At 68.0% G+C, this 54,870-nt stretch carries 55 protein-coding genes and 1 tRNA gene (1 of these 56 only partly in view); 29 read left to right on the forward strand and 27 right to left on the reverse strand.

Going from position 1 to position 54,870, the window contains the following annotated elements:
• The coding region (locus AC3A5T_RS16190; protein ID WP_487629427.1) for a hypothetical protein at positions 1 to 200 on the forward strand (200 nt) is incomplete at its 5' end.
• A 173-nt stretch (positions 201 to 373) separates the two neighbouring features.
• Here AC3A5T_RS16190 and AC3A5T_RS16195 read toward each other — a convergent pair.
• The 7 genes from AC3A5T_RS16195 to AC3A5T_RS16225 form a co-directional block, all read right to left on the reverse strand.
• Complete coding sequence (locus AC3A5T_RS16195; protein ID WP_487629428.1) at positions 374 to 937, reverse strand: DUF3016 domain-containing protein; 564 nt, start codon at positions 935 to 937, stop codon at positions 374 to 376.
• Positions 938 to 1,034: 97 nt separating this feature from the next.
• Complete coding sequence (locus AC3A5T_RS16200; RefSeq protein ID WP_487629429.1) at positions 1,035 to 2,504, reverse strand: hypothetical protein; 1,470 nt, start codon at positions 2,502 to 2,504, stop codon at positions 1,035 to 1,037.
• Positions 2,501 to 3,430, reverse strand: a complete 930-nt coding sequence (locus AC3A5T_RS16205; RefSeq protein WP_487629430.1) for an ABC transporter ATP-binding protein — start codon at positions 3,428 to 3,430, stop codon at positions 2,501 to 2,503. The genes AC3A5T_RS16200 and AC3A5T_RS16205 overlap by 4 nt, the downstream gene beginning before the upstream one ends.
• On the reverse strand, positions 3,427 to 3,816 hold the full coding sequence (locus AC3A5T_RS16210) for a GntR family transcriptional regulator (RefSeq protein WP_332078112.1): 390 nt from the start codon (positions 3,814 to 3,816) through the stop codon (positions 3,427 to 3,429). The genes AC3A5T_RS16205 and AC3A5T_RS16210 overlap by 4 nt, the downstream gene beginning before the upstream one ends.
• A gap of 120 nt (positions 3,817 to 3,936) precedes the next feature.
• Complete coding sequence (locus AC3A5T_RS16215) at positions 3,937 to 5,151, reverse strand: RtcB family protein (RefSeq protein ID WP_487629431.1); 1,215 nt, start codon at positions 5,149 to 5,151, stop codon at positions 3,937 to 3,939.
• Positions 5,152 to 5,213: 62 nt separating this feature from the next.
• Positions 5,214 to 6,335 (reverse strand): slipin family protein, encoded by a 1,122-nt coding sequence (locus AC3A5T_RS16220; RefSeq protein WP_487629472.1) that lies wholly within the window; start codon positions 6,333 to 6,335, stop codon positions 5,214 to 5,216.
• A 488-nt stretch (positions 6,336 to 6,823) separates the two neighbouring features.
• Positions 6,824 to 6,893: transfer RNA gene (locus AC3A5T_RS16225), tRNA-OTHER, on the reverse strand.
• A gap of 684 nt (positions 6,894 to 7,577) precedes the next feature.
• Here AC3A5T_RS16225 and AC3A5T_RS16230 point away from each other — a divergent pair.
• The 3 genes from AC3A5T_RS16230 to AC3A5T_RS16240 all read left to right on the forward strand — a co-directional run bounded on the left by AC3A5T_RS16230 (position 7,578) and on the right by AC3A5T_RS16240 (position 10,055).
• The gene (locus tag AC3A5T_RS16230; protein WP_487629432.1) at positions 7,578 to 8,237 is read left to right on the forward strand and encodes a murein L,D-transpeptidase catalytic domain family protein; all 660 of its coding nucleotides are present in this window, start codon (positions 7,578 to 7,580) and stop codon (positions 8,235 to 8,237) included.
• Between the two features lie 78 nt (positions 8,238 to 8,315).
• The gene (locus AC3A5T_RS16235; RefSeq protein WP_487629433.1) at positions 8,316 to 9,329 is read left to right on the forward strand and encodes a L,D-transpeptidase family protein; all 1,014 of its coding nucleotides are present in this window, start codon (positions 8,316 to 8,318) and stop codon (positions 9,327 to 9,329) included.
• A 3-nt stretch (positions 9,330 to 9,332) separates the two neighbouring features.
• Entirely contained in the window at positions 9,333 to 10,055 is a 723-nt protein-coding gene (locus tag AC3A5T_RS16240) for a M23 family metallopeptidase (protein ID WP_232137472.1), read from the forward strand.
• 96 nt (positions 10,056 to 10,151) lie between these two features.
• Here the strand turns inward: AC3A5T_RS16240 and AC3A5T_RS16245 are convergent, their stop codons facing one another.
• Both AC3A5T_RS16245 and AC3A5T_RS16250 read right to left on the reverse strand, forming a co-directional pair.
• A complete protein-coding gene (locus AC3A5T_RS16245; RefSeq protein ID WP_425491135.1) occupies positions 10,152 to 10,727 on the reverse strand; it encodes a fasciclin domain-containing protein in 576 nt (191 codons plus the stop codon).
• 249 nt (positions 10,728 to 10,976) lie between these two features.
• Positions 10,977 to 11,660 (reverse strand): arylesterase, encoded by a 684-nt coding sequence (locus tag AC3A5T_RS16250; protein ID WP_487629434.1) that lies wholly within the window; start codon positions 11,658 to 11,660, stop codon positions 10,977 to 10,979.
• A gap of 79 nt (positions 11,661 to 11,739) precedes the next feature.
• Between AC3A5T_RS16250 and AC3A5T_RS16255 the strand changes: the two genes are divergently transcribed.
• Both AC3A5T_RS16255 and AC3A5T_RS16260 read left to right on the forward strand, forming a co-directional pair.
• Entirely contained in the window at positions 11,740 to 12,465 is a 726-nt protein-coding gene (locus AC3A5T_RS16255) for an ABC transporter ATP-binding protein (RefSeq protein WP_487629435.1), read from the forward strand.
• Entirely contained in the window at positions 12,462 to 14,990 is a 2,529-nt protein-coding gene (locus AC3A5T_RS16260; RefSeq protein ID WP_487629436.1) for an ABC transporter permease, read from the forward strand. Before AC3A5T_RS16255 ends, AC3A5T_RS16260 begins: the two co-directional genes overlap by 4 nt.
• Before the next feature lie 45 nt (positions 14,991 to 15,035).
• Here the strand turns inward: AC3A5T_RS16260 and AC3A5T_RS16265 are convergent, their stop codons facing one another.
• On the reverse strand, positions 15,036 to 15,809 hold the full coding sequence (locus AC3A5T_RS16265) for an aspartyl protease family protein (RefSeq protein ID WP_487629437.1): 774 nt from the start codon (positions 15,807 to 15,809) through the stop codon (positions 15,036 to 15,038).
• A gap of 19 nt (positions 15,810 to 15,828) precedes the next feature.
• Here AC3A5T_RS16265 and AC3A5T_RS16270 point away from each other — a divergent pair, with 19 nt between their 5' ends.
• Positions 15,829 to 16,032, forward strand: coding sequence for a hypothetical protein (locus AC3A5T_RS16270; protein WP_487629438.1), 204 nt, complete (start codon positions 15,829 to 15,831; stop codon positions 16,030 to 16,032).
• A 3-nt stretch (positions 16,033 to 16,035) separates the two neighbouring features.
• Here AC3A5T_RS16270 and AC3A5T_RS16275 read toward each other — a convergent pair whose 3' ends face one another.
• Entirely contained in the window at positions 16,036 to 16,299 is a 264-nt protein-coding gene (locus AC3A5T_RS16275) for a hypothetical protein (RefSeq protein ID WP_487629439.1), read from the reverse strand.
• A 166-nt stretch (positions 16,300 to 16,465) separates the two neighbouring features.
• On the opposite strand from AC3A5T_RS16275, the gene AC3A5T_RS16280 reads away from it, so the two are divergent.
• From AC3A5T_RS16280 to AC3A5T_RS16290, 3 genes are read left to right on the forward strand one after another with little or no spacing between them, the layout of a single operon-like run.
• Entirely contained in the window at positions 16,466 to 17,530 is a 1,065-nt protein-coding gene (locus AC3A5T_RS16280) for a class I SAM-dependent methyltransferase (RefSeq protein WP_487629440.1), read from the forward strand.
• Positions 17,527 to 18,234 (forward strand): pseudouridine synthase, encoded by a 708-nt coding sequence (locus AC3A5T_RS16285; protein WP_487629441.1) that lies wholly within the window; start codon positions 17,527 to 17,529, stop codon positions 18,232 to 18,234. The genes AC3A5T_RS16280 and AC3A5T_RS16285 overlap by 4 nt, the downstream gene beginning before the upstream one ends.
• The gene (locus AC3A5T_RS16290) at positions 18,227 to 18,922 is read left to right on the forward strand and encodes an HAD family hydrolase (RefSeq protein WP_487629442.1); all 696 of its coding nucleotides are present in this window, start codon (positions 18,227 to 18,229) and stop codon (positions 18,920 to 18,922) included. The genes AC3A5T_RS16285 and AC3A5T_RS16290 overlap by 8 nt, the downstream gene beginning before the upstream one ends.
• A gap of 101 nt (positions 18,923 to 19,023) precedes the next feature.
• On the opposite strand, the gene AC3A5T_RS16295 is transcribed toward AC3A5T_RS16290, so the two are convergent.
• The 3 genes from AC3A5T_RS16295 to AC3A5T_RS16305 all read right to left on the reverse strand — a co-directional run bounded on the left by AC3A5T_RS16295 (position 19,024) and on the right by AC3A5T_RS16305 (position 20,833).
• Positions 19,024 to 19,428: a lysozyme inhibitor LprI family protein gene (locus AC3A5T_RS16295; protein WP_487629443.1), complete on the reverse strand. Its 405-nt coding sequence runs from the start codon at positions 19,426 to 19,428 to the stop codon at positions 19,024 to 19,026.
• Between the two features lie 80 nt (positions 19,429 to 19,508).
• Entirely contained in the window at positions 19,509 to 19,805 is a 297-nt protein-coding gene (locus tag AC3A5T_RS16300) for an ArsR/SmtB family transcription factor (protein WP_487629444.1), read from the reverse strand.
• Complete coding sequence (locus AC3A5T_RS16305; protein ID WP_487629445.1) at positions 19,802 to 20,833, reverse strand: cation diffusion facilitator family transporter; 1,032 nt, start codon at positions 20,831 to 20,833, stop codon at positions 19,802 to 19,804. Before AC3A5T_RS16305 ends, AC3A5T_RS16300 begins: the two co-directional genes overlap by 4 nt.
• Before the next feature lie 189 nt (positions 20,834 to 21,022).
• Here AC3A5T_RS16305 and AC3A5T_RS16310 point away from each other — a divergent pair, with 189 nt between their 5' ends.
• Positions 21,023 to 21,979 (forward strand): ankyrin repeat domain-containing protein, encoded by a 957-nt coding sequence (locus tag AC3A5T_RS16310; RefSeq protein WP_487629446.1) that lies wholly within the window; start codon positions 21,023 to 21,025, stop codon positions 21,977 to 21,979.
• Positions 21,976 to 24,198, forward strand: coding sequence for a Tle-like phospholipase domain-containing protein (locus AC3A5T_RS16315; protein ID WP_487629447.1), 2,223 nt, complete (start codon positions 21,976 to 21,978; stop codon positions 24,196 to 24,198). The genes AC3A5T_RS16310 and AC3A5T_RS16315 overlap by 4 nt, the downstream gene beginning before the upstream one ends.
• Positions 24,199 to 24,252: 54 nt before the next feature.
• Here the strand turns inward: AC3A5T_RS16315 and AC3A5T_RS16320 are convergent, their stop codons facing one another.
• Positions 24,253 to 24,801 (reverse strand): DUF1415 domain-containing protein, encoded by a 549-nt coding sequence (locus AC3A5T_RS16320; RefSeq protein ID WP_487629448.1) that lies wholly within the window; start codon positions 24,799 to 24,801, stop codon positions 24,253 to 24,255.
• Between the two features lie 5 nt (positions 24,802 to 24,806).
• A complete protein-coding gene (locus AC3A5T_RS16325) occupies positions 24,807 to 25,289 on the reverse strand; it encodes a YajQ family cyclic di-GMP-binding protein (protein ID WP_487629449.1) in 483 nt (160 codons plus the stop codon).
• Positions 25,290 to 25,426: 137 nt separating this feature from the next.
• On the opposite strand from AC3A5T_RS16325, the gene AC3A5T_RS16330 reads away from it, so the two are divergent.
• Positions 25,427 to 26,476 carry an NAD(P)-dependent alcohol dehydrogenase gene (locus AC3A5T_RS16330; protein WP_487629450.1) on the forward strand — a complete coding sequence of 350 codons (1,050 nt, stop codon included), beginning with the start codon at positions 25,427 to 25,429 and terminating at the stop codon, positions 26,474 to 26,476.
• Between the two features lie 43 nt (positions 26,477 to 26,519).
• On the opposite strand, the gene AC3A5T_RS16335 is transcribed toward AC3A5T_RS16330, so the two are convergent.
• The 3 genes from AC3A5T_RS16335 to AC3A5T_RS16345 all read right to left on the reverse strand — a co-directional run bounded on the left by AC3A5T_RS16335 (position 26,520) and on the right by AC3A5T_RS16345 (position 28,655).
• Positions 26,520 to 26,933, reverse strand: a complete 414-nt coding sequence (locus tag AC3A5T_RS16335; protein WP_487629451.1) for a hypothetical protein — start codon at positions 26,931 to 26,933, stop codon at positions 26,520 to 26,522.
• A 9-nt stretch (positions 26,934 to 26,942) separates the two neighbouring features.
• Complete coding sequence (locus AC3A5T_RS16340) at positions 26,943 to 27,899, reverse strand: hypothetical protein (protein WP_487629452.1); 957 nt, start codon at positions 27,897 to 27,899, stop codon at positions 26,943 to 26,945.
• A gap of 78 nt (positions 27,900 to 27,977) precedes the next feature.
• Complete coding sequence (locus AC3A5T_RS16345; protein WP_487629453.1) at positions 27,978 to 28,655, reverse strand: M48 family metallopeptidase; 678 nt, start codon at positions 28,653 to 28,655, stop codon at positions 27,978 to 27,980.
• 120 nt (positions 28,656 to 28,775) lie between these two features.
• Here AC3A5T_RS16345 and AC3A5T_RS16350 point away from each other — a divergent pair, with 120 nt between their 5' ends.
• The gene (locus AC3A5T_RS16350; RefSeq protein WP_332078130.1) at positions 28,776 to 29,705 is read left to right on the forward strand and encodes a DMT family transporter; all 930 of its coding nucleotides are present in this window, start codon (positions 28,776 to 28,778) and stop codon (positions 29,703 to 29,705) included.
• Between the two features lie 77 nt (positions 29,706 to 29,782).
• Complete coding sequence (locus tag AC3A5T_RS16355) at positions 29,783 to 30,319, forward strand: DUF1453 domain-containing protein (RefSeq protein ID WP_487629454.1); 537 nt, start codon at positions 29,783 to 29,785, stop codon at positions 30,317 to 30,319.
• Between the two features lie 93 nt (positions 30,320 to 30,412).
• Here AC3A5T_RS16355 and AC3A5T_RS16360 read toward each other — a convergent pair whose 3' ends face one another.
• The gene (locus tag AC3A5T_RS16360; RefSeq protein WP_232137421.1) at positions 30,413 to 31,045 is read right to left on the reverse strand and encodes an OmpW/AlkL family protein; all 633 of its coding nucleotides are present in this window, start codon (positions 31,043 to 31,045) and stop codon (positions 30,413 to 30,415) included.
• Between the two features lie 415 nt (positions 31,046 to 31,460).
• Here AC3A5T_RS16360 and aceF point away from each other — a divergent pair, with 415 nt between their 5' ends.
• From aceF to lpdA, 3 genes are read left to right on the forward strand one after another with little or no spacing between them, the layout of a single operon-like run.
• Positions 31,461 to 33,191: a dihydrolipoyllysine-residue acetyltransferase gene (gene aceF, locus AC3A5T_RS16365; RefSeq protein ID WP_487629455.1), complete on the forward strand. Its 1,731-nt coding sequence runs from the start codon at positions 31,461 to 31,463 to the stop codon at positions 33,189 to 33,191.
• Between the two features lie 8 nt (positions 33,192 to 33,199).
• Positions 33,200 to 34,819, forward strand: coding sequence for a GNAT family N-acetyltransferase (locus AC3A5T_RS16370; RefSeq protein WP_487629456.1), 1,620 nt, complete (start codon positions 33,200 to 33,202; stop codon positions 34,817 to 34,819).
• Positions 34,819 to 36,645: a dihydrolipoyl dehydrogenase gene (gene lpdA, locus AC3A5T_RS16375; RefSeq protein ID WP_487629457.1), complete on the forward strand. Its 1,827-nt coding sequence runs from the start codon at positions 34,819 to 34,821 to the stop codon at positions 36,643 to 36,645. The genes AC3A5T_RS16370 and lpdA overlap by 1 nt, the downstream gene beginning before the upstream one ends.
• A gap of 103 nt (positions 36,646 to 36,748) precedes the next feature.
• Here the strand turns inward: lpdA and AC3A5T_RS16380 are convergent, their stop codons facing one another.
• Positions 36,749 to 37,663: a TonB-dependent receptor gene (locus AC3A5T_RS16380; protein WP_332078135.1), complete on the reverse strand. Its 915-nt coding sequence runs from the start codon at positions 37,661 to 37,663 to the stop codon at positions 36,749 to 36,751.
• Between the two features lie 430 nt (positions 37,664 to 38,093).
• Between AC3A5T_RS16380 and AC3A5T_RS16385 the strand changes: the two genes are divergently transcribed.
• The 10 genes from AC3A5T_RS16385 (at position 38,094) to AC3A5T_RS16430 (ending at position 46,814) form a co-directional block, all read left to right on the forward strand.
• On the forward strand, positions 38,094 to 38,471 hold the full coding sequence (locus AC3A5T_RS16385) for a hypothetical protein (RefSeq protein WP_487629458.1): 378 nt from the start codon (positions 38,094 to 38,096) through the stop codon (positions 38,469 to 38,471).
• A 28-nt stretch (positions 38,472 to 38,499) separates the two neighbouring features.
• Positions 38,500 to 39,297 (forward strand): F0F1 ATP synthase subunit A, encoded by a 798-nt coding sequence (gene atpB / locus AC3A5T_RS16390; RefSeq protein WP_332078137.1) that lies wholly within the window; start codon positions 38,500 to 38,502, stop codon positions 39,295 to 39,297.
• Between the two features lie 83 nt (positions 39,298 to 39,380).
• The gene (gene atpE, locus AC3A5T_RS16395) at positions 39,381 to 39,671 is read left to right on the forward strand and encodes a F0F1 ATP synthase subunit C (RefSeq protein ID WP_159681455.1); all 291 of its coding nucleotides are present in this window, start codon (positions 39,381 to 39,383) and stop codon (positions 39,669 to 39,671) included.
• Positions 39,672 to 39,783: 112 nt separating this feature from the next.
• Positions 39,784 to 40,254 carry a F0F1 ATP synthase subunit B gene (locus tag AC3A5T_RS16400; protein WP_232137414.1) on the forward strand — a complete coding sequence of 157 codons (471 nt, stop codon included), beginning with the start codon at positions 39,784 to 39,786 and terminating at the stop codon, positions 40,252 to 40,254.
• A 5-nt stretch (positions 40,255 to 40,259) separates the two neighbouring features.
• Entirely contained in the window at positions 40,260 to 40,787 is a 528-nt protein-coding gene (locus AC3A5T_RS16405; protein ID WP_487629459.1) for a F0F1 ATP synthase subunit delta, read from the forward strand.
• A gap of 52 nt (positions 40,788 to 40,839) precedes the next feature.
• The gene (gene atpA, locus AC3A5T_RS16410; RefSeq protein ID WP_332078138.1) at positions 40,840 to 42,390 is read left to right on the forward strand and encodes a F0F1 ATP synthase subunit alpha; all 1,551 of its coding nucleotides are present in this window, start codon (positions 40,840 to 40,842) and stop codon (positions 42,388 to 42,390) included.
• 120 nt (positions 42,391 to 42,510) lie between these two features.
• Positions 42,511 to 43,371 carry a F0F1 ATP synthase subunit gamma gene (gene atpG / locus AC3A5T_RS16415; protein WP_487629460.1) on the forward strand — a complete coding sequence of 287 codons (861 nt, stop codon included), beginning with the start codon at positions 42,511 to 42,513 and terminating at the stop codon, positions 43,369 to 43,371.
• A gap of 39 nt (positions 43,372 to 43,410) precedes the next feature.
• Entirely contained in the window at positions 43,411 to 44,811 is a 1,401-nt protein-coding gene (gene atpD, locus AC3A5T_RS16420; RefSeq protein WP_332078140.1) for a F0F1 ATP synthase subunit beta, read from the forward strand.
• A 119-nt stretch (positions 44,812 to 44,930) separates the two neighbouring features.
• Entirely contained in the window at positions 44,931 to 45,356 is a 426-nt protein-coding gene (locus AC3A5T_RS16425) for a F0F1 ATP synthase subunit epsilon (protein WP_332078141.1), read from the forward strand.
• A gap of 285 nt (positions 45,357 to 45,641) precedes the next feature.
• A complete protein-coding gene (locus AC3A5T_RS16430; protein ID WP_487629461.1) occupies positions 45,642 to 46,814 on the forward strand; it encodes a DmpA family aminopeptidase in 1,173 nt (390 codons plus the stop codon).
• A gap of 27 nt (positions 46,815 to 46,841) precedes the next feature.
• On the opposite strand, the gene AC3A5T_RS16435 is transcribed toward AC3A5T_RS16430, so the two are convergent.
• A complete protein-coding gene (locus AC3A5T_RS16435; RefSeq protein WP_487629462.1) occupies positions 46,842 to 47,225 on the reverse strand; it encodes a GtrA family protein in 384 nt (127 codons plus the stop codon).
• A gap of 102 nt (positions 47,226 to 47,327) precedes the next feature.
• Between AC3A5T_RS16435 and glmU the strand changes: the two genes are divergently transcribed.
• The gene (gene glmU, locus AC3A5T_RS16440; protein ID WP_487629463.1) at positions 47,328 to 48,692 is read left to right on the forward strand and encodes a bifunctional UDP-N-acetylglucosamine diphosphorylase/glucosamine-1-phosphate N-acetyltransferase GlmU; all 1,365 of its coding nucleotides are present in this window, start codon (positions 47,328 to 47,330) and stop codon (positions 48,690 to 48,692) included.
• A 3-nt stretch (positions 48,693 to 48,695) separates the two neighbouring features.
• Here glmU and AC3A5T_RS16445 read toward each other — a convergent pair whose 3' ends face one another.
• The 5 genes from AC3A5T_RS16445 to AC3A5T_RS16465 form a co-directional block, all read right to left on the reverse strand.
• On the reverse strand, positions 48,696 to 49,592 hold the full coding sequence (locus AC3A5T_RS16445; protein ID WP_487629464.1) for a hypothetical protein: 897 nt from the start codon (positions 49,590 to 49,592) through the stop codon (positions 48,696 to 48,698).
• A 65-nt stretch (positions 49,593 to 49,657) separates the two neighbouring features.
• A complete protein-coding gene (locus AC3A5T_RS16450) occupies positions 49,658 to 50,971 on the reverse strand; it encodes a sensor histidine kinase (protein ID WP_487629465.1) in 1,314 nt (437 codons plus the stop codon).
• A gap of 1 nt (position 50,972) precedes the next feature.
• Entirely contained in the window at positions 50,973 to 52,313 is a 1,341-nt protein-coding gene (locus AC3A5T_RS16455) for a sigma-54-dependent transcriptional regulator (protein WP_487629466.1), read from the reverse strand.
• 95 nt (positions 52,314 to 52,408) lie between these two features.
• On the reverse strand, positions 52,409 to 53,632 hold the full coding sequence (locus AC3A5T_RS16460; protein WP_487629467.1) for an ABC transporter permease: 1,224 nt from the start codon (positions 53,630 to 53,632) through the stop codon (positions 52,409 to 52,411).
• Between the two features lie 23 nt (positions 53,633 to 53,655).
• Positions 53,656 to 54,870: the 3' portion of an ABC transporter permease gene (locus AC3A5T_RS16465; protein WP_487629468.1), read on the reverse strand. It continues 84 nt past the right edge of the window; only the last 1,215 of its 1,299 coding nucleotides appear in the window; the start codon falls outside the window, past its right edge; it ends in the stop codon at positions 53,656 to 53,658.

Below are 54,870 nucleotides of genomic sequence, written 5' to 3' on the forward strand. Positions count from 1 at the left end.
CTCGCTGCGCTCAGACATGGGCTGCTCTTCGGCCACGCCAGGCTCCGGTGCTCGGCTCGCTCTACGGCTCGATTCAAAAGCGAACAGCCAAAGCCAAAGCAGAAGCCAAAGCCAAAGCCAAAGCGGAAGCCGCAGCCGAAGCGGAAACAGCAGCCGAACGAGACCGGAGTGCGTGCCGGCGTCACATCCAGAGTGTGTAGAAGAGGACGCGCGAACCGCGGCTGACATGCCCGCACGCGCGGAGAGCACGACGCGGATAATCCGGTCGTGAGGCGCCTGGCGCTCGAGCGAAGCGCATCCTCATCGCCAGAACGGGCGATGCGATGCAACAAAAAAGCCGCGCAATCGCGCGGCTTCCTCGAGTCCACAGACCTCAGCGCTGCGCGATCGCAGGCCGTAGATCGCGTCGCAGCCAGTCGTCGATGAGCTGCTTCTCGTAACGCAGCGCATCACTGTTCATCGCCGAGCCCGCACGGTTGAGGAAGCCCATGTCGCGCAGTTCGCGCGGGCCTTCGGCGATCACGGCGCCGCTGGGGTCGCGCAGCACGAAGTCGAGATCGATCCGCGGCGGGTAGTGGTCCTTGATGATGCGTACGTGGTCGAAGCGCGGGCCGTTCCACGGTTCGTACATGCCGGCGCGGCGGATGTCGCGGATGGTCACGTCGAGCGTGCTGCCAGCCGGCAGTTCGCGCTCCGCGCGCTGGCGCACGTACCGGGCGATCTGCTCGACCCAGTCACCGCGGCGGGCTTCCCAGCGATTGCCGCTGAGGCGGATGTCGGAGAACGCCTTGGGATCGGTCCACTGCACCGCGACCGGACTGTCGCCGGTCAGGCTGCGTGGCAGTTCGGGATCGGTGACGTCGTTGCCGGCGAGCGCCGGCATCGCGAGGGCGCTCAACGCGGCGGCGAGCAACAGGGGCAGGGATCGGCGATTCATCGCGGGTACTCCCGACTGCGGGCGGTGCGCGCAGGATGGATGAGTGGAATTCGATCATGCGCCGGGTGGGCTTAACCAGCGGTCAAGATTCAGATCGTCACTGAAGCAGGAACGGGTGTGCTTTGGCTCTGTAGTGCTGCAGCATCCCGCGCGCCATCATCAGATAGGCGGAAATCAACAAGGGCCACACGATGAGCAGTGTCGGGATGAAGCGCATCTCTGGGATACGGAAGAAGCCCAGAGTCATGGTGATCGTCGCCAGGACGATCAGCGGCACCAGCATCAGCAAGGCGCGTCTGGACACGAGTGATCGGCCGGCCAGGGCCCGCAGGCACAGCATCAGGCTACCGGCAGCGACGCCCAGCCACATGACGCCCATCGGCAGGAGCTGGGTGGCCGGGAGCTCCCGCGTCCATGCGGCCAGCGCCAGGCCGGCCAACATGAAGGTCAGCAGCCGCGCCAGACGTCGCAGCATCAACCCGACCATGGCCCGCCGCGCGGCATCCGGGCTGCCGAGGCCGGGCAGCAGTGCCAGTTCCGATTGGGCCCCCGAGGCCCTCTGCTGTTGCAGCTGCACCCCTCTGGCGAGCAGCCAGCCGTATGCCAGTGAACCACTCACGCCGCCCCAGAGCACGGCGTCGCGCATGTAGGACAGGCTCGTCGCAGATAGCGGGTTTGCCAGCAGGATCAGGACCACCACGGCCAACATGCCCCACTGCTTCAGGGCATCGCGCGAGGGACGTTCGCCCAAATCGCCCCCGAAACACGCGCCGATCGCGGCGCCGACATCGTGAGGGCCGGCATGGTCTGCGCGCATGCGCGTGTTCTGGCCGACGACGGAAACCCGACGGGTATCTGCATCGCGATACGGCGACGGTGGCACGTCCTCGTCGGCTGCAATCGCGGCGTGGTTGAACAGCATGGCGTCTTGCCAGCGGCGCAAGCGTTCGGGTTCGCCCGCTCTGGCCACGACGCGCCAGCGCCAGGCGACCAGCGCTGCTGCCAGCCCGATACACGCCAGCGCCGCCGTGGGCGGAAACGCATGCAAGCTAAACTTCGCGCCGAACCAGGTGGCAATCGTTTCCCCAAGCGGCGGTCCCACGATCGGCAGCATTAGCAGCGCCCAGGCGAACGGTGCCGGGCTTAGCGCTGCCAGCAGCCCCCAGAGCGCTGCAATGACCGGAAGGGTCAGGGCCCAAAACGGCGTCACGCCGGAAGAAGCGAAGAAGAGACCGGGCATCAGGACGGTCACCGCTGCCACGATCGCCAAGGCGCGCCTGACGGTGGACTTGACCCCCGGCAGACGGAGGCTTTCAGCCTTCGACTGCATCAATGCGAGGCGACCCACCCACATGTGCCAGATCAGCGCGATGCTCATGAGCGGAAACGGCATCAGGTAGATCGTCGCGCTCGGGACGTCGTGCGCAACACGGGGGCCGAACACTGCGATCGACAGCATCAGCACGCACGGCACGAATACCCAGATCCGGAGTCGAAGCGGAATCGCGGCCCTGAGGAGCGCCAGCACCGAGAATCGCTGGTGCACCCGCATGCGTGCGGCACTCATGCCGATATCTCGATGAAGAGATCCTCCAGCGTGAGTGCTTCGGCGCGTACGCCGGGCACCTGCACCAGATCCGGCCACGGCGCGTCTTCGCCGCGCAGCACGGTGATCGACAGGCCGCCATAGGGATGCGGCCGGCGCGAGACTTCGCCGGGCACGTCCTCGCGCAGTTGCGCGGCCACCGCTTCGGGCACGTGCAGGCGCAGATTACGTTCCTTGAGGCTGTCGAGCTCACTGTGCAGCAGCAGTCGACCGTTGTGCAGAAAGGCCACGTGCGAAGCGACGCGTTCGAGATCGGAGACGATGTGGGTCGAGAACAGCACGGTGGTGCCCGAGTCGCCGGCACGCGATGCGATCTCGCGCAGCAGCTCGCGGCGACCGACCGGGTCCAGCGCCGAGGCCGGTTCGTCAAGCACCAACAGTTCGGGCTGCGGGGCGAGTGCGCGGATGATCGCCACGCGCTGGCGCTCACCGGGCGAGAGTTTCGCCAGCAGCTTGTTGCGCGGCAGTTGCCAGCGCTCAAGCGTCGCGTTGACGTAGGCGGCGTTCCAGCGCGGGTAAAAGCGGCCGATGAAGTCGAGCATCTCGCCGACCTCGAGCCAGGCCATCGCCTCGGGCTGTTGGGGCACGTAACCCAGGCGCTGCTTGGCTGCATCGCCCATGCGCAGCGCTGGCTCACCCCAGACGGTCGCGGTGCCGGCATCGAATTCGATCAGGCCGAGCATCGCGCGGATCAGCGTGCTCTTGCCGGCGCCGTTGCGGCCGATCAGGCCGAGAACCGTGCCCGGCTCGATGGTCAGAGACACGCCCTTGAGCACGTTCTCGTGATCGTACTGTTTGATCAGGCCGTCCGCCGCGAGCGGGGCAGCAGCGCCGAACGCAACCGGCGTGGCGACAGCGGAGATGGAACGGTCGAGTATCGCGTTCATGGCAGGTCTTCCTTGAGTCGGGACTTGAGCCGGTCGAGCAGCGCCCCGGCCGGCAGTTCGAGTTCGCGCGCCTGGCGTGCCAGCGCGTCGAGTGCGGGATCGATCAGCGCCCAGCGCGCGGCAAGATCGGGTGGCGCGGCGAGATCGGCGACGACCATCCCCTTGCCGCGCAGCCGCAGCAGCACGCCTTCGGCTTCGAGCTGGCTGTAGGCTTTGGACACGGTCATCGGGTTGATCGCGTGCAGCCCGGCCACATCGCGGACCGAGGGCAGGGTCTCGCCAGGTCGCAGCACCCCGCCCGCGACCAGCCGCCGGATCTGACCGGTGATCTGCCGGTACAGCGGCTCGGCGGCATTGGGCTGGATCGAGAGCAGGCTTGCGTCCATGTGTATCAATACAACAATACACTTTGCCCGGTGTCAAGCGCGGCCGTGCGGCGCCGACGCACCCGCAAAAAAAAGGGCCGCTCCAACCGGAGCGGCCCTGGCGCGACATCGCGTGCCGTATCAGCCCTTCACACACACGACCTGCCGCAGCGTGTGCACGATTTCCACCAGGTCGGACTGCGCGGCCATGACCGCCTCGATGTCCTTGTAGGCAGCCGGTGATTCGTCGACCACTGCCGCATCCTTTCGGCATTCGACATGCGCGGTCGCCTCCCGGTGCTGCGCCAGCGTGATCTGCTGGCGCGCCGCGGTGCGACTCATGACACGGCCGGCCCCGTGGCTGCAGCTGTGGAAGCTGTCCGCGTTGCCGAGCCCGCGCACGATGAAGCTCTTCGCGCCCATGCTGCCGGGAATGATGCCGAGCTCGCCGGCCTTCGCGCTCACCGCGCCCTTGCGGGTCACGTACAGATCCTGGCCCGCGTGGGTCTCTTTCTCGACGTAGTTGTGGTGGCAGTTCACCGCCATCTTCTCGAGCTGGAACTTCGGCAGACGGTGGCGCAGTTCGGCGAGCACCCGCGCCATCATGACCTCGCGGTTCTCGCGGGCGTAGTCCTGCGCCCAGGAAACGGCTTCCACGTAGTCGTCGAACAGCGGCTCGCCTTCCATGAAGAACGCGAGGTCCCTGTCGGGCAGATGGAAGCCCAGAACGCGATGCGCCAACTGCTGGCGCGCCTGCTCGATGAAGTAGGTGCCGATCAGATTGCCGGTGCCGCGCGATCCCGAGTGCAGCATCACCCAGACAGCATCCGTTTCGTCGAGGCACAGCTCGATGAAGTGGTTGCCGCCGCCGAGCGTGCCGGTCTGGCAGCCCAGCTTGTCGGTGCGCACCTTGCGATGCTTCTGCTTGATCACGTCGAGCCGCTCCACCAGCCTCGACTGCGCGATGCGCGTGGCGATGCCGTCGGGCAGCTTCCAGTGCTCGCCACCACGGCCGTTGCCGACCGGGACCGAGCGCTCGATGCCCGAGCGGATCTGCGCGAGGCTGTCGGGCAGGTCGTTCGCGCGCAGCGTGGTCCGCACCGCGGCCATCCCGCAGCCGATGTCGACCCCTACCGCGGCCGGGATGATCGCGCCGCGGGTCGGGATCACCGAACCCACGGTCGCGCCCTTGCCGAGATGCACGTCCGGCATCACCGCGACCCACGGCCCCACGAACGGGATCGATGCGATGTTGCGCAGCTGGTCGTGCGCCCGGTCTTCCAGCGGCACGCCGCGCACCCAGCCCTTGATCGGCGTGGCGCCTTCGGCATGCAGAAACTCGTATTGCGTGTTCATGCTTCTTTCCTTCTCGTTCCATCGAAATCCGCGCGACGCGTCCGTGCGCCGCGCGGGGTGAACTACTTCATCGTCACCAGTTGCTTCAGCACGCCGTCCAGGCCGCCGAACACGGTGAGCTTGTCGATCTTCTCGGTGACTTTCTCCAGCGCCTCGAGCTCCTTGAGTCGCATGAGCGTCGGGCTCTCCTCCACGAGCTTCGCGGTGTTGAGCAAGGAACGCGTGGCGTTCGCCTCCTCGCGACGGCGGATCACGTTGGCCTGGGCCGCCTTCTCCGCCTGCACGACGCCGTTGAGAATCTCCTTCATCTCACCCGGCAGGATCACGTCCTTGACGCCTACGCCGAGCACTTCGACGCCGAGCCCGCCGACCTGGCCGTGCACGTACGCGAAGATGTCGGCATCGAGCGAGGCCTTGTCGCCGAGCAGTTCGTCGAGCGTCCTCGACGCGACCACCTTGCGCAGGCCGTACTGCAGCTCGCGATACAGGTGATCGCCGAACTTCGCCACCTTCGTGCGCGCGGCGACCGGGTCGGTCACGCGCATGCTGGCGGCGAGGTTCACGCGCAACGACACCCTGTCGCGCGTGAGCAGTTCCTGGCCCGACACTTCCACCGACTGCACGCGCAGCTCGATCACCTCGGCGGTCACGTTCTTCTGGAAGTTCCAGAAGGCGTAGGCGCCCGGGCCCAGCGTGTCGAGCAACTGACCGTCCACGAACACCAGGCCGGCCGATTCCGCCGGCACGTCCAGCACGACCGCGACCTTCGACAGTGCGCCGAGCTGGCGCAGACGGCGCATGACGTCCGCGCGCACGGCGAGGCCGTCAGCGAGCGACACGCGCTCGACGGCGACCTCGACCAGACCGCGCCAGTACAGGCGGCGCGAACCGGGCGGCAGCACGTCTTCCAGTTTTCCGCGCTTGGACACCAGACCGACTTCGTCGGCACCGATGTCGGCCTGCACGAAGTCCGCGTGCAGCGCCGGCCCCAACCGGGCGATCAATGCGTCGACGTCGTGACCGGCGTACTCCGGCGCTGCAATGTCGAACGTGCGCACTTCGATCCGATTGAGGGGATCGAACATGCGATGCACGCCGGGCCCGAGCACACGCTCGAACTGACGGTTGCGATACACCAGGCCGCGCTCGCCGTCACCGATCACGACCCGCCTGGTCCAGAACATGCTGTGGATGTTCACGGCACTCTCTCCTTGTTTTCTTGGCGCTGGTGGTCCGATCCGTCGAGTGGTGCCGCCGCGGTGGATCGGATCCCGCGACGGCCATGCGTGCACATCGCACAGGAATGCGCGCGATGGGGCGGAGCGAACTCCGTGAAGAAGGTGGACACGGCCCTGGCAGCGCCGTCGCGGAGCGGGCGTGCTCCCGGCGCGGAGACACGGTCCGGACGCCCGCGCCGCGATGGAGTGCGGTTGCGTGCGTTGCGAACCGGTCCGCGCGCCTCGAGGACGCGGGCCCGGCGACGGGTCTGCTGCGGTGGTCCCGGCATGGCGACATGCCGAAGCGTGTCGAGGACCGCACGCCGCGCAGACCGTGTCCTGGTGTGGAACTCGCGTTCCGATGTCATGACGTGACAGGTCATGGTGCTTGGAGCGGGAGTCGAACCCGCGACACTCGGTTTACTAGACCGATGCTCTCCCTCTGAGCTATCCAGTGGTGGACGAACCGGATTCGAACCGGTGACCTTCGGCTTGCGCCGCTGCTCTCCCTCTGAGCTATCGCCCGCGTCCGGTCCATCGCCTCGCACGCGCCGGCATACGCCGCGGCAGAGCCGTGCGCACCGGATGGACTGCAATCCATACCGCTGGCCCGTGGTCGTCGATGTCCCGATCGATGCCATACGACATCGATTCCTGACGCAGGACCGAACTTGTCCGCCGCCCGTGCCCGGCATCGGGGCACAGCGTTCCACGCCATTTACTGGCGAACGCCTCGCAGCTGGATTCCCATAATCGGAACCTGGATTCCGGATGCCTCGGGAAGATAATGTCGGTCCTGCGGATTCATTGAACTCGCTTTTGCGAACGCGCAAACGAAAAACGCCCCCGGCTGTGTGTCCGAGGGCGTTCGCGTGCCTCGGAGATCGGCGTGGCCGATCTCCATGGACGTGGAGATCAGTCGGGAATACGGTCCAGTCCGGCCTGCAGTGCAGGCTTCGCGCACGCTTCCGCTGCGCGCTGGAAGCGCGGGTGGCGAAGCATGAAGGCGTGTGCGCGGGCGGTTTTCATGGGAGGTCCGTTGGAGAACGTTCCGGTTTGAAGGATCGGCGCGCACGATACATCGACTTTATCGGCCGTGCAAGGTTAATCGGAAAATAATCCCGCGAGCCGATGAGCGGTCGAATATCGGGAAGCAGCGGAAGGCGCGTGTTGACGCACGGCGCGGGGTCGGCGCGTTAGGCTCCGACCATGTACGCACGTCGTCTCACTCCAATCTGGTTGGTCGGCCTGCTGGCTTGCTCCGCCGTGCAGGCCGCCGACGCCACGCTCGACACCCTGTCCGCCGCCGCGCCGGCGCTCGATCGCGAGGTACTGTCGCTCGCGCTCGATGCGCGCGCGTGTGCGGCGCGCGATCACGAGGTCGGACGCCGGCTCGCGGTCATCGACTACTCGCGTCCGTCGACCGACGTGCGCATGTGGATCTTCGACGTGCAGACCGGGCGCCTGTTGCATGCCGAGCACGTCGCGCATGGACGCGGCAGCGGCGGCAACGTGCCCACGGCGTTCTCCGATGTCGAAGGCAGTTATCAGTCGAGCCTCGGCCTGTTCTCGACGGCCGAGACCTACACCGGACAGAACGGGTACTCGCTGCGCCTGGACGGACTGGAGCCCGGCATCAACGCGCGTGCGCGCGAGCGGTTGATCGTCATGCACGGCGCCGATTACGTGGATCCGGACCAGGCGCGTCGGCAGGGCCGGCTCGGGCGCAGCTGGGGCTGTCCCGCGGTGCGCGATGAAGTGGCGCAGGCGGTGATCGACGATCTCAAGGACGGCCAGTTGCTGTTCGCCTACGCCGACGATCCAGCGTGGCGACGCAACTCGACACTGTTGCGCTGCCCGGCACGCTGAACGGTCCGCGCGCGGCTTCACGCGGTTGGCGCGCGCGCGCCGTGAGCATGCGGCGTATCGAGCCCAAGGAACGACGCCATGAATGCCCACTGGATCCGCACCGCCCGCGCGCCTGTCTGCGCATTCGCCATGCTGCTGGTCGCAGCGCCCGCGTTCGCGCAGGACGCCCCCGCAGGCGACGACACCGCGCAAAGCGCCGAGGCGTCGGCGGCACTGACGCCCGAATCGGTCAATGCGGCGGAGATGGACGCCGGTGATGCGGCGATGCTGCGCACCCAGGTGCTGCTCGATCGCGTACATTTCTCTCCCGGCGAGATCGACGCGCGCGGCGGCACCAACACCACGCGTGCGATCGCGGCGTTCCAGCGTTTTCGCGGCATCGAGGCGAACGGTACGCTCGATGCGCGCACCTGGGACGCCTTGACCGGTGACGCTGCGCCTGCGCTGCTCGCACACACCTTGACGGCCGAGGATGTCGCCGGCCCGTTCGTCGCAGTACCCGACGACATGATGGCGCAGTCCAAGCAGGAGGCGCTCGGCTTCGAGAACGTCGTCGAAGCACTCGGCGAACGCTTCCATGCATCGCCCGCGCTGCTGCGCCGGCTCAATCCCGGCAGCGACTTCAAGGCCGGCACGCGCATCGTCGTGCCGAACGTCGCAGAGGCCGCGCCGCTGGCCGAACCCGCGCGCGTGGTCGTGAGCAAGTCGGATTCGGTGGTGCGTCTGGTCGATGCCGGCGGCAAGGTCTACGCGCAGTTCCCCGCGTCCACCGGCACCGAGCGCGATCCGCTGCCGATCGGCGAGTGGAAGATCGAAGGTGTCGCCACCGACCCCACCTTCCACTACAACCCGGACCTGTTCTGGGATGCCGATCCCTCGCATGCGAAGGCCGCGCTGCCGGCCGGCCCGAACAATCCGGTCGGTACGGTGTGGATCGACCTGTCGAAGCCGCATTACGGCATCCACGGCACGCCCGAGCCGCAGAACATCGGCAAGACCCAGTCGCACGGCTGCATCCGCATGACCAACTGGAGCGCGCGTCGCGTCGCCGATGTGGTCAAGCCGGGCACGGTCGCGCTGCTCGAGGAGTAAGCCATGAAACGGCCGGGAACCTGGATCGCGTTGATTGCGGTGCTGCTGCTGGCCAATGTCGCGTGGTTCTTCTGGCAGGGCGGGCCGCTGTTCGAGCGGGGCGCGAGCCAGGCGGATGAAGTGGTCGAGGTGCCGTCTTCGCAGACGGTTTCTCGCGGGGCGGCTGCCGGGGTCACATCTCCGCCGGTCACTGTAGCGGTGATCGACACGCCGGCCGCGTCCCCGCCGACAGCACAGCTGGCCGCCACACCTATCGTGGATGCACAGGCGCCTGAAGGTCTGTTGCTGCCGGTACAGGGCATCGCCATCACCGACATCCACGACACCTTCGGCGATGCACGCGGCAGCGAGCGCCAGCACGAAGCGCTGGACATCATGGCGCCGACCGGCACACCGGTTCTCGCGGTGGCCGACGGCACGATCGAGAAGCTGTTCACCAGTGATCGCGGCGGACTGACGATCTACCAGTTCGAGCCCAGCGGGCAATTTTCGTACTACTACGCGCATCTGCAGGCGTACGCGCCCGGCCTGGCGGAGGGTGCGACGGTGAAGCGCGGCGACGTGCTGGGCACCGTCGGCAGCACCGGCAACGCCGATCCTGCCGCGCCGCATCTGCACTTCGCGATCTTCCAGCTGACGCCGGAAAAACAGTGGTGGACCGGCACACCGCTCAACCCGTATCCGCTGCTGCGTGCGTCGGATGGCACCGCCGCGCCGTCCCGCTGACCCGAGACGATCGCGCGACAAAAAAAGGCGGCCCTCGGGCCGCCTTCTTCGTGTCTGCAAAACGGGTCGACCGTTTCGCAATCGGTGCCTGCGCCGTTACGGCATCAGCACCGTGTCGATCACGTGGATCACGCCATTGCTCTGACGCACGTCGGCCGTGGTCACACGGGCCACGTCGCCCTTGGCGTCGGTCAGCGTGACGGTCTGGCCATCCAGCCTCGCGGTCAGCTCGGCGCCCTCCACGGTCTTGAGCTTGGCGGTACCGCCACCGGCCTGGATCTGCTGCACCAGTGCGGCGGCGTCGATGTTGCCCGGCACCACGTGATAGGTCAGCACCTTGGTCAGGTCGGACTTCATTTCCGGCTTCAGCAGGCCGTCGACGGCACCGGCCGGAAGCTTTTCGAACGCAGCGTTGGTCGGCGCGAACACGGTGAACGGACCCGGGCCCTTCAGCGTGTCGGCGAGACCGGCGGCCTGGACCGCGGCGACGAGCGTGGTGTGGTCCTTCGAGGTCGCGGCATTGGTGACGATGTCGCGGTCGGCGAACATCGGCGCACCGCCGACCATCGGGTTGTCGGTCTGCGCGGTGGCGTCGGCTTCGGCGGACATCGCCGGATCCGTGGCCGTGGCGACCGGCGGTGCTGTAACCGGGGCTTCGGCCGGCGGCGGCATCGTGGCAGCGGTGGAATCGGTGGCGGCGTCCTTCTGGCATGCAGTGAGGGCGGCGATCGAGGCGAGCAGCATCGTGGCGAGCAGAGTGCGCTTCATGGTGGTTTTCTCGGAAATCGTCCGGAGACGGTGAGGTGACCCGCCGCACATTGCGACGGATTCACCCCTCTCTACGCGACTGGAAGGCCCGCTGGATGCATCACGCGATCCTTACATTTACTGCGCCGCGAGCCGCCTGCGGCACCTGCCCGTTCAGTCCAGCAGCGGCTGCAGCGCGGGCCACGCGTGATCGAGCAGTTGCCCCTGCACCGCCGCGGTCGGGTGCAGGTTGTCGTCCTGGAAATTCGCGCGATCGCTGGCGATCGGCTCGAGCAGAAACGGCAGCAGGGCGGTGTCGAAGGTCTTCGCCAGCAGGCGGTAGTTGGCCTCGAAGCCGCGGGTGTAGTCGGCGCCCAGATTCGGCGGCATGCGCATGCCGACCAGCAGGACTTTTGCGCCCACGTGCTGGGATGCCCCGATCATCCGCGCGAGATTGCGCCGCGCATCGGCCAGCGGCAGGCCGCGCAGGCCGTCGTTCGCGCCGAGCGCGATGATCACGATGTCGGGCTGCTCGCGGACCACCGTCGCCGCGATCCGCGACGCACCGCCCGCACTGGTCTCGCCGGAGATGCTCGCGTTGACCACGCGCCAGCCGGGCGCCTCGCGCTGCAGGCGCTGCTGCAGCAGCGACACCCAGCCTTCGGCGGCGGACATGCCGTAGCCCGCGGAGAGTGAATCACCCATGACCAGAATGGTCTTCGCGTCGCCGGCGGGCGGCGCTGCAGGCGACGCCGACTGCGCCTGTGCTAGAACGGGCAGGGCCAGCAGGCACGCCATCATCCAGCGCATCCACCGCGCTTGCATCGGGCGGCGCGCGGCCGCAGGTCCCTCAGTCATTCCCACATCTCCGGTCGGTCCGGCGACGCCGCTGCTTGGCGACGCGCGCGGCGCTGGTTCGAAACATCGAAGGATATCTATGCACGACGGCACCCCCACGCAAGATGAAACCGCACGCGCCGGCCATGCACTCGACGTTACGGCGCTGGGCAAGCGGGTCGAGCTGCCGTCGGGCGAGCTGACCATCCTGCAGGACGTCGCGTTCCGCATCGGCCACGGCGACACGGTGGCGATCGTCGGCGCGTCGGGTTCGGGCAAGAGCACGCTGCTGTCGCTGCTCGCCGGTCTGGATACGCCGAGCACCGGTGCCGTGGTGCTCGACGGCGCGCCGATCTCGACGCTCGACGAGGACGGCCGCGCGAAGGTGCGCGGCGAGAAGGTCGGCTTCGTGTTCCAGAGCTTCCAGCTGCTGCCGTCGCTGACCGCGCTGGAGAACGTGATGCTGCCGCTGGAGCTGCGCGGCGATCGCGAGGTCGAAGCGCCGGCGCGTGACGTGCTCGCGCGCGTGGGCCTGGCCGAGCGCCTCGGCCATTACCCGCGTCAGCTCTCCGGCGGCGAGCAGCAGCGCGTCGCACTGGCGCGTGCGTTCGTGACCCGGCCGTCGCTGCTGTTCGCCGACGAACCCACCGGTAATCTCGACACTGCGACCGGTCAGTCGATCATCGAACTGCTGTTCGCGCTCAATGCCGACGCCGGCACCACCCTGGTGCTGGTCACCCACGACGATCATCTGGCGCAGCGCTGCAAGCGCCGCCTGCGCATCGACAGTGGCCGTCTGGTCGCCGACGAGGCGATGACCGCATGAGGACCGCCGCGCTCGCGTGGCGCCAGCTGCGCCGCGATTTCAAGGCGGGCGACATCCGCATCCTGTTCGCCGCACTGGTGCTCGCGGTCGTCGCGGTGACGGCGGTCGGCTTCGTCACCGATCGCGCCGAACGCGCGCTGGCGATCGAAGCCAACCGTCTGCTCGGCGGCGATGCGGTGGTGCGCGGCGATGCGCCGATCGAAGGCGCGATCCGCGAGGCGTCCAATGCCGCGGGTCTCGAAGCCGTCGACACGATCGAACTCGACAGCATGATCCGCGTCGGCGCGGGCGACACCGCGACGCTGCAGCTGGGTGATGTGCGTGCGCTCGGCGACGGCTTCCCGCTGCGCGGCAGTTTCCGCATCGCCGGCGCCGATGGCGTCGAGCGCGACGCCGAGGCCGTGCCCGAGCCCGGCACTGCGTGGATGAGCCGCGCCGGCGCCGACACACTAGGCGCGTCGGTCGGCGACACCGTGTTTCTCGGCGACCGCAGTTTCCGCCTGACCGCGCTCGTGCTGCAGGAACCGGATGCGTCGATCGATTATTTCAATGTCGCACCAAAGGTGTTCCTGCATCTGTCCGATCTCGAGGCGACGGGTCTGATCCAGCCGGGCAGTCGCATCCGCTATCGCCTGGTGATCGCAGGTGACGCGAACGCCGTCGACGGCTTCGCCACCGCCGCGCGCGCGAACATCGGCCGCGGCCAGCGCGTGGAAACCATCGGCGATGCGCGCCCGGAAGTGCGCTCCTCGCTCGATCGTGCCGGCCGCTTCCTCGGCCTCGCCGCGCTGGTGTCGGTGATCCTCGCCGCGGTCGCCGTGGCGATGGCCGCACGCCAGCATTCGGCGCGGCATCTGACCTCCGTCGCGGTGATGCGCTGCATGGGCGCGCAGCAGCGCACGCTGGTCGGCATCCATGTCGGCGAGCTGCTGCTGCTCGGCGTGATCGCCTGCACCCTGGGCGTCGTCATCGCCTTCGGTCTGCAATGGGGCATCGGCCGCTGGCTGGAATCGTTGCTGGGCCTGTCGATTCCGTCGGCGGGGCTGATGCCGGCGTTGCAGGGTTACGGCGTCGGCCTCGTCGTGCTGATGGCGTTCGGCGCGCCACCGGTGCTCGCACTGCGCCGCGTGCCGGCGCTGCGCGTGCTGCGGCGTGATCTCGGTGGGTTCGAGCCGAGCGCCTGGCTGGTCGGTGGCGCCGGGTTCGTCGGTCTCGCCGCGCTGCTGTGGTGGAAAGCGGGTTCGGCGACGCTTGGTGGCGCGATGCTTGCGGGTATCGCGGCGACGTTCGCCGTGCTCGCACTGCTGGCCTGGGGCCTGATCCTGCTGGTGCGCGCGCTGCGCACGCGGCTGCGCGGTAGCCTGCGTTACGGCCTGGCCAACGTGAGCCGGCGCGCGGGCACCAGCGTCGCGCAGGTCACAGCGCTCGGCCTCGGCCTGATGGCGCTGCTGCTGCTGACCTTCGTGCGTACCGATCTGCTCGACCGCTGGCAGCTCGCGATCGGCCAGGACGCGCCGAACCGCTTCATCATCAACGTGCAGCCGGACCAGCTCGATCCGGTGCGCGCCTTCATCGCCGATCAGGGCGTCGATGCGCCGGTGCTGTTCCCGATGATCCGCGCGCGTCTGGTCGAGCGGAACGGTGAACCCGTGCGCGGTGACGACTACGCCGGCCGCAGCGGCGACGAGGCGCAGGACCGCCAGGCGCAGCGTCGCGCCGAGCGCGAATTCAACCTCTCGATGCAGAGCGATCTGCGCGACGACAACCGGGTCACCGCCGGCACGTTCTGGGGCGAGTCCGCGCCGGCAACGCCGGAGATCTCGGTCGAGGAAGGCTTCGCGAAGGATCTGGGCTGGCAGCTCGGCGACCGCATCGTCTTCGATATCGCCGGCCAGCGGTTCGAAGCGCCGATCACCAGCTTCCGCAGCATCGAATGGGAAAGCTTCCGGCCGAACTTCTTCGTCGTCGCCTCACCCGGGGCGCTGGATGCGTATCCGGCGAGCCACATCACCGCGGTCCGGGTGCCGAGCGACAAGCCGCGCTTCACCGCCGATCTGGTGCAGCGGTTCCCGAACCTGTCAGTGGTCGACATCGACGCGGTACTGACTCAGGTGCGCAGCACCGCCGACCAGGTGTCGACGGTGGTGCAGGTGGTGTTCTGGTTCTCGCTCGCGGCCGGCGTGCTGGTGCTGCTGGCGGCGGTCAGCGCCAGCCAGGACGAGCGCCTGCTCGAAGGCGGCGTGATGCGCGTGCTCGGTGGCAAGCGGGCGCAGCTGCGGCTGGCGCAGGCGTCGGAATTCGCGGCGATCGGTCTGCTGGCCGGCCTCGTCGCGTCGATCGCGGCCTCGGTACTGGCGGGCGTGATCGCGGTGCGGGTGTTCGATCTGCCGTGGACCCCGAACTGGGCGCTGGCTGCGGCCGGCGGCGGTATCGGCGTGCTGATGACGCTGCTCGCCGGCTTGTGGGCGACGCGCAGGGTGCTGGATGCGCCGCCGTCGGTGACGCTGCGCGCGCTGCAGGAATGAGCGCGCGGCGTACGTGCGTGACGAAGCCCGACGCGCGCGGATGATTCAGACCGTGCGCGCCGGCGGCGCGCACACCGCGACCCGCTGGCTGCGCTGGTCGATCAGCACGACGCTTCTCTGCAGCGCGTGCGCGCCGACCAGCACTTCGGGAAAGCGTGCCGACATGCGCGCTTCGACGTCGGCCAGCGACAGGGCGCCGATCCGCAGCGGACCGTGCAGCCGTGTGCGACCGCCGTCGACCTCACCGTTGCCGAGTGTCAGGCGGCCTTGCGTTACCGCCGCCGCGTCGGGCATCGCGTCGTGGATGCGCTGTGGCAGCACGAGGGTCACGTTGGCGCCGGTGTCGAGTTGCGCGTCGACCTGCACGTCGCCGATCGAGACCGGAATCCGGAACGGCCGCTCGTACGCGAGCGCGCCGGGATCTTCGGGTGACAGTCGACGTGTCCGGCTGAAGGTCAGTCGCCGCCGCGGGTCATCGATCGTCAGCAGGCCGCCGGCGAAGAAATCCCGCGCGAGGATGCCGTCGAAGGCCGCATCGGCCGATTGACGCGCGTTGTAGTCGCGCGTGATCGCGACGATCGCTTCGCAGCGCAGCGCGCCGAGCGCAAGACTGCGCAGTCGTACGGTGTCCGCCTGCGCGGTGCTGACGCCGTCGGAGTTGCCGGTGTGCCCCTGGCGCGGCAGGCCGAGTGCGTCGACCAGCCGCGTATCCGCGCGCGCGAGGCCGCTTGCGCCCGTGTCGACCGCGAAGCGGAACGGTTTTCGCAGCGGGCGTTGTGCAGCCGCACTGCAGACGCGCGCGCTGGAGGCTACGGGCAATCGCGGCGAAGAGCTGCTGATGCGTCTGCTCGTCACCGCCATGGCGATCGGTGCGGTGGTCTGCGCGTTCGTCTACGGCGGCCTGTGGGCCACCACCGTCGCATCTGCGTTCGGCGACGGCGCGCTGCACTGGGGCCTGGCCGTCGCCGCCTGCCTGGCGATCTCGGCGCTGCCGTGGCGACGCGCCCTGACACTCGCAGAGCGCTCGCCCGTCTCCGGCTGACGGTCAGCCGACGACGGTCTCGGTCGCTTCGAACCGTCGTGCGTACGCACGCGCCTCACTGACGCGCTGCACCTCTTCGTGCGCGATGTCGGGTCCGCCATAGACCGCGTAGACGATCTCGTCACCGCGGCGTCCGACCGCGTGCAGGTGGTAGCGCGACTGGCCGCTGCCGGAATCGGGTGGGTAGCGGGCCGGCGGCTCCGCGCCATCGAGGTCGAGTTCGCCGTTGTCGATGGTGCCGCCGACGAACAGGGCGTGGATGGGCATCGTGGTCTCCTCGGGGGAATGCGGTCAGGTCATCGTGCGGGCGCGCATGTTCGCGGCGGATCAACCTCGCGTTCGGATGGCGTGGCGTGGGCGGCCGCGATCGGCTGTTCCGCGGGCACGATAGCGCGACCGGTAGAATCGACGACCGTCCCGTCTCCGCCTCTTCATGTCCGATCCCGCCCTCGACGCCCTGTTCCTGCCGCTCGAACACCGCCAGATCGCCTGGCCCGACGCGGGTGCGCTGTTCCTGCGCGCGCGTCCGGGCGTGCCGACGACCGGTGGGCGCTGGCCGGGCCTGGTCTGCGAACAGAGCCTCAAGCCGCTGCACGTGGCCCTGCAGCGCGCCGGCCTCGAGGTGTTGCCCGGCGACGGCGACGACGTCGCATTGCCGCGCAGACCGCTGGTGCTGGTGCTGCCGCCGCGTCAGCGTGACGAATCGCGCGCGGTACTGGCGCGCGCGCTGCAGGCCGTGACACCGGGCGGCTGGGTGCTGGCCAGCGTGTCCAACGACGAGGGCGCGAAGTCCGCGCAGGACGATCTCGCCCGTCTCGCCGGCAACATCGGCGCGCTGTCGAAGCACAAATGCCGCGTGTTCTGGGCGCAGGCCGGCGACACCGTCGACACCGCACTGGTCGAGAACTGGGCCACGTTGGACCGTCCGCGCGCCGTGCTCGGCGGCCGTTTCCAGAGCCGCCCGGGCGTGTTCGCCTGGGACCGCATCGATCCCGCGTCCGCGCTGCTGGCCTCGCACCTGCCGACCACGCTGGCCGGGCGCGGCGCCGATCTGGGCGCCGGCTACGGGTACCTGTCGGCCGAACTGCTGCAGCGTTGCCAGGGCATCACCGCGCTGGACGTCTTCGAAGCCGAAGGCCGCGCGCTGACGCTGGCGCGCCGGAATCTGGATGCACTCGGCGCGGGCGCAACGCTGGCCTATCACTGGCACGACGTCACCACCGGTGTGCCGACGGGCTACGACTTCATCGTCAGCAATCCGCCGTTCCATGCGCACGGCCGCGAGGGCCGCCCCGACATCGGTCGCACGTTCATCGGTGCCGCCGCGGACGCATTGAAGCCGGGCGGCGCGTTGTGGCTGGTCGCCAACCGGCATCTTCCGTACGAGGAGGTGCTCGATGCGCGTTTCAGCGAGGTCAACGAGATCGCGTCCAGCGGCGCGTTCAAGGTGATCCACGCGGTGCGCGCCCGCGCCACGCCTGCGAGGCACCGCGCATGAAGCTGGTCAAACTGCTCGCCAACCTGGGCTACGGCAGCCGCAAGCAGGTCGCGTGGATGTTCCGCGAAGGCCGGGTCACCGATGCGGCCGGCGACGTGCTGTATGCCGACGACCAGGTCGGCCACGCCGACGTGCGCGTCGACGGCGAAGCGCTGGATCCGCCGCTCGGCCTGATCCTGCTGCTGCACAAGCCGCCCGGCTACACCTGTTCGACCAAGGACACCGGGCGTCTGGTCTACGACCTGTTGCCGCCGCGTTTCCGGCTGCGATCGCCGGTGCTGTCGACGGTCGGTCGGCTCGATCGCGAGACCAGCGGCCTGCTGCTGTTCACCGACGACGGCCAGTTGCTGCACCGGATCATCTCGCCGAAGGCCGCGTTGCCGAAGGTCTACGAGGCCACGCTCGCCGAGCCGTTGCGCGGCAACGAGGGCGTGCTGTTCGCCAGCGGCGCGATGCTGCTGGAAGCGGACAACACCCCACTCAAACCCGCGGTGCTCGACGTGCTGTCGCCGACGCAGGCACGACTGACGATCACCGAAGGCCGGTACCACCAGGTGCGGCGCATGTTCGCCGCGGTCGGCAACCACGTGGTCGCGCTGCATCGCAGCCGCGTCGGCGGACTCGCGCTCGATGATCTGCCGGAAGGCGCATGGCGTGCGCTCGATGCCGCCGACATCGCACGGCTGATGACCGCCGATGGCTGAGGTCGCGCCGCTGCCGTTCCGGCCCGCGGCGGTGATCTTCGACATGGACGGGCTGATGCTCGACAGCGAGCGCGCGATCCTCGAATCGCTGCGCGCCGCTGCACTGGACCAGCGTGCGGACATCGATCCGGAGTGGTGGCTGTGCCTGATCGGCCACACCGAAGCCGTGTGCCGTGCGCGCCTCGGCGCGGAGATTGGCGACGTGGCGGCCGATGCGTTGCTCGCCGATGGACATGCGCGTTATGTCGCGGTTGCCGAGCGCGGCGTGCCGCACCGGCCGGGCATCGTGGCGTTGCTGGATATGCTCGTCGCGCACGGCATGCCGCGCGCGGTCGCGACGTCGACCCGGTCGCCATTGGCGCAGCGCAAACTCGAAGCGGCAGGTCTGCTCGGCTATTTCGACGTGGTCTGCACCAGCAGCGACGTCGCGCAGCCCAAGCCGGCGCCGGATGTCTATCTGCTCGCCGCCGAACGCCTCGGTGTGGCGCCGGCGCAGTGCCTGGTGCTGGAGGATTCGCCGACCGGCGTGCGCGCCGCGCTCGCTGCGGGCATGACCGCGGTGCAGGTGCCGGACCTGCTGGCGCCGGACGATGCGGTGCGTGCGCTCGGACATCGCATCGTGGAATCGCTCGACGACGCGCGGGAATTGCTGGCGCCGTGGCTGCTGTTGGCAGAACAGACAGACTGATCGAATTGATGGTTTCGCTGTCGCTTGCCCCATCCTGCGGTCAGGTCATCTGCGCTTCGTAGGATGGGTAGAGCGGCAGCGACACCCATCGGCCCCAACACTCAGATCTGCGCCCGCAACTGCGCCAATTCGCTCGCGCGCTCGGTGGTCATCGTGCGCACGCACTCCGCCGCGGCGACGGACGCCAGCGTACCGCCGTCGGGATCGGCGCGGAACCGGCAGTTGGCGTCGCGATACTGGATCCACACGCGTTGCGCCGCGCGCAGGCGTGTCTGCTGGCCGGGCGACACCGCGGCCAGCGTGCGCCGGTATTCGGCATTGAGGCGTGCGTCCTGCAGTCTGGTTTCGGTGCCGATGCAGTCGAGCATGCGGGCGGTCACACCGCCGCCCGCGTCCATGCAACGGCTGAAACCCGCGGAGGCGTCATCGGCTGCACTGGCCGACCGCGCGTAACTGCCGCCCGCGACCAGCAGCAGGGCAACGGCGATTCGGGACGGGATCGACATGGGCGGTGCTCGACAGCAGGTGATGCGGACCAGTGTCGACGGCGCGGCTTGCCTCGGCGTGAACGCCCGGGTGCGTCCGGTCAGGCGTGCTCGCCGGTGTGGTCGAGCATGTCGCGCAGCATGTCCCGCACGTGCGCATCGTCGGCCTCGTACAGCACCTGGCGCGCCTGACGTTCGCCCCGCACCAGCCGCGCGCCGCGCAGCAGTCGCAGGTGATGGCTGACCAGCGGCTGTGAGGCGCCGGTGCGGCGTGCGATGTCGCCGACCGCAACCGGGCCGTCGAGGCAGGTCAGCAACACGCGCAGCCGTGTGGGATCACCGAGCAGCTTGAACGTCTCGGCCAGGAGTGCCAGCCGCGCATCGTCGACGCCGCTCATCGCGCGGGCCCGGATGCGTCTGGCGCGTGGGGGTGGGCGTGCGTGTCGTCGCGATCATGGTCGTGATCGTGGTGATGTGCGTGCTCGTGCGCATGCGCACCGCGCTTCCGGCGCTGCTCCAGCGCGCAGTGCGCCTGCGGCACGTGCACGACCTCGACGGTGGCGTGGCCGATCGCGAACCGCTCGGCGAGCGCGCGTTTGACCGCCGGCACCACCTGCGCCGGCTGCGCGTCGTCGGCCAGCGTGAGTTCCAGCGTCGCCAGCACCTTGCCCGAGGTGATCGACCACACGTGCACGTGATCGATGTCGGCGACGCCCGGCACGGTCTCGCGTACGTGGTCCTGCAGCACCGCGATGTCGATGTCCGGCGGCACGGCTTCCATCAGGATGTCGAACGCGCTGCGCAGCAACGCCCAGGCGCTGCGCAGGATCAGCAGGCACACCAGCACCGACAGGATCGGATCAATCGGCATCCAGCCGGTGAAGTGGATCACCAGCGCCGCGATGATCGCCGCGACCGAGCCGAGCAGATCGCCGAGCACGTGCACCGTCGCGCCCTTGATGTTGACGTGCGACTGGTCGCCGCGATGCAGGATCCAGAACACCAGGCAGTTGACCAGCAGGCCGACCACCGCGACCGCGAGCATCGGCCCGGCCAGCACCTCGCCCGGACTGCGCAGCCGCTGGATCGCCTCCCACACGATCCAGATCACCAACGCGAACAGCGTGACCGCATTGACCAGGCCAGCCAGTACTTCGAAGCGCATGTAACCGAAGGTGCGCCGTGCATCGGACGCGCGACGCCCAATGCGGAACCCCACCCAAGCCAGCAGCAGCGCGGCGGCGTCGGTCAGCATGTGACCGGCATCGGCGATCAGCGCCAGGGAACCCGACAGCACGCCCCCGACGACCTCGACCAGCATGAAACCCGCGGTCAGCGCGAAGCCGGTCAGCACCACGCGTTCGTTGGCGGCGGAGACCGAAGGCGCGTGGCCGTGTGCGTGGGTGTGGTCGTGATCGTGCGGCATGGGACGCAGGGCGGGCAGGGCGGATCGCCATTATATAAACATATTTTTATGTATTGATCGCGATGCTGTTCGAGTTCGTCAGCCGGCGCATCGCGCGGGTCAGGAATTCCCTGCATCGGCGCGGGCAGCGCCGCTTCCGGCGACTGCGTTACCCTCGACCCGATCGCGTATGGAAGCGCCGAGGTCGGAATGGACACGATGGGTCCGTCAGGTCGCCACGCCCGCAGATCGCCGTGGCGCGGCCTGCGCACGCAATGGTGGTGTGCCTTGAGCCTGGTGGCGTCGATCGTCGCCTTGTCCGGCTGTGTGCTGGCCTTGCCGCCGGCCGACCCTACGGGCGAACGCACCGCAGCCGCGCGTGTATTCGAAGATCCGAAACTGCAGGCACTGGCTGTCGCGGCCGGCAGCGGCGATGCGGCTGCGGTCCGTCGCCTGATGCGCGATGAAGGCGTCGATCCCGACGGCGTGTTCTGGGGTCGCGACGGCGGGATTCCGATGCTCGCGTGGCCGATCTATCGCGGCAATCCCGACGGGCTTCGCGCGATGCTGGAGAGCGGTGCGGATCCGAATGCCTTCAAGACCTACGAGACGAAGGATCGCGGCACCCGCCGCCACAACAATGCGATGGTCTGGGCGGTCCGGCAGAACGACCCGATTTATCTGCAGATTCTGCTGGAACACGGCGGAGATCCGGACACACGCAATTCAAACCGCGAAGCGCTGCTGTTCCAGGCTTTCGTACAGGGCAACCAATGGCAGAACGTGCAACTGCTGGTGGAGCGAGGTGCGGACGTCAATGTGCAGGCGTCGCCCGGCAGCACGATCCTTAGAACCTATACGAGTCTCGGCGGATTCCGAATGGCGCACTGGCTTCTGGAGCACGGCGCTGACCCTTCGTTGCAGTTTTCCTTCAGCAAGCCGGTACAGCGTGCCGACTCATATGCCATCGAAGCGATCTTCTGGCATCCCGGAAATCCGGGTGATCCGGAGTGGCAGGTCAAATGCCAGCGCTGGTTGTTAGCGAATGGCTTCGAGCGTCCGCCGATGCCGGAGCACTTCCGGAAGATGCGGGCGACGTTCGGATTTCCTCATAGCGAGGATCAGATTCCCCTTCCCGACATGGATGACGACGGAGGTGAGACATGACGACGCGACATGCGGAACGGCAGCGTCTGCTGGATGCGATGCGATCCAGTGGAACGAAGAACGCAGCAGACGAAGCGGACAGACTCGAGGCGACTTACCACGGTCAGGAGATGGCCGGCCTGTCCCATGATTGCTACGACGCGGCCAAAGGCGCTGGAGAGCCACCGTCGGGCTGGATACGCGTCAGCGCGACGCCTTCCCTCCTGCGCGAGATGCTCCCTGGGCTTCTTCTGGACGACGTGCAGATCCTGGACCTGCTGCACCCCGATAAATCCGGATTCCGCGCAGAGATCTATGTTCCAGACCCTGCTGTACTAGGCCCCGGTTTCAAGCCGACGCTCGCCTTCAAGGGGTCGAGAGGCCATATCCTTGAGAACGGCGAGCTACGAGACACCTCGCTCGAGGATTTTGTCGGCAACAACCTGCCGCAGTCGATCGGACTGGAAACCGCCTACTACACACAGGCAATGGCTCTGGCTGCAGTGCTGAAGGAGTCAGGTCTCGAGTTCGAGATCACCGGTCACAGCCTGGGCGGCGGCATGGCGGCCGCAGCATCCGCAGTAACGGGCATGCGCACGGTCACCTTCAACGCGGCCGGACTGCACCCGGATACGGCAGCCAATTTCGTGAAAGGACGGGACGGAGCGCAGCTCTTCGACACCAGCGAAACCGTCACCGCCTGGCAGGTGCAAGGCGAAATCCTCAACGACGGCGTGCAGCAGGACGTGCGTGGCATGAGCGATCTGCAGCGCGAACGGATTGCAACGGTCTTCACCAATGGCGTCGCCGCTGTGCAAAGCACGCCGGCGGGCCGTGACTATCTCGAGCACAGGCTGCTCCCGGGCATCCCCGAATCCTCGCATCCCGCCGTGCGCGCACTGCTCGAAGCGCTCGAGCGCGGCGAAGCCGCGTCCATGATCCGGGACATGCCCGAGGCGGCCGGCAGGCGCATGCCACCGCTGGTGGCGATGACGCATCACGAGCAGACGCTCGTCGCGCGCGAAGACCGTGCCTCGATGGCCGAGCTGCATCAGCTGGGCGGACCACTTCTGACCGTGCTGGCGATGGGCGCGCGCGGTGCGAACGCGGGTGCGCAGGCCGGCCAGGTTGTCGCCGACGGCGGGCGCGTCATCGGCGAGGGACTCGTCGACGCCGGCGAGGCCGCGCGTACCGGAACGGCGCTCGCCGGTCTGCATATCGACAGGACCTGGCAAGGCGCCGGCGTGGTGGTGTCGCAGGGCACACGGGCGATGGGGGAGTTCACCGCACACGCGCGGATGGTGGGCGCGCAGGGCGCGGCGGCCATCGACCACGCGCAGGGCTGGGCACAGGCCACTGCTGCGAATGGCCGCGGCGCGCTCCTGCGCACCATGGGCGATGCCGCGGTCATGGTCTCCGACACGTGGCGCGAAGGTCTGCACGCGCGCGCGGAACGCATCGAGACGGGCGGCGATGCCGCGCTGGACCGCAACCGACGCGAAGCCGACGCCGCGATCGAACAGGGGCGCGCCGCGGCGCAGGGCCGGCGCGAGATGGCCGGCGCCATCGCGGACGGTGTCCAGGCAGGGACGGGTGTGGCCGGGACTTGGGCGCGCGATCGGCTGGTGTACGTCGGCGAACGGCTCCATGCCGGTTTCGAGGTCGCAGGCGCGCGACTCACGCAGGCGACGGCGCAGGCACCGACCGCCGGTGCAGGCCTCGGCGGCCTGAGCGGCGCGATCATCGGCGGCGCACTCAGTTTCGACCCGCGCACGCGGCAGGGCATCCAGAGCTGGTCCGGTGCGATCGAGCTGGTAGGCGAGGCGGGACCGGCGCTGTCGGAAGCGGTCGCTCGCCACGGCATGGCGTCGGCCGTGCTGCCGAGTCTGGAGCGCCACGTGGCCGAACAGGAAGCGGCCGCACGGGACATGCTGCGCGCGCATGAGCGCAAGGCCGAAGCGCCGACATTGCAGACGCAGTCGGCGCTGCTGTCAGGGGGTGCAGGCGCCGCACTGGAGCGCCTGCTCTCGGCGGTCAGACAGGGCGATACGGAGGCCGCACGCCAGACGTCGTCCGCACTGATGGAAACGCCGGGCGCGCAGGCATGGCTGGCTGAAGGTCAGGCGCAACTTTTTGCGCGCGATCAGGCAGCGGCGCAGGCGTCCGAAGCGGACCGACAGCAGGCGCCACAACCGCGGGCACTGCAGAGCCCCGCCGAGCAGAGCGCGCCGGCGCATTGATCCGGCATCGCGGCGGCAACCAGGGACGCAGCGCAGTCGCGCGCTGTGCCGCCCTCAGTTCGCTTCGGTAAACAATCGCGCCCAGCCCGCGTGCCCCAGCGTTTCGAGCGTGGCGAGATTGCGGTCGATGATGCTGTCCGGTTCGGGATACGCCGCCACCGCGCGCGCCACGCTGTCTTCGCGCAGCAGGTGCAGTGTCGGATACGGCGCGCGGTTGGTGAAGTTGCCGATCTCGTCGGATGCGGTGCCGGCGAACTGGTAATCGGGATGGAAGCTCGCGACCTGCAGCACGCCATCGAGCTCCAGCGCCTCGACCAGGCCGTCGGCCTCGTCGAGGAAGTCGTTGTACTCGAGGAAATCGCCCAGCACCTGCGGATGCACGATCAGCGTCGTGTCGATCTCGCTGGCCGGCGTATCGCGCAGGCGCAGCAGTTCCTCGCCGAGTGCTTCGAGTAGGGCTTCGGGCGTCGTCGCGTCGCTGAGCACGAACCGCACCTGGTCCTTGACCACGACGGCCTTCGCGAACGGACACAGGTTCAGTCCGATCACCGCGCGCTCCAGCCACAGGCGGGTGTCGGCGATCGGATCGGCGCTCGGGAACATGCGGATCAGTCGCGGAAGTTGTCGAACTGCAGCGGCAGTTCGAAATCGGCGCCACGCAACAGGGCCATCGCCGCCTGCAGATCGTCGCGCTTCTTGCCGTTCACGCGCAGCTTGTCGCCGTTGATCTGGCTGTCGACCTTGAGCTTGGCCTCTTTCAGCGCGTTCTGGATCTTCTTCGCCAGATCGCGCTCGATGCCCTGCTTGACGGTGACCGTCTGCCGCGCGCCGGCGAGGTTGGTCTCGATGTCGCCGAACTCCAGACACTTCACGTCGATCTTCCGCGCGGCCAGGCGCTGGCGCAGGATCTCGGTCATCTGCTGGACCTGGAAGTCGCTCGGCGCCGACTGCTTGATGGTCGATCCGTCGAGTTCGTAGGACGCCTCGACGCCCTTGAAGTCGAAGCGCGTGGTCAGCTCGCGGTTGGCCTGGTCAACGGCATTGGTCAGCTCGTGGGTGTCGACTTCGGACACGATATCGAAGGACGGCATGGGGCACCTGCAGGTGGGACGAAGGCGCGCAGATTACCGCACCGGCGGTATGGGCTGTTCCGCCGATGCCACGCCAACATTGCGTGGGGGACCGCAAAATAATGGTTCCCCCGACTGCCCATGACGAGGCATCCGCCATGTTCGAGACCCCCGCCTACGCCGCCGCCGACGCCACCACGCCGCTGGCGCCGACCACGATCCAGCGCCGCGCCCCGCGCGCCAACGAAGTCCTGATCGACATCGCCTTCTGCGGCGTCTGCCATTCCGATCTGCACCAGGTCCGCGACGAATGGGGCGGCTCGATCTTCCCGATGGTGCCGGGCCACGAGATCGTCGGCCATGTCGCCCAGGTCGGCACCGGCGTCACGAAGTTCAAGGTCGGCGACGCCGTCGGTGTCGGCTGTTTCGTCGATTCCTGCCGGTCCTGCGCGCAATGCCAGGCGGGCGAGGAGCAGTTCTGCGAGCAGGGCATGACCGGCACCTACAACGCGATGGAACGCGACGGCAGCGCCCCCACCTACGGCGGCTATTCCACCCGCATCACCGTCGACCAGGACTACGTGCTGCGCGTGCCCGAGTCGCTGCCGCTCGACGCCGCCGCGCCGCTGCTGTGCGCCGGCATCACCACGTATTCGCCGCTGCGCCACTTCGGCGTCAAGGCCGGCGATGCGGTCGCGGTGGTCGGCCTCGGCGGCTTGGGGCATATGGCGGTGAAGTTCGCCGTCGCGATGGGTGCGCGCGTGACCGTGCTCAGCACATCCGAATCCAAGCGCCAGGATGCACTGAAGCTCGGCGCGCATGATTTCGCCGCCACGCGTGACGACAACACGTTCAAGACGCTGGCCAAGACCTTCGACTTCATCGTCGACAGCGTCTCCGCGCCGCACGACTACAACGCCTATCTGTCGCTGCTGAAGGTCGACGGCACGATGATCCTGCTCGGCGTGCCCGACCAGCCGGCGCCGGTCGCCGCCGGCGCTTTGATCATGCAGCGCCGTCGCCTGACCGGCTCACTGATCGGCGGCATCCGCGAAACCCAGGAAATGCTCGACTTCTGCGCCGAGCACGGCATCGTGTCCGACATCGAGCGCATCGGCATCGCCGACATCAACACCGCCTACGAGCGCATGCTCAAGGGTGACGTGCGCTACCGCTTCGTCATCGACACGGCGACGCTGGCGGGCTGAGGACGGTCGCCCCCGCCTGCGCAGACGCAGGCGGGGGCGATGTTCAGGCCGGTGCTGCGGCCGGCGGAGCCTTCGCGAAATTCACCAGCCGGATCGGCTGGATGCCGTGCAGTTGTTCCTGCAGATCGGCCTGCGTGACGAGCTGCGCCAGTTGCTGGCGGTACAGGCGGTCGAGCAGTTCCGGCAGCGGCATCGTCGCGCGCATGTAGGACAGCGGGCCGTCGTCGACGTCCGCGAGATGACCGCAGCCCGCGCGCAGATGTCGTCCCATCGACTGCGAGTCGTCGAGCGGCAGCGCATCGAGCGCCACCATCAGCGCATCGACGCCCGTGCGATAGCGCGCGGCGGTGCGCAGCAGCCATTCGCGCAGCGCCGGCTCGTCGCCGTGCAGGCCGCGCGACAGCGGCAGGCAGGCCATCGCATCGAGATGCAGGCTGCGCAGACGGCGTGCGTGCACGTGCAGGACCTACAACGCGGCCAGTCGTGACCTGGCCTCGGCGCGCTCGACGTCCGGCATCACCGCGATCGCGTGCGCAAGCCGTTTCGCGAACAGGCCCGACAGACGTTCGAGCAGGCGTGCGTCGGGGGTGTTCTCGGCCTCGCCGCCGGCGAAATCGGTGCGCAGCGCGACCGCGTCCGCCGCGGAACCGTCGGGCATGGGGACGTCGAAGCCGAGATCGATCAACGCGACACGCGGCGCGGCCTCGATCTGGCGCTGGCGCGCGCGCTGTCTGCGTGACCACAGCGGCGCGACATCGGGCAGCAGCCGACGCAGTTCGTCGACGCACTGCTGCCAGGCCATCGCGGCATGGGGCGCCCGCGTCGCATCGTCCGGCTCCACGCGCGCAGGCTCGACGAGCATGCCGGCGGTGTAGCGCGTCCAGGCCAGCGCATCGGCCTCGGGCAAGGCATCGATGTCGACGACGGCCGCGGTGTCGACGAGATTGCGCGCGCCGAATGTCAGACCCATGCCGCGGTAGTAATGCGCGGTCACGCGTCGCGACAGCGCGGGGAAGTCGGCGAACAGGTCGCGGGCCGGACGCGCCTCCAGGAACAGGCCGGTGGCGCCGAGCGCTTCGGCATTGGCAACGCGCGCAGCATCGGCCGGGTGGGTGGCCCAGTAGTGCGTGGTGTCGTCCGAATCCAGTGCGCGCCGCAGATCGTCCCAGTCCCGCGTGCTGAATTTCTGCAGGAATGCCATCACCGCATCGGACAGGTCGGCCGCCAGACGGCCCTGCTGCCACACATGCGCCCCCTGCGCGTCGGCGCGGTGGAAGGCCAGCATCAGGGCGCGCATGCGCAGCGCGGTGGTGGCGAAGCAGTCGCTGCCCGAAACGATGGCCTCGTAGCGGTCGGCGTCGAATTCCATCTCCTGCGACAGTCGACGGCTCATGCGGAAGCTGACCGCGAACAGGCCGCGCATCAGCATCCGGGTCAGCCACAGGCATCCGCTGGCGAGCCATGCAGCGGCCGCGAAGGCGCCGTTGTCCGCGTCGCTGCGCTAGTCGTGCAGGCGGTCGTCCCACGCATCCCATTCGTAGCCGCGCGACCACAGCCAGCCGTTGACGCGGTTGATGACGTGCGAGCTGCGCATGCCGCCGCCCTGGGCGAAGTGGCCGAACTCGTGGGCGAGCACGCCGACGAACTGCCGGGCCTCCAGGCCCGCGACCAGCGGCATGCCGATCGTCAGGCGCCGATGGCCCCGCAGGAAGCCCCACAGGCCGGGTTCGAACTGCACCCAGGCGTTGACCGCATGGGTGAGCCGGATCGAGGACGGCGGGCGCGTGCCGATCGCCCGGCACAGCGCGTGGACGCCCTCGACGAAGGCGGGATCCTCGGCCGGCGACAGTTCGATTTCCTCGCGCGCGCGCGGACGCGGCGCCACGAAGGGCTTGAGCAGGAACAGCAGCAGGATGCCGCCGACGAAACCGGGCAAGGTCCAGGCGACGACGCGGCCCCAGAGGAAGCCCGGCTGCAGGGCGTGCACCCAGTCGCTGTACCAGCGGTACTCCAGCCAGGCGACGCCGGCGATCGTGCCCAGATACACCAGCGGCATCGCCAGGCACAGACCGGTGACCAGCCACAGGCTCAGCAGATAGAGCGGTTTGACCGGCGGGCGGGGGATCGAGCCGGCGGGCAGCGCCCGCAGCAGGTCGGCGGGACGGGTGTCGACGGTCATGAGCCTCTCCTTGGCGATGTCCGCGCATCAAAGCAGGCCGGCCGCACCGTCGCAATCCCCCGCCGCGCCGGTGCAGCCATGCGAGGATGCGCGTCCCGATCCGCCGCATCGCCTGCCGTCATGTCCGCTTCCGCCGCTCCCACCCACGCCCGCGCCGCCGCACTGTGGATGCTGTTCGCCGTGCTCGCGTTCGCCGGCATGGACGCGGGCATGAAGTGGATCGCCAACGACTATTCCGCGTTCCAGGTCGCGACCTTCCGCAGCCTGGCGACGCTGCCGCTGATCATCGGCTGGCTGCTGCTGCGCGGACGCGCGGGCACGCTGCTGCGCATCCACTGGCCGCTGCATCTGCTGCGCGGAATCCTGGGCGTCGGCATGATCGCCGGCTTCGTCTACGGCCTGGCGCGGATGCCGCTGTCGACGGCCTACGCGATCGTCTTCGTGTCGCCGCTGATGGTCACCGCGCTGGCGGTGCCACTGCTGGGCGAGAAGGTCGGGCCGCGACGCTGGACGGCGATCGCGCTCGGCGTGGTCGGTGTGCTGGTCGTGCTGCGGCCCACGGGCGAGGGCATGGCGACGCTGGCCGGGCTGTCGGTCGTCGGCGGCGCGCTGTGTTACGCCATCGCATCGATCACCGTGCGCAAGCTCGCGCAGCGCGACAGTCCCGAGGCGCTGGTGTTCTGGTTCCTGGTGCTGATGGCGGTGTTCGCCGGTGCGCTGGCGTGGCCCGACTGGCAACCGCTGCAGCGCGAACACGGGTGGGTGCTCGCGCTGATCGGCGTGACCGGTGCGCTGGGGCAGGTCGGGCTGACGCACGCGTTCCGGCTGGGCGAAGCGAGCCAGGTCGCGCCGCTGGAGTACACCGCGCTGCTGTGGGTGGTGCTGCTGGATCTGTTCGTCTGGCAGGTGCTGCCCGACGGCATGACGTGGCTGGGCGCCGGCATCATCGTCGCCAGCGGGCTGTACATGTTCCGCCGCGAGAAAGTGCTGTCCGATGCCGGGACCGTGGACGCCGAGATCAAGCGCCTCGACGGCACGCCGCGGCCCTAGGCGCCCCTTTTTATCGTGGTCGCGCGCTGGATCGCCGATCATGCCGCCTTCGACACGCCGGAATCCGCGACACCGCCATGCCTCTTCTGTTGCTCGCCGTGGTCCTGCTCGTCATCTTCGCGTTGCTGCTTCTGCTGTGGCCGCTGGCGCTGTGGAACCGCTATCGCGTCGGCACGTCGCGCCGGCGTCCGCCGCGCTGGCTGACCCGGCTCAATGCCTGGCTGATTCCGGCATCCGCGCTGGTGTTCCTCGGCGGCATGGGCATCGCCCAGCTGTTCGTCGATCACGCGTTTCCGTACGCCGCGCTCGGCGTGCTCACCGGACTGGCGCTCGGGGGTCTGGGCTGGGCGCTGACGCGCGTCGAGCATCGTCCCGGCCAGGTCTGGTACACGCCGAACCGCTGGCTGGTGCTGGCGCTGACGCTGGTCGTCGTCGCGCGCGTGTTCGCCGGTATCTGGCAGGCCTGGGAGCGCATGCGAGGGGACACCGCGGCGCTCGCCGCGTGGGGGCCGCTCGGCGAGCCGGCCGGCCTGTTCGCGGTCGCCGGGCTCGTGGTCGGCTATCACGCGATGTACGCGGTAATGCTGCAGTGGCGGCTGGGGCGCTGGCTGTAACCGCCAGGCGTGCGCATCGTACGCATCGAAATGCCGCATAAAAAAAGACCCGCCGAAGCGGGTCTTCCGTGACACACGACTCTGGGAGAGAGATCAGAAACGTGCGCCGATACCGACACCCACGGTCCACGGGTCGAGCTTGAGCTCCTGACCGGTGGACACGCCGGCCTGGTTCACGTCCGCGCGGCTGCGCAGGTAACGCGCATCGGCGCGGGCAAACCAGGTGGGGGTGATGTTCATGTCGACGCCGACCGTGCCGATCGCGCCCTTCGGCGTGGACAGGCTGACGTGCTCGCCACCGGGGTTGAGGTCTTCACCGCTGATGTTGGAGTGGTGATAGCCCAGACCCACGAACGGGCGGAAGGTGTTGTCGGCCTGGCCGAAGTGGTACTGGCCGCTCAGCGCGATCGGCTGCTGCTCGACGGTGCCGACCTTGCCGGCGTCGTTGCGGACGCGGTGATCGAACTTGTCGAGCGCGCCCCACAGTTCGGCGCTGATGTTGTCGGTGAAGTTGTACGACACCGATGCGGTCGGCGCCGGGCCGCCGTCGACTTCGACGCCATCGTTGGCACTGCGGTTGGTCGGCTCGAGCAGGGTGGCGCCGCCGACGACCGAGAAGCGCTTGCCGGACGCGGTGTCACCGGCGTCCTGGGCGAACGCGACCGACGAGACGGCAAAGCTGGCCAGAGTGGCAAGGGCAAGAACGCGCTTGTTGGACTTCAGCATGGGGTGTGCTCCTTCTTGAAGGCCGGACCGTGTGGCGGGTCCAGCGTTGCGGCATGTCGCGGCGTGCGGGGGCAGCGCTGCGACCTTCCTCTGCGGGAAGGCGGCGCCATGCTCGCAATCGAAAGCTGAATCCGCGATTTGCGATTTCTGAAGCGTTCGCAACGCTTCACGAGGTCTTCGGGAACCCGATTGCGTGGTTCATCCGCGAGTGCCTGTCGATGCGACTTCCGCACGATGCAAGCGCCGGAAAATGCATGTACGCACGTCGAACGCAATGATCGCGACGCAGCGTTCCGTCATCGACGGCTGGCGCGCGCGCGAAAGCGCTGCCATGCGCGTCCGTACGCGATGCAACAGTTGGCGCAAACCCGGCTGGGCCGCACAATAGCGGGTCACGAGATGCCCGGAGGGCCGCATGGCCGACCTGAAAGAAGCACGCGTTCCCGACATTGGCGGGTTTGACGATGTCCCGGTGATCGAGGTGCTGGTCGCCGTCGGCGATACGGTGTCGGTCGATCAGGGGCTGGTCACGCTCGAATCGGACAAGGCCACGATGGAAGTGCCGGCGCCGTTCGCGGGCGTGATCAAGGAACTGAAGGTCAAGGTCGGCGACACGCTGTCGGAAGGCGGCGTGGTCGCGATCATCGAGGCCGAGGGCGGCGGTGCCCAGGCGGAGACGCCGGCGAAGGCCGAAGCGCCCGCGAAGAGCGAAGCCCCGAAGGCTGCCGACACGCCGGCTGCCGGGAAAGCCGCACCGGCCGCGAAGACCGAGGCGCCCAAGGCGCAGTCCGGTGGTGGCGGCGCGCAGGAGTCGAAGGTCCCGGACATCGGCGGCTACGACGACGTGCCGGTGATCGAAGTGCTGGTCGCGGTCGGCGACACGGTCGAGAAGGATCAGGGTCTGATCACGCTGGAATCGGACAAGGCCACGATGGAAGTCCCGGCCGCGGTCGCCGGCGTCATCAAGGAACTGAAGGTCAAGGTCGGCGACACACTGTCGGAAGGCGCCGTGGTCGCGATCATCGAAGCCGCGGGCGATGCGCCTGCCGAGGCGTCCGCACCGGCCGCCGCGCCGGCCAAGGGCACCGATGACAACACGATCGAGCCGGTGGCGGCGCAGGCCACGCCCGACAAGATCGCCGAAGCCTCGATCGCGCATCGCGCGCCGGGCGGTGGCAGTCCGCCGGTGCGGTTCGATGCCGATGCGATCTTCCCCGACAAGGTGCCGTACGCCAGCCCGGCGGTGCGACTGTTCGCACGCGAGCTCGGCGTCGATCTGACCCAGCTCAAGGGCAGCGCCAAGGGCGGCCGCATCCTCCGCGAGGACGTGCAGTCCTTCGTCAAGAGCGCCCTGCAGGGCGGCGGCGCGAAGGCCGCTTCCGGTGCGCCGGCAGCGGCGGGTGGCGGTCTCAACCTGCTGCCGTGGCCGAAGGTCGATTTCGCCAAGTTCGGCGAGATCGAGGTCCAGGAGCTGGGCCGCATCCAGAAGATCTCGGCGGCCAACCTGGCGCGCAACTGGGCGATGATCCCGCACGTCACGCAGCACGACGATGCCGACATCACCGACCTCGAAGCGCTGCGCGTGCAGCTCAACAAGGAGAACGAGAAGGCCGGCGTCAAGCTGACCATGCTCGCGTTCCTGATCAAGGCCTCGGTGGCGGTGCTCAAGCAGTACCCGCGTTTCAACAGCTCGCTCGACGCGACCGGCGAGAACCTGACGCTCAAGAAGTATTTCCACATCGGCTTCGCCGCCGACACGCCCAACGGCCTCGTCGTCCCGGTGATCCGCGATGCCGACAAGAAGGGCGTCATGGAGATCTCGCAGGAGATGTCCGCGCTGGCGAAGAAGGCGCGCGACGGCAAGCTCGGCCCGGCCGACATGCAGGGTGGCTGCTTCTCGATCAGCTCGCTCGGCGGCATCGGTGGCACCAGCTTCACGCCGATCGTCAACGCACCGGAAGTCGCAATCCTCGGCGTGTCGAAGTCGGCGATGAAGCCGGTCTGGGACGGCAAGGCCTTCCAGCCGCGTCTGACCCTGCCGCTGTCGCTGTCCTACGACCACCGCGTGATCGATGGCGCCGCCGCGGCGCGCTTCACCGCGACGCTGGCGCAGCTGCTCGGCGACATGCGTCGCGTGCTGCTGTAAGCGTGCCGGTGACCAGCGACACCACGCGAGAGAAAGCGCGGCTGACCGTCCGCCATGCGACGGTCGCCGACATTCCGGCGATCGTCGCGCTGTCGGACACGGTCTACGGCGAGGAAGGCGGTTACACCGCCGAGATGCTCACCGGCCAGATCGCGCAGTTCCCGCAGGGCGTGTTCGTCGCGTGCTACGAGGACGTCGCGGTCGGCTACTGCGCGACGTTCCGGATCGACGAAGCGAGCGCCATGGCGCCGCATCGCTGGACCGAGATTTCGGGCGGCGGGTATGGCGCGCGCCATCTGACCACCGGCGACTGGCTCTACGGCATGGAAGTCTGCGTGGATCCCGCGTACCGCGGCCTGCGCATCGGCCGCCGGCTGTACGAACTGCGCAAGCGGCTGTGCCAGGAACTCGGTCTCAAGGGCATCGTGTTCGGCGGTCGCCTGCCGGGCTTCTCGCGTCGCGCGAAGGCGTACGGCAACGATGCGCACGCCTATGTCGCCGACGTGCGCGCAGGCCGCATCCGCGATCGCGCGCTGAGCTTCCAGCTCAGCAACGGGTTCGAGTTCATCGGCCTGCTGCGCAACTACCAGCCTGCCGACCGCGAATCGCGCGGTTACGCGGCGCATCTGGTGTGGCGCAATCCCAAGATCGATCCGAACGTGCGCACCACCGGCACCGCGCGCCAGCTGCCCGATTCGGTGCGCGTGGCGACCGTGCAGTACCAGCAGCGCCGCGTGGGCTCGTTCGAGGAATTCGCCACCCAGGTCGAGTACTTCGTCGACATCGCCGCCGATTACCGCGCCGATTTCGTCGTGTTCCCGGAGCTCTTCACGCTGCAGTTGCTGTCGGTGGAGAACAAGCCGCTGTCGCCGCAGGATTCGCTGCTCGCGCTGACGGGGTACACCGAGCGTTTCGCGACGCTGCTCAGCGAACTGGCGGTGCGCCACAACATCAACATCATCGGCGGCTCGCATCCCACGCGGACCAGTAACGGCCCCGACGCGAAGGTGCGCAACATCTGCTACGTCGCACTGCGCGACGGCTCGCTGCACACGCGCGACAAGCTGCATCCCACGCCCAACGAGCGCACCTGGTGGGGCATCGGCGGCGGCGACAGCGCGCGGGCGATCATGACCGACTGCGGGCCGATCGGCGTCATGATCTGTTACGACAGCGAGTTCCCCGAACTCGGCCGCCATCTGGTCGACCAGGGCGCGATGATCCTGTTCGTGCCGTTCTGCACCGACACCCGCGAAGGCTATCTGCGCGTGCGCTACTGCTCGCAGGCGCGCGCCGTCGAGAACCAGTGTTACGTGGTGTTGTCGGGCAACGTCGGCAATCTGCCGGGCGTCAACAACTTCGACATCCAGTACGCGCAGAGCTGCATCCTGACGCCCTGTGATTTCCCGTTCGCGCGTGACGGCATCGCCGCCGACACCACGCCGAACGTCGAGCAGGTCGCGTTCGCCGACCTGCGTCTCAACGATCTCGTCGTCGCCCGCAACGACGGCACCGTGCAGAACCTCAACGACCGCCGCCACGATCTGTATTCGCTGACCTGGGCCCGCCGCCCGTCGTCGCGCATCGCGGCGTCGGACCCCACGCAACAGACTCCGGAGAACCCGTGATGGCCCAGACCCTCGAAGTGAAAGTCCCCGACATCGGCGGCTACGACGACGTGCCGGTGATCGAGGTGCTGGTCGCCGTCGGCGAGACCGTCGCCAAGGACCAGAGCCTGGTCACGCTGGAATCGGACAAGGCCACGATGGAAGTGCCGGCTTCGAGCGCGGGCGTCATCAAGGAATTGAAGGTCAAGGTCGGCGACACGCTGTCGGAAGGCAGCGTGGTCGCGGTGATCGAAGTCGAAGGCGCGGGCGATGCGCCTGCCGCCGACGCGAAAGCCACCGCGCCCGCGAAGAAGGCAGATGCGCCGGCGAAGAAGAGCGACGCGCCCGGCAGCAATCCGCCGGTCGCGCGTTCGCCCGCGGCGCCGGCCGAACCCGAAGCGGTCAAGGCCGCACCGTCCTCGGGCCGCCAGGCCGATGTCGAATGCCGCATCGTCGTGCTCGGCTCCGGCCCTGGTGGGTATACCGCCGCATTCCGCGCGGCCGATCTCGGCCTCGACACCGTGCTGATCGAGCGCTACGAGACGCTCGGCGGCGTCTGCCTCAACGTCGGCTGCATTCCGTCGAAGGCGCTGCTGCACGCGGCCGAGGTCATCGACCAGGCCAAGCACGCCAGCGACTACGGCGTCGACTTCGGCGCGCCGACGATCGCCCTCGACAAGCTGCGCGGTTACAAGGAAAAAGTGGTCGGCCAGCTGACCAAGGGCCTGACCGGCATGGCCAAGCAGCGCAAGGTGCGCGTGGTCACAGGCGAAGGCCTGTTCGTGTCGCCGAACGAGATCGAAGTCACCGGCAGCGACGGCAAGACCCAGCTCGTGCGTTTCGAGCAGTGCATCATCGCCGCCGGTTCGCAGGCGCTGAAGCTCCCCGGCTTCCCGTGGGACGACCCGCGCGTCATGGATTCGACCGACGCGCTGGAACTGGCCGAAACGCCGAAGAAGCTGCTCGTCGTCGGCGGCGGCATCATCGGTCTGGAGATGGCGACGGTCTATCACGCGCTCGGCTCGGAGGTGACCGTCGTCGAGCTCGCCGACCAGCTGATGCCCGGCGCCGACAAGGATCTGGTCAAGCCGCTCGCCGATCGCCTGAAGAAGCAGGGCGTGTCCGCGCATCTCAAGACCAAGGTCGTCGAGGCGAAGGCCGCGAAGACCGGTATCGACGTCGTCTTCGACGGCGAGAGCATTCCGGAGACGAAGACCTTCGACCGCGTGCTGGTGGCCGTAGGCCGCACGCCCAACGGCGGCAAGATCGCCGCCGACAAGGCCGGCGTGCGCGTGTCGGATCGCGGTTTCATCGCCGTCGACGCGCAGATGCGTACCAACGTGCCGCACATCTTCGCGATCGGCGATCTGGTCGGCCAGCCGATGCTGGCGCACAAGGCCACGCACGAAGGCAAGCTCGCGGCCGAAGTCGCCGCCGGCGAGAAGAAGGAATGGGTGGCGCGGGTGATTCCGTCGGTCGCCTACACCGATCCGGAAATCGCGTGGGTCGGCGTCACCGAGACCGAAGCCAAGGCCAAGGGCCTGAAAGTCGGCGTGGGCAAGTTCCCGTGGGCGGCCAGCGGTCGCGCGATCGGCATCGGCCGCACCGAGGGCTTCACCAAGCTGATCTTCGACGAGGCCACGCACCGCATCGTCGGCGCCGGCATCGTCGGCGTGCATGCGGGTGATCTGATCGCCGAAGCCGGTCTGGCGATCGAGATGGGCGCCGAAGTCGCCGACATCGGCCACACCATCCATCCGCATCCCACGCTCAGCGAATCGGTGGCGATGGCGGCGGAAGTGTTCGACGGTACGATCACCGACCTGTACATCCCGAAGAAGAAGTAAGCGCGCGGGACAGCACGTCCACGCCTACGAAAAAGCCCCGGCATGCCGGGGCTTTTCCATGTCCGCGCGCCGTGTCGTCCGGCGCGCGGATCGGTGCTTGCACTCAGAAGCGGAACGTCACGCCGGCCATCGGGCCGTGGACCTTCAGATCGCCGGTCACGTTGCCCGAATACGGGAACGGACCTGCGTCGATGCCGTCCGGCGCGCGCGCGGTGCCGCGGTACTGGTCCTTGAGCTTCAGGCGGAACCAGTCGTAGCCGACGTGGATGCCGACGCGCTCGCTGACCATGTATTCGACCAGCAGGCCGCCGCGCTCGAAGTGGCCTTCCTCGTCGAGGATGTTGCCCCAGGTCGTATCCAGATACTGCGCTTCGAGACCGACGGTCCAGCGCTCGGCCGGCGTCCAGGTCAGGCGGGTGTGCAGGCCCGGCGACACGCCGTCGCGCTCCCAGCCCACGCTCTCGAATTCGGGATCCAGCAGATCGGTGCCGGTCGATGCGCCGTTGGCGGTGGCTTCGAGCTTGGCGTAGGTCACGCCCAGGCCCAGGCCCCACTCGAAGCTGTCGTTCTTGACGACGGCGTATTCGTAATTGAGGTTCGCCAGGCGGAACGACAGGCGCCCGTCGATGCGCGCGCCCGGAATCTCGATCGCGTCGCCGCCCGGGATGATCGTGCCGGTGTCGAGCACGTTGCCGCCGTATTCCCAGGTTTCGTCGCGGCGGTAATCGTAGAAATTGCCGATCAGTGCCTGGCGGTCGCTGATGCGGAAACCGATCGCGCCGCGCGGACGCCATTCGCGGCCGGTGTCGAAGCTTTCGTCGAAGCCGAAGGTCGCGGTGTCGCTGCCGTCGGTGACCGTGCCGTCGCCGGAGAAGCCCAGTTCGGCTTCCGGATTGAAGGCGCTCAGGCGCAGCACGAAGCGGTCGTCACGGCTCTGCGCCTGCGCCGCGGTGGCGAAGGTGGCGAGGATGGCGGTGGAGAGCAGGGCAAGGGCGAAGCGGGACGCGGGTCGGGACATCGGGGGAGTCTTCCTGGGAGAGGCGTGCGATGTTCGTTAAACCGCAGTCTTTCCGACGTGAAGTCGTCATGTGACCGACGTTCGCTTCCGTTCCCGACGCGACACAGGCGTGGCGCCCAAAAAAAGAGCCCCGGCGGGCGGGCCGGGGCTCGGGGTGACGATCTGCAGACGGGACCGACGAGGAAGGACGGCAGATCGGACACACAGATACGACTTGCGCGGCGGGCGGAAGTTCCGGCCGAACGCGAATAAATCCACGGAAAATTGTGAATGCGCAGTCGCTGGGGTCGCCTCTTGGGGCCGATGTGCGGCGGATTCCGAAACAGGACCTCCGCCGGTTGTGGGTCAAATGACGCCGCTGCTATACTTTTGCGGCTCGACGGGGCCGTTTCGACGCCCCCGTGTCCTCCAGACAGTGGAATCCTTTGAAGTGTTGACGTCCGTCGCAGTGGGTCGGCGGCTGGCACAGCGCGCAATCGCCTGGCAGGCGGTCGCAGTCGCGGTGACGGCGCTCGCCTTCCTCGCAAGGGGAGCCGACTGGGCGCTGGCGGCGGGTCTCGGCGGTGCGGCGATCGCACTCGGGGGCTGGCTGTCGAGCGTCATCGCGCTGGGGGGTGGGGTCAATCCGTCGACAGGCGCGCTCGCGCGGCTGCTGGCAGGAGTGGCGTTGAAGTGGGTCGTGGTGGTGGCGGTTCTGCTGCTGGGCGTGGGAATGGCGGGTTTGTCGCCGGTTCCGATGCTCGCCGGGGTCATCGTCGCGCTCTTCGCGCAGTTGCTCGCAATGTCCCGGCCTCTGGCCAGGCACTGAACCAATCACAGGCAGGGTTTTCGATCTTATGGCAGCTGATGCGGAACTGACCCCAACCAGCTACATCCAGCACCACCTGCAGAACCTGACCGCGTCGACCGGCGAAGGCGGCTTCTGGACGCTGCACGTGGACACGCTGATCACCGCCCTGCTGATGGGCGGCCTGATGGTGTTCGCATTCTGGATGGCGACCCGCAAGGCGACCGCCGGCGTGCCGGGCAAGTGGCAGGCGTTCGTGGAGATCTGCCTGGAGTTCGTCGACAAGCAGGCCCGCGACACGTACCACGGCTCCAGCAAGCTCGTGACGCCGATCGCGATCACGCTGTTCTTCTGGATCCTGCTGATGAATCTGCTGAAGATGATTCCGGCGGATTTCATCGCCAAGCCGCTCGAGCTGCTGGGCGTGCATTACTGGAAGCCGGTGCCGACCGCCGACGTCAACGCGACGCTGGGCCTGTCGATCAGCGTGTTCTTTCTGACGATCTTCTTCGCGCTGCGTGCCAAGGGCATCGGCGGCATGTCGAAGGAGTTCCTGTTCGCACCGTTCGGCAAGTGGATGGTGCCGTTCAACCTGATCCTCAACATCGTCGAGTGGCTGAGCAAGCCGATTTCGCTGGCGATGCGACTGTTCGGCAACATGTTCGGCGGCGAGATCGTGTTCCTGCTGATCTGGGTCCTCGGCGGCGCGAGCCTGCTGGGCGTGCTCGGCGGCGGCGTGCTCGGCCTGGGCTGGATGCTGTTCCACCTGCTGGTCATTCCGCTGCAGGCCTTCATTTTCATGATGCTGTCGATCGTCTACCTCAGCCTGGCTGAAGACGACCACTGATCGCCGGCATCACGCGACACCGCTTTCGTAACACCCCAATCCCTGGTTCCACCCTTACCAAGCAATCCGCTCCGGAGAAAACAATGGAAATCGCACTGACCTCGTTCGCCCAGATCCAGGCTTCGACCGTTCTGGCCATCGGCATCATGATCGGCCTGGCTGCGCTGGGTGCGGGTCTGGGCCTGGCCATCATGGCCGGCAAGTTCCTCGAGTCGGCCGCGCGCCAGCCCGAGCTGATCCCGGTGCTGCAGGTCCGCATGTTCATCACCGCCGGCCTGATCGACGCCGCGTTCATCATCTCGGTCGCCGTCGGCCTGCTGTTCGCGTTCGCTTCGCCGTTCATCGGCCCGGTCGCCGCGCAGCTCGCGGGCTGATCCAGCCGCCCGGCGTTCCGGTTGCGGTGCGTGCATCGCGCATGACCGCACCGGTGGATGACAGGGGGCGCGTCCGCGCGCCCAACCCTTCACGACAGGCAGTCACAAGCCCATGAATATCGGTCTGACCCTAATTGCCCAGGCACTGGCGTTCGCCGGTCTGATCTGGATCATCGCGACCAAGATCTGGCCGCCGCTGCTCAGTGCCATCGAGGAGCGCCAGAAGAAGATCGCCGAAGGTCTGGCCGCGGCGGACAACAGCCAGCGCGCCCTCGCGCAGGCCCAGGAAACCGCCAACGAGGAACTCAAGGCCGCGCGTGCGAAGGCCAACGAGATCATCGAACAGGCCCATCAGCGTGGCACCCAGATCGTCGAGGCCGCCAAGGCCGAAGCGGTCACCGAGGGCCTGCGCCAGAAGGCGATGTTCGACGCCGAACTCCAGGCCTCGGCCACCCGTGCACGCGAAGAGCTGCGTCGTCAGGTCTCCAGCCTGGCGGTGACCGGCGCCGAGCGTCTGCTCAAGCGTGAGATCGACGCCAACGCCCACAAGGCGCTGCTCGACGAACTCGCCGCGGAGATCTGAGTCCGATGAGCCAGGCCATGACGATCGCCCGTCCGTATGCCCGCGCCGCGTTCGCGATCGCGCGTGACGGCGGCCAGTTCGCGCCGTGGTCGGACGCGCTCGCGTTCTCGGCCCGCGTCGCTGCCGATCCGCAGGCGGCCGCGCTGCTCGGCCACCCGGCGCTGTCGCACTACGATGCCGTCGCGCTGCTCGCACCGGAGGGCGCCGACGAGAAATTCGCCGGCTTCCTCACGCTGCTGGCCAGCAACGGACGTCTCGCGCAGTTGCCGGAGATTGCCGGCCAGTACGAGGAACTGCGTGCCGAAGCCGAGCACATCGTGCTGGCGACGGTGACGTCGGCAGCCGAGCTGCCGGACGCAGAAGTGGAACAGATCCGCGCCGCGCTCAAGCGTCGTTTCGGTCGCGAAGTCCAGGTCGAAACGGCCGTGGACGCATCGCTGATCGGCGGCGCGGTGATCTCGGCGGGCGACGTGGTGATCGACGGCTCGCTCAAGGGCAAGCTGGCGCGCCTGCAGTCCGCGCTGACGCACTGACACGATTTTCAATTGCAACGTCGGCGGAAACGCCGGCTCAAGGGAACCCCCGATGGCTACCACGCAACTCAATCCTTCCGAGATCAGCGAGCTGATCAAGTCCCGCATCGAGAAGGTCAAGCTGAGCGCCGAATCGCGCAACGAAGGCACCGTGACCTCGGTCGCCGACGGCATCGTGCGTCTGCACGGCCTGGCCGACGTGATGCAGGGCGAAATGATCGAACTGCCGAACAACACGTTCGCACTCGCCCTCAACCTCGAGCGCGACTCGGTCGGCGCCGTGGTGCTGGGTGACTACGAGCACCTGCGCGAAGGCGACGTGGCCAAGACCACGGGCCGCATCCTCGAAGTGCCGGTGGGTCCGGAAATGCTCGGCCGCGTCGTCAATGCGCTCGGCGAGCCGATCGACGGCAAGGGCCCGATCGACGCCAAGCTCAGCGCGCCGGTCGAGCGCGTCGCGCCGGGCGTGATCTGGCGCAAGTCGGTCGACCAGCCGGTGCAGACCGGCTACAAGTCGGTCGACTCGATGATCCCGATCGGCCGCGGCCAGCGCGAGCTGCTCATCGGCGATCGCCAGACCGGCAAGACCGCGATGGCGATCGACGCCGTGATCAACCAGAAGTCGACCGGCATCAAGTGCGTCTACGTGGCGATCGGCCAGAAGGCCTCGACCGTCGCCAACATCGTGCGCAAGCTCGAAGAGAACGGCGCGCTCGCGCACACCGTCGTCGTCGCCGCCACCGCGTCCGAATCGGCCGCGATGCAGTACATCTCGGCCTACGCCGGCTGCACCATGGGCGAGTACTTCATGGACCGCGGCGAAGACGCGCTGATCGTGTACGACGATCTGTCCAAGCAGGCCGTCGCCTACCGCCAGATCTCGCTGCTGCTCAAGCGTCCGCCGGGCCGCGAAGCCTACCCGGGAGACGTGTTCTATCTGCACTCCCGTCTGCTCGAGCGCGCCGCGCGCGTGTCCGAGGAGTATGTCGAGAAGTTCACCAATGGCGCCGTGACCGGCAAGACCGGTTCGCTGACCGCGCTGCCGATCATCGAAACGCAGGCCGGCGACGTCTCGGCGTTCGTGCCGACCAACGTGATCTCGATCACCGACGGCCAGATCTTCCTGGAAACCGACCTGTTCAATGCCGGCATCCGCCCGGCCGTGAACGCCGGTATCTCGGTGTCGCGCGTCGGTGGTTCGGCGCAGACCAAGATCATCAAGAAGCTCTCGGGCGGCATCCGCATCTCGCTCGCCCAGTACCGTGAGCTGGCCGCGTTCGCGCAGTTCGCCTCGGATCTCGACGAAGCCACCCGCAAGCAGCTCGAGCGCGGCCAGCGCGTCACCGAGCTGATGAAGCAGAAGCAGTACAAGCCGATGTCGATCGCGCACCAGGCGCTGACGATCTACGCCGTCAACGAGGGGTATCTCGACGACGTGCCGGTCGCCAAGCTGCTCGCGTTCGAAGAAGGCCTGCACGCGCACTTCGACAACACCGCAGGCGAACTGGTCGGCAAGATCAACCAGACCGGCGGCTGGAACGACGAGATCGAAGGCGCCTTCAAGCAGGGCATCTCCGAGTTCAAGACCACCGGTAGCTGGTAAGGCGTCAGAAGGTCAGGAGTGAGGGGGTCAGAGGTCGCGCGTTTCGCGTCCACTGACGTCTGAGCCCGCATCGCGGGCGCTCCCTTCACCCCCTCACTCAAGCGAGCAAAGCGAGCGGATATGGCAGGCGGCAGAGAAATCAAGACGAAGATCAAGAGCGTGCAGAACACCCGCAAGGTGACGCGCGCGCTCGAGATGGTCTCCGCGTCGAAGATCCGCAAGGCGCAGGATCGGATGAAGGCATCGCGCCCGTATGCGAACGCGATGAAGCAGCTGATCGGGCATCTCGCCCAGGCCAGCTCCGAGTTCCAGCATCCGTACCTGGTCGAGCGTGAGGTCAAGCGCGTCGGTTACATCGTCGCGTCCTCGGATCGCGGCCTGGCCGGCGGTCTGAACAACAACATGTTCCGCAAGCTGCTCGGCGAGATCCGCGCCTGGCAGGACAAGGGCGTGCAGGTCGACGTGGTGACCATCGGCCAGAAGGCGACGGTGTTCTTCCGCCGCCTGAAGGTGGACATGGTCGCCAGCGTCACCCACATCGGCGACACGCCGGAAGTCGAACAGCTGGTCGGCATCATCAAGGTGATGCTCGACGGCTACACCGACGGCCGCGTCGACCGGGTGTTCCTCGCCTACAACCACTTCGTCAACACGATGACCCAGAAGGCCAGCTTCGACCAGCTGCTGCCGCTGCCGGCCGCCGAGACGCAGGTGGTCAAGCACGACTGGGACTACATCTACGAGCCGGACGCCGAATCGGTGCTCGGCCACGTGCTGACGCGTTACATCGAATCGCTCGTGTACCAGGCGGTGATGGAGAACGTGGCTTCCGAACATGCCGCACGCATGGTCGCGATGAAGTCCGCGAGCGACAACGCCACCAAGCTGATCGACACGCTCAAGTTGGTCTACAACAAGGCCCGCCAGGCAGCGATCACCCAGGAAATCTCCGAGATCGTCGGCGGCGCCGCAGCGGTCTGATCCGTACGCGCACCAGAATTCTTCTAGAGGAATGCAGCAATGAGTCAGGGCAAGATCGTTCAGATCATCGGCGCGGTCGTCGACATCGAGTTCGCGCGCAACGAAGTACCGAGGGTCTACGACGCACTGAAGGTCGAAGGCACGGAGATCACGCTGGAAGTGCAGCAGCAGCTCGGTGACGGCATCGTGCGCGCGATCGCGCTCGGTTCCACCGACGGCCTGAAGCGCAACCTGATCGCGACCAACACCGACCGCGGCATCTCGGTGCCGGTCGGCCCGGGCACGCTCGGCCGCATCATGGACGTGCTGGGTCGCCCGATCGACGAAGCCGGTCCGGTCGAAGCCACCGACCACTGGGAAATCCACCGGTCGGCGCCGTCGTACGAAGACCAGTCCTCGTCCACCGAGCTGCTGGAAACCGGCATCAAGGTCATCGACCTGATGTGTCCCTTCGCCAAGGGCGGCAAGGTCGGCCTGTTCGGCGGCGCCGGCGTCGGCAAGACCGTCAACATGATGGAACTGATCAACAACATCGCCAAGGCGCACGAAGGCCTGTCGGTGTTCGCCGGCGTGGGCGAGCGTACCCGCGAGGGCAACGACTTCTACCACGAGATGAAGGACTCCAACGTCCTCGACAAGGTGGCGATGGTCTACGGCCAGATGAACGAGCCGCCGGGCAACCGCCTGCGCGTCGCGCTGACCGGCCTGACGATGGCGGAGTACTTCCGCGACGAGAAGGACGCGTCCGGCAAGGGCAAGGACGTGCTGCTGTTCGTTGACAACATCTACCGCTACACGCTGGCCGGTACCGAAGTGTCGGCGCTGCTCGGCCGCATGCCGTCTGCCGTGGGCTACCAGCCGACGCTCGCCGAGGAAATGGGCGTGCTGCAGGAGCGCATCACCTCGACGAAGTCCGGCTCGATCACCTCGATCCAGGCCGTCTACGTGCCCGCGGACGACCTGACCGACCCGTCGCCGGCGACGACCTTCGCCCATCTCGACTCCACGGTGACGCTGAGCCGCAACATCGCCTCGCTCGGCATCTACCCGGCCGTCGATCCGCTGGACTCGACCAGCCGCCAGATGGACCCGAACGTCATCGGCAACGAGCACTACGACACCGCCCAGCGCGTGCAGTCGACGCTGCAGAAGTACAAGGAGCTCAAGGACATCATCGCGATCCTGGGCATGGACGAGCTGTCGGAAGAAGACAAGCAGGCCGTGTCGCGCGCGCGCAAGATCGAGCGCTTCTTCTCGCAGCCTTTCCACGTGGCCGAAGTCTTCACCGGTTCGCCGGGCAAGTACGTCCCGCTGAAGGAAACGATCCGCGGCTTCAAGGGCATCGTCGACGGCGAATACGACCACCTGCCCGAGCAGGCGTTCTACATGGTCGGCGGCATCGACGAAGCGGTCGAGAAGGCGAAGAAGATCGCGGCCTGAGAGCCGTGAGGGTGTGAGGGTGTCAGGCGTCAGTACCTGACCTCTCACTTCCTGAGCGTGCGCCGCACGCGCCCGTTCTTACGCTTCACCCCTTACACGTCGAGCAGAGCGAGACCGCCATGACCACCACCATCCGTTGCGACATCGTCAGCGCAGAAGCCGAGATCTTCCACGGCGAGGCGACCATGGTCGTGGCCACCGGCGAGCTCGGCGAGCTCGGCATCGCGCCGCGCCACGCGCCGCTGATCACGCGCCTGAAGCCGGGCAAGGTCGTCGTGACCCAGGCCAACGGCGAAGTGCTCGACTTTGCGATCGGCGGCGGCATTCTCGAAGTGCAGCCGCAGGTCGTGACGATCCTGGCCGACACCGCGATCCGCGCCGACGACATTGACGAGGCCGCCGTGAAGGCTGCCAAGGACGAGGCCGAGCGCATCCTGGCCGGCCGCGGCGAGGCGATGGACATCGCCGAGGCCCAGCAGAAGCTGGCCGAGGCCGTGGTCCAGCTGCAGGCGCTCGAGCGTCTGCGCAAGACCCTCAAGCACTGAGGCATCGCGTGACGCAGCATCTGGAACGCCGGCCATGTGCCGGCGTTTTTTTGTTCTGGGGTGAAGGTGCTAGCCCGCAGACGTGTGTTCGGCGCCCATCCGGCAGATCCCGTCATTCCGGCGAAAGCCGGAATCCATTTTGCGTCTCGAGATTCTCTGTCGCGGCCGGTACTGTCGCGAAGATCAACGTGGATTCCGGCTTTCGCCGGAATGACGGTGTAGTGGTTTTCCGGGATTCCGCAGAGGCCCCACAATGCGTGCGACCGACACGACGAGGGCGCACAGATGAATCGCTCGATCCTGCAGGGCTGCGCGGTACTCGCGCTGCTTGGGACGACATCGCAGGCTTTCGCATCCGGTCCTGAACGCCCCCGACTGCGCGACACCGGCGTCGTCATCGGCACGCTCGATCCCGGACCGCGCAACGCCATCGTCGACGTGCTAGGTGTCCGCGTCGGACACGCGACCGTGATCGAAGGCGACACCGTGCGCACCGGCGTCACCGCGATCGTGCCGCATCCTGGTGATCTGTTCCGCGAGCGCGTGCCGGCCGCGATCGTCGTCGGCAACGGCTTCGGCAAACTGCTGGGCGTGACCCAGGTCGACGAGCTGGGTGAACTCGAAACCCCGATCCTGCTGACCGGCACGCTGGGCGTCTGGCGCGCGGCCGATGCACTCGTTGAACGACAGCTCGCATTGCAGGGCATGGAACAGGTGCGCTCGATCAATCCTGTCGTCGGCGAGACCAACGACGGTTACCTTAACGACATCCGCGCGCGCCCGCTGCAGGCGCGGCACGTCCGCGAGGCGCTCGACACCGCATCCACCGACAACGTCGACGAAGGCAGTATCGGCGCCGGCACCGGCACGATCGCGTTCGGCTGGAAGGGTGGCATCGGCACGAGTTCGCGTCGGATCGCGCCCGACGCCGGCGGCTACACCGTCGGCGTGCTGGTGCAGAGCAATTTCGGTGGGCGCCTGACCGTCGCGGGCGTGCCGGTGGGCGACGCGCTGCCGGATCCGCAGGCCTATCTCGCACTGGCACCGGATGCAGCGCCGCCTTCGACCGGTGACGGCAGCATCATGATCGTCGTCGCGACCGACGCACCGCTAGACGATCGTCTGTTGCGCCGCCTCGCCACGCGTGCGCTGGTCGGACTCGGCCGTACCGGCGCCTCGATGAGCAACGGTTCGGGCGATTACGTGATCGCGTTTTCGACCGCGCCGGGCGTGCGCCGAGCAACCGATGCGGTCACGCACCGCGTCGAATCGTTGTCCAACGACGCGATGACGCCGCTGTTCGTGGCCGTGGCCGATGCCACTGAAGAGGCGATCCTCAATTCGATGTTCCGCGCAACCACGGTGTCGGGGCATCAGGGCACGGTGCCCGCCCTGCCGCTGGAGCTCGTGCTGCCGATGCTGCGCCAGTCGAATGTGCAGACCCCCGCGACGCCATGACGCGAGCGCGTGTGGCGCGGCTTCGCGTCAGCGCTTGTAGATCCAGTATCGCGACAGCACGAAACCCACTGCGCCCAGCGCCAGTTCGATCGCCGGCTTCGCGACCCATACCCAGCGCAAGCCCAGCACGTCGTCGATCTGGGTCAGTGCCCAGGTGCTGAACAACGTCGTCGACACCCACAGGATCATGAAACGCTGGAACTGCGTCGTGCCCACCGTGTTGCGGTCGTTGGCGAACGTCAGCTTGCCGTTGAGCCAGAAGCCGATCAGCGCTCCGGTGATGCGGCCGATGACGTTCGCCGGCGCCACCGGCAAGCCGAAGTGGGTCAGGCCGACGACGACGCCCCAGTCGACGAGCCACTGCAACAGGCCGATCGCCAGGTAGTCGCGTCCCTGTCGGGTCAGGCTCATCGCAGGTTCGACTCCGTGAATCGGGCAGGCCGTCGGGCGGCGGACGACGGCATCCTATCCGCGCCGCCGTTAGAATTTCAGCATTCCACGCAGAGTTCTCCCATGACCGCACCCCTGCACGTCGTCATCCTCGCCGCAGGCGAGGGCAAGCGCATGAAATCGTCGCTGCCCAAGGTGCTGCAGAAGATCGCCGGGCGGCCGATGCTGTGGCACGTCATCGAAGCCGCGCGTGCGCTCGAGCCGGCCGGCATCCACGTCGTCTACGGCCATCGCGGCGAGCAGGTGCAGGCCGCGTTCGCCGACCAGCCCGATCTGCACTGGTCCGAGCAGCGTGAACAACTCGGCACCGGTCACGCGGTGCGCCAGGCGATGCCCGACGTGCCCGACGGCGCGCAGGTGCTGGTGCTCTACGGCGACGTGCCGCTGCTGCGCGCCGAGACGCTGCGTCATCTGGTGTCGGTCGAAGGGCGGCTCGCGGTGCTGGCTGCGCAGCTGGAGGATCCGACCGGCTACGGCCGCATCGTGCGCGATCCCGAAGGCCACGTCGGCGCGATCGTCGAGCACAAGGATGCGAGCGACGAGCAGCGCCGCATCGATCTGGTGAACACCGGCATCCTCGCCGCCGAAGCCACGGCGCTCAAGGCGTGGCTGACGCGTCTGTCATCGGACAACGCGCAGGGCGAGTACTACCTGACCGACGTGTTCGCGATGGCCGCCGACGAGTACAGCGCCGCGCAGATCGTGCTGGTTGCCGATCCGCTCGAAGCCGAAGGTGCGAACGATCCCTGGCAGCTGTCGCAGCTGGAACGCGCGTGGCAGCTGCGCGCGGTGCGCGCCCTGTGCGTGGCCGGTGCGCGTTTCGCCGATCCGGCGCGCGTGGACATCCGCGGCGAGGTCACCGTCGGCAGCGACGTCGAGATCGACGTCGACGTGATCTTCGAAGGGCAGGTCGCACTCGGCGACGGCGTGCGGGTGGGGCCGTTCTGTCGCCTGAAGAACGTCGACCTGGGGGACGGCACCGAAGTGCGTGCGCACTGCGATCTCGACGGTGTGCGCGCGGAAGGCGCGGTCACCATCGGTCCGTTCGCGCGCCTGCGGCCGGGCACCGTGCTCGCCGACGGCGTACACATCGGCAACTTCGTCGAGACCAAGAACACGACGCTGGGCGTCGGCAGCAAGGCCAACCATCTGACGTATCTCGGCGATGCCGAGATCGGCGCCGGCAGCAACATCGGCGCCGGCACCATCACCTGCAACTACGACGGCGTGAACAAGTCGAAGACGGTGATCGGCGACCGGGCCTTCATCGGTTCGAACGCCGCGCTGGTCGCGCCGGTGCGCATCGGCCATGACGCGACGACGGCGGCCGGTTCGGTGATCGTCAATGACGTGCCGGACGGCAAGCTCGCCGTCGCACGCGGACGGCAGACCGTCGTCGAGGGCTGGTCGCGACCGAAGAAGCGCTGAGCCTCACTCCGCGCGGCGGTAGCCGTCCGCGGTTGGCGACCAGCGGTAGAGATCGCCGCCGCGACCGCCGCGCTCGCGCAGACGCAGATCCTGGTGGTCGTGATGCGCGCGCGGTTCGACGATGAGTACGCCGGCCCATTCCTCGATGTCGTGCGCGCGGGTACCGTCGTCGTTCCAGCTGCCGGCGATGTCGCGATACATCGACATCGCCGCGCCGAACACCTGCTTCAAGGTGTCGCCGCGCAACTCGAACAGATACAGCGCCGAATAGAATGCGCCGCCGCCGGCGTAGCCTTCCGACCAGCCGCCACGCAGACCCAGCGCGGGTGCTCCATTCGACAGACGATAGGCGGCGAGGTCGAAGCGCTCCCAGCGTTCGGGGATTGCGGCTGCGCCGGCCTCTTCCATGCGCAGTGGCTGCTCGCCACCCCAGGAGAGCAGCGGCCACGCGATACCGTCGTCGAGTCGCAGGCGCGCGACGAGCTGCGCATCGCCCGCATCGCTGACACGCAACACACCGAGCACCTGCGCGGTGTCCCCGGTCTCGCAACTCGGCTCCGCGGGCGTGCTGCGCGGCGCATCGTCGCGATAGCAGACGAGTGCGACCACATGACCGGGATGCTGCGCCCAGCGTCGCGCGCCGAGCAGCACGATACGGTCGTCTGCGACATCGGGGACCAGCAGCCGACGCAGCATCCCGGCATCGAGGCCAGCGAGCTCGCGGGTGCCGAGATGATCGGGCGCCGGACGACCTTCCATCTGTTCGGCCCAGACGGCCTTTGCTTCCGGACTCGTCAGCAGGCCGGGCACCGCGTCGAGACTCTTCGCGCGTTGTGCGAATGCGGGCGCAGTCGCCAGACACAGCAGAAGCAGCGCGAGCGTGCGGAGTCGGAATCGCATCGGGAATCGCCGCGGAACGGGCCTTCGATTCTGCCCGAACGTGGCGCCTGCGACCGGGATGCGGATCAGTCCGGTAGCACCAACGACACGCAGAGTCCGCCACCCTCGCGATTGAGCAGGGCGATGCGGCCGCCGTGCGCTTCGGCGATCTCGCGCGCGAGCGCCAGGCCGAGACCCGTGCCGTTGCGCTTGGTCGAATAGAACGGGAGCAACGCGTTCGCGAGCACGGCCTCGTTCATGCCGGGTCCGCGGTCGAGCACGTCGATGCGCCAGCCGTCCATGGCGCGTCGCAGTCCGAGCGTGACGGCGGCGGGATCGCCATCGGCTTCGTGCGCATTGCGCAGCAGATTCAACAGCGCCTGTTCGACCTGGGCGGCATCGAAGGACGCGGTGAAAGCGTCGTCGATCGGACCGGCATCCACGAACGGGACCTGCGACCGCAGCTGGTCGAGAAACGCGCGCCAGCGGATCGGTTCGCGGCGCGGCGACGGCAGCTTTGCGAAATGCGCATAGCCGCGGATGAAGCCTTCCAGATGCCGCGCGCGCTCTTCGATCGTGCGCAGCGCGTCGGGCAGTCGCGCGGTCTGCCCGCGACGCAGCAGTTCCGCGCCCGAGTGCGCGAGCGAGGCGATGGGCGCCAGCGAGTTGTTGAGTTCGTGGCTGATGACGCGGATCACCTTCTTCCAGGTCTGCACTTCCTGGCGACGCAGTTCGGTCGTCATCTGCCGCAGCAGCAGCAGTTCGTGGCGGCGGCCGTTCAAGCGGAAGTGCCGGCGCGACAGGTGATGGATTTCCTCCGACTCGCCATCGCCGATGGTGAACAGCCCATCGCCGCCGCGTGCGAATGCATCCGCGAGTGCAGGCGGTGCGTCGGCGAGCAGGGCGGAGAACATCTGGCCTTCCAGCTTGCGGCCGCCACCGAGCGCACGGCGCGCGGCGAGGTTGGCATGCACCACGCGATCGGCCGGATCGAGCAGCAGCATCGCCACCGGCGTGTTCTGCACCATCGTGTCGAGCAGCAGTTCGCGCTGGACCAGCGACAGCCGCTGCGCGCGCAGCGTCTCGCCGAGTTCGTTGTGCGCGGCGACGAGGTCGCCCAGCGCTCCGCGCCCCTGCCATGTCACACCGAAGCCGTAGTCGCTGTCGCGATAGCTCGCAACGGTGCCGGCGAGTGCGCGGAACAGCGCATGCGAGGGCGCGAATGCGCGCTGCAGCGACCAGACCAGCGACGGCACCGTGCACAGCGTGGCGGCAGCGACCGCGAGCCAGGGCGCCCACCAGCGCAGCAGCATCACCGCGATTCCCGCGCCCAATGCGACGTGCGCCAGTGCGATCGCCATGACCACAGCCGTCAACGGCAGCCGCTGTTGCCAGCGCATGTCAGTCGCGACGGATGCCGAGGCGGTCGAGGCGCCGGTACAGCGCCTGCCGCGACAGCCCGAGTTCGCTGGCCGCCTGCGCCAGCACACCGCCGCTGCGCGCGAGTGCCGCTTCGATCTCGGCGCGATCCGGCTCGTAGACATCCACGTCGACCGCAGTCACCACGGCGGCCGGCAGCGCGAGATCGCGCGCGTCGATCTGCGACTCGCGCGCCAGCAGTTCGGCGCGCTGGATCACATTGCGCAGTTCGCGCACGTTGCCCGGCCAGCCGTGTTGCAGCAATGCGCGTTCGGCGCCGGCCGACAGCGGCTTGCGACCATCGAGGAAGTGCCTCGCCAAGGGCAGGATGTCGCGCGGACGCTGCGCCAGTGGCGGCAGACGCAGCTCGATGCCGTTGAGGCGGTAGTACAGATCCTCGCGGAACCGGCCGTCGGCGATCATCGCCGGCAGGTCGGCATTGGTCGCGCTGAGCACGCGCACCGTCACGCTGCGCTCGCGATTGCCGCCGAGCCGTTCGAAACGTCCGGTTTCGAGCACGCGCAGCAGCTTGACCTGTCCGGCGGGCGGCAGGGTGCCGACTTCGTCGAGGAACAGCGTGCCGCCATCGGCCGCTTCGAACTTGCCCTCGCGCGCGCGCGTCGCGCCCGTGTAGGCACCGGCCTCGGCGCCGAACAGTTCGGCCTCGATCAGATCGTGCGGCAGGGCGCCGCAGTTGACCGCGACGAACGGACCTTCGCGCACGCCGGAGTTGGCATGCAGGATCTCCGCGTATTTTTCCTTGCCCGCGCCGTTGGGTCCGGTAATCAGCACCGGCAGGTTCGAGCGCGCCACCTGCAGCGCCAGCGACAGCGTGGTCTCGCTGGCCGGATCGTCCCAGACCAGGCCGCGCAGATCGCGGCCCTGCGCGAGTGCGTCGCGTCGGCGACGGTCGTCGCGCGTGCGTGCATCCAGCGCCCGGCGCGTCGCGGACAGTTCCAGCAGGGTGTTCACGGTGGCCAGCAGTTTGCCGTCGTCCCACGGCTTGCCGAGGTAATCGGCTGCGCCCGAACGGATCAGTTCGACCGCCGATTCCAGCCGCGTCCACGCGGTCAGCAGCACCACCGGCAGATCGGGATCGAACCGCCGGATCGCGTGGAACAGGGCGATGCCTTCGTCGCCGGACGTGGTGTCGGCATGGAAGTTCATGTCCTGTACGACCAGATCGATGCCGCCTGCCTGCAGCCGGGCGATGCCGGCGTCGGGCGTCGCCGCGTGCTCGCAGGCGATGTCGTGCAGCGAGAACAGCACCTCCAGCGCGGTGGCGACGGCGGGGTTGTCGTCGATGACGAGGATCGTGGGCATCAGGCGCTGGATTTTCGAGGGGAGCGTGTGAGGTCGACAGGCATGGTCGTCGCCGGCTGCGATGGACGCAACCGGCGATGCAGGAACGCGCGCACTCAGATGCTGCGCGTCGCCACCGCCGGCGGCACCGAGGCCGCGCGCTTCGCGGGCCAGTACACCGCGATCTGGCCAAGCAGCCACAGCACGATCGCGCCGATCGGCAGATACATCAGCGGCAGCCGGCCCAGCTCGTAGCGCGACATCAGCAGCTGGTTGAGGCCGTATGCCAGCAACATGCCCAGCACGATGCCGATCGTCGCGAGCAGGAAGTTCTCGACCTGGAAGTAGCGCAGGATCTGGGTGCGCGTTGCACCGAGCGCGCGGCGGATGCCGATCTGCTTGTTGCGCTGCTGCACCCAGAAGCTGGCCAGGCCGACGATGCCCAGCGCGGTGACCACCAGCAGCGCGATGCACACCACGACCAGCAGCATCGCCATCGCGCGGTCCTCGCGGTAGTACTTCTCGCGCAGGTCGGACATCAGGTCCGCGTTGACGGCGACGCGGTTGGGATCGATCTGCTTGAGCGTGGCGACCGCGGCATCGAGCACCTGGCGGCGCTGCGACGGATCGGTCCGGATCACGTAGTTGATGCCGTTGGAGTCGTCGCGGATCGGGAACAGCATCGTCGAATCGACGCTGCCGTTGCTGTCGTTGGGCAGGGCCAGCGTCTCGACGACGCCGACGATCCGGATCGGCGCGTCGCCCCAGCTGTAGAACTGCTTGCCGACCGCGTCTTCGCCCGGGAACAGGCGCTCGGCCATCGCCCGGTTGATGATGGCGGCGGGCACGCCGACCCCACCACCTTCGCGCGAGACGTCGCCCATGTCGACGAACTCGTCGGGATTGAACTTGCGTCCGGCGATCAGCTGCAGGCCGAAGGTGTCGATCAGGTCCTCGGTGCCCAGATACGGGGAGGCGAGCAGCGTGTTGTTGCGCTGGTCCGCGTTGAGCCGCACGCCGCTGGTCGAACTGCTGTTGCCGTAGGGAATCTGGGTGACCGCGGCCACGTGGCGGACCCCCGGGAGCGCGCGCAGGGCGGCCAGATCACGCTGGATGCCGGCCTTGCGGTCCACGTCGGCGGTTTCGTCGATGCCGGGCATCTGGATGCGCAGCAACTCGTTCTCGACCGTGCCGCTGGGGCGCGACATGTGGTCGATCCGGCGGTCGATCAGATAGATCGCGTTGCAGATGATCGCGCAGGCGAGCGCGATCTCGATCACGATCAATGCGGCCGCGGTCTTGTGCCGGCGCAGTGTCGAGAGGATGGGGCGGATGTCCATGGAAGTCCTCGATAAAGTCTGGGTCACTGCGACTTGAGCTGGATCGCCGGCGTCACCTGCATCGCGCGCCACGCCGGCAGCAGGCCGGCCAGCAGACTCGCGACGATGGACAGGGCGAAGGTCGTCAGCAGCATCGTCAGGTCGAGCTTGGCGAGCGCGGCGTAGCTGCTCGGGTTCTGGCGCACGGCCCACAGGCCGAGCAGGGCGAGGCCGAGGCCGACCACGCCACCGGCCACGCCGATCGCGCCGGCTTCGATCAGGAACTGGGCGAAGATCGCGCGGCGCGACGCTCCCAGGGCACGCCGCACGCCGATCTCGGATGCACGACGCAGGCTCTTGGCGAGCAACAGGCCGACGGTGTTGACCAGGCACACCAGCAGGAAGCCGATCGCGAGCCACAACTGCAGGCGCACGTCGCTGGGCACGACCTGTTTGTGGTCGAGCAGCGTCGGCACGTCGCGCAGACGGATGTTGTTCGGGCGTTCGAACCGTCCCGCCGCGCGCTGCTGGTCGGAATAGCTGTTCAGATAATCGCGATACGCGTCCGCGTCCGCGGGCGATCGCAACTCCACCCAGTACTGCAGCCAGGTGCAGGGCGCGTTGAGCGCATTCGGATCCGTGCCCGAGTCACCCCAGCAGCTCATGCTTCCCATGCGCGAGAGCTTCTGTTCGATCGCGGTGGAGAACGGCACGAATACCGACTCCAGCTCATTGAAGCTCTGCAGCGTCAGGTCCCAGAAGCGGGGCGTCGGCATCCAGGCGTCGAGCACGCCGATCACCCGGAAATCGGCGCCGTTGATGCGCAGTGTCTTGCCGGTACTGTCGCCGCCGCCGAACACTTTCTGGTTGGTGTCGGCCGAGATCACAGCCACGCGGGCGCGCGACGCGTCGTCCTCCGCGGTCCAGGCCCGGCCGTAGGCGAGCGGCGCGTCGAACATCGGGAAGAAGTCCGCCGAGGTGTAGCGCGCATCGGTGAAGAACGGCTCGCGCGTGCTCTCGGATGCGATGGCGACGAAGCCGCCGCTCATCATCGCCTGTCGCGTGCCACGCGCCTCGCGCAGGAGGGTTTCGGCATCGAAGCGCGTGATGTTGGTGTCCGGCTCCTCGCCGGCGACGTAGCCGTCCATGCTGGCCGCATCGAGCTGCACGGCGAACAGGCGATCACTCTTGTCGGGAATCGGATCGCCCGACAACACGTGGAACACGGTCAGCGTGGTCATGCTAGCGCCGATGCCGAG

It is taken from the genome of Luteimonas sp. Soil_C_16, assembly GCF_057657295.1.

Bases quoted from the DNA above. Each gene is read 5' to 3' on its own strand.
- AC3A5T_RS16455 (WP_487629466.1), bottom strand. From the start codon at position 52,313: ATGCCCACGATCCTCGTCATCGACGACAACCCCGCCGTCGCCACCGCG.
- AC3A5T_RS16230 (WP_487629432.1), top strand. From the start codon at position 7,578: ATGTACGCACGTCGTCTCACTCCAATCTGGTTGGTCGGCCTGCTGGCT.
- AC3A5T_RS16205 (WP_487629430.1), bottom strand. From the start codon at position 3,430: ATGAACGCGATACTCGACCGTTCCATCTCCGCTGTCGCCACGCCGGTT.
- AC3A5T_RS16250 (WP_487629434.1), bottom strand. From the start codon at position 11,660: ATGACTGAGGGACCTGCGGCCGCGCGCCGCCCGATGCAAGCGCGGTGG.
- AC3A5T_RS16200 (WP_487629429.1), bottom strand. From the start codon at position 2,504: ATGAGTGCCGCACGCATGCGGGTGCACCAGCGATTCTCGGTGCTGGCG.
- AC3A5T_RS16235 (WP_487629433.1), top strand. From the start codon at position 8,316: ATGAATGCCCACTGGATCCGCACCGCCCGCGCGCCTGTCTGCGCATTC.
- AC3A5T_RS16300 (WP_487629444.1), bottom strand. From the start codon at position 19,805: ATGAGCGGCGTCGACGATGCGCGGCTGGCACTCCTGGCCGAGACGTTC.
- atpB (WP_332078137.1), top strand. From the start codon at position 38,500: ATGGCAGCTGATGCGGAACTGACCCCAACCAGCTACATCCAGCACCAC.
- AC3A5T_RS16405 (WP_487629459.1), top strand. From the start codon at position 40,260: ATGAGCCAGGCCATGACGATCGCCCGTCCGTATGCCCGCGCCGCGTTC.
- AC3A5T_RS16295 (WP_487629443.1), bottom strand. From the start codon at position 19,428: ATGTCGATCCCGTCCCGAATCGCCGTTGCCCTGCTGCTGGTCGCGGGC.
- AC3A5T_RS16460 (WP_487629467.1), bottom strand. From the start codon at position 53,632: ATGGACATCCGCCCCATCCTCTCGACACTGCGCCGGCACAAGACCGCG.
- AC3A5T_RS16280 (WP_487629440.1), top strand. From the start codon at position 16,466: ATGTCCGATCCCGCCCTCGACGCCCTGTTCCTGCCGCTCGAACACCGC.
- atpD (WP_332078140.1), top strand. From the start codon at position 43,411: ATGAGTCAGGGCAAGATCGTTCAGATCATCGGCGCGGTCGTCGACATC.
- AC3A5T_RS16215 (WP_487629431.1), bottom strand. From the start codon at position 5,151: ATGAACACGCAATACGAGTTTCTGCATGCCGAAGGCGCCACGCCGATC.
- AC3A5T_RS16380 (WP_332078135.1), bottom strand. From the start codon at position 37,663: ATGTCCCGACCCGCGTCCCGCTTCGCCCTTGCCCTGCTCTCCACCGCC.
- AC3A5T_RS16320 (WP_487629448.1), bottom strand. From the start codon at position 24,801: ATGTTCCCGAGCGCCGATCCGATCGCCGACACCCGCCTGTGGCTGGAG.
- AC3A5T_RS16360 (WP_232137421.1), bottom strand. From the start codon at position 31,045: ATGCTGAAGTCCAACAAGCGCGTTCTTGCCCTTGCCACTCTGGCCAGC.
- AC3A5T_RS16210 (WP_332078112.1), bottom strand. From the start codon at position 3,816: ATGGACGCAAGCCTGCTCTCGATCCAGCCCAATGCCGCCGAGCCGCTG.
- AC3A5T_RS16245 (WP_425491135.1), bottom strand. From the start codon at position 10,727: ATGCCGCCGCCGGCCGAAGCCCCGGTTACAGCACCGCCGGTCGCCACG.
- AC3A5T_RS16310 (WP_487629446.1), top strand. From the start codon at position 21,023: ATGGACACGATGGGTCCGTCAGGTCGCCACGCCCGCAGATCGCCGTGG.
- AC3A5T_RS16425 (WP_332078141.1), top strand. From the start codon at position 44,931: ATGACCACCACCATCCGTTGCGACATCGTCAGCGCAGAAGCCGAGATC.
- AC3A5T_RS16270 (WP_487629438.1), top strand. From the start codon at position 15,829: ATGCGTCTGCTCGTCACCGCCATGGCGATCGGTGCGGTGGTCTGCGCG.
- AC3A5T_RS16435 (WP_487629462.1), bottom strand. From the start codon at position 47,225: ATGAGCCTGACCCGACAGGGACGCGACTACCTGGCGATCGGCCTGTTG.
- AC3A5T_RS16275 (WP_487629439.1), bottom strand. From the start codon at position 16,299: ATGCCCATCCACGCCCTGTTCGTCGGCGGCACCATCGACAACGGCGAA.
- AC3A5T_RS16325 (WP_487629449.1), bottom strand. From the start codon at position 25,289: ATGCCGTCCTTCGATATCGTGTCCGAAGTCGACACCCACGAGCTGACC.
- lpdA (WP_487629457.1), top strand. From the start codon at position 34,819: ATGGCCCAGACCCTCGAAGTGAAAGTCCCCGACATCGGCGGCTACGAC.
- AC3A5T_RS16305 (WP_487629445.1), bottom strand. From the start codon at position 20,833: ATGCCGCACGATCACGACCACACCCACGCACACGGCCACGCGCCTTCG.
- AC3A5T_RS16450 (WP_487629465.1), bottom strand. From the start codon at position 50,971: ATGCGCTGGCAACAGCGGCTGCCGTTGACGGCTGTGGTCATGGCGATC.
- AC3A5T_RS16400 (WP_232137414.1), top strand. From the start codon at position 39,784: ATGAATATCGGTCTGACCCTAATTGCCCAGGCACTGGCGTTCGCCGGT.
- AC3A5T_RS16285 (WP_487629441.1), top strand. From the start codon at position 17,527: ATGAAGCTGGTCAAACTGCTCGCCAACCTGGGCTACGGCAGCCGCAAG.
- AC3A5T_RS16260 (WP_487629436.1), top strand. From the start codon at position 12,462: ATGAGGACCGCCGCGCTCGCGTGGCGCCAGCTGCGCCGCGATTTCAAG.
- AC3A5T_RS16220 (WP_487629472.1), bottom strand. From the start codon at position 6,335: ATGTTCTGGACCAGGCGGGTCGTGATCGGTGACGGCGAGCGCGGCCTG.
- AC3A5T_RS16315 (WP_487629447.1), top strand. From the start codon at position 21,976: ATGACGACGCGACATGCGGAACGGCAGCGTCTGCTGGATGCGATGCGA.
- AC3A5T_RS16345 (WP_487629453.1), bottom strand. From the start codon at position 28,655: ATGACCGTCGACACCCGTCCCGCCGACCTGCTGCGGGCGCTGCCCGCC.
- AC3A5T_RS16255 (WP_487629435.1), top strand. From the start codon at position 11,740: ATGCACGACGGCACCCCCACGCAAGATGAAACCGCACGCGCCGGCCAT.
- AC3A5T_RS16350 (WP_332078130.1), top strand. From the start codon at position 28,776: ATGTCCGCTTCCGCCGCTCCCACCCACGCCCGCGCCGCCGCACTGTGG.
- AC3A5T_RS16330 (WP_487629450.1), top strand. From the start codon at position 25,427: ATGTTCGAGACCCCCGCCTACGCCGCCGCCGACGCCACCACGCCGCTG.
- AC3A5T_RS16430 (WP_487629461.1), top strand. From the start codon at position 45,642: ATGAATCGCTCGATCCTGCAGGGCTGCGCGGTACTCGCGCTGCTTGGG.
- atpA (WP_332078138.1), top strand. From the start codon at position 40,840: ATGGCTACCACGCAACTCAATCCTTCCGAGATCAGCGAGCTGATCAAG.
- AC3A5T_RS16355 (WP_487629454.1), top strand. From the start codon at position 29,783: ATGCCTCTTCTGTTGCTCGCCGTGGTCCTGCTCGTCATCTTCGCGTTG.
- AC3A5T_RS16445 (WP_487629464.1), bottom strand. From the start codon at position 49,592: ATGCGATTCCGACTCCGCACGCTCGCGCTGCTTCTGCTGTGTCTGGCG.
- AC3A5T_RS16340 (WP_487629452.1), bottom strand. From the start codon at position 27,899: ATGCGCGGCCTGTTCGCGGTCAGCTTCCGCATGAGCCGTCGACTGTCG.
- glmU (WP_487629463.1), top strand. From the start codon at position 47,328: ATGACCGCACCCCTGCACGTCGTCATCCTCGCCGCAGGCGAGGGCAAG.
- atpE (WP_159681455.1), top strand. From the start codon at position 39,381: ATGGAAATCGCACTGACCTCGTTCGCCCAGATCCAGGCTTCGACCGTT.
- aceF (WP_487629455.1), top strand. From the start codon at position 31,461: ATGGCCGACCTGAAAGAAGCACGCGTTCCCGACATTGGCGGGTTTGAC.
- atpG (WP_487629460.1), top strand. From the start codon at position 42,511: ATGGCAGGCGGCAGAGAAATCAAGACGAAGATCAAGAGCGTGCAGAAC.
- AC3A5T_RS16195 (WP_487629428.1), bottom strand. From the start codon at position 937: ATGAATCGCCGATCCCTGCCCCTGTTGCTCGCCGCCGCGTTGAGCGCC.
- AC3A5T_RS16290 (WP_487629442.1), top strand. From the start codon at position 18,227: ATGGCTGAGGTCGCGCCGCTGCCGTTCCGGCCCGCGGCGGTGATCTTC.
- AC3A5T_RS16240 (WP_232137472.1), top strand. From the start codon at position 9,333: ATGAAACGGCCGGGAACCTGGATCGCGTTGATTGCGGTGCTGCTGCTG.